Genomic DNA, 56327 nt, shown 5'->3' with positions numbered 1-56327 from the left:
CTACCCGGAGTCGGGTCGCAACGCGCACCTCGGCGAGGACTGGGCGTTGATGACCGAGCTGCACGAGAAGGTGCGCGTGCAGCACCTCGGCGGCCGGGGACACCTCTACCTGTACACCTACCACGGCCGGAACTGCTACCCCGTCGCGCACTACGCCAAGCTGCGCATCCGGTCGCGGCCCAACGCGGAGGTCGCGTCGCGGGAGTCCGACATCCGCGCGGTTATCGCCTACTACGCCGTCCCGTCCCCCGTGCTGGTGCACGGCAGCGACGGCCCGGTGTTCTCGATCTGAGCGGAGGAGGAGCCGATGCCGCCGACGGTGGTCGACCACGACGGCAGGCCCGACCTGTGGCACCGCATCCCGGCGCTGTTCGACGGGGTCTGGCCGGAGTACAACGTCCACGGTGAGGTGATGGCCGGGTACTGGGAGCGGCTGCACTTGGTCTTCGGCCGGTTCCAGCTCGCCCTCGTCGACCCGGACACCGACGACGTGTCGGCCACCGCGCGCGGCATCCCGCTGGTGTGGGACGGCACCGCGGCGGGCCTCGGCCCGGGGATCGACGCGGCGGTCCAGGCCGGTTTCGCCGCCCACGACGCCGGGGTCGCCACGAACGCCCTCTGCGCGCTCGGGATCGAGGTCGCGCCCCGCCACCGGGGGAAGGGCCTGTCGACGGTGGCGCTGCGGGCCCTGTGCAGCGCCGCGCGACGAGCCGGGCTCGCCCACGTGGTCGTCCCGCTCAGGCCGACCCTCAAGGAGCTCTACCCGCTCGTGCCGATCGAGCGCTACGCCTCGTGGACGGCCTCGGACGGCACGCCGTTCGACCCGTGGATCCGCACGCACGTCCGCTGCGGCGGCGTGCTGTCCGCGCCCGCGCCCCGCTCGTCGCTGATCACGGGCACGGTGGCCGAGTGGGAGGCCTGGACCGGGATCGCCTTCCCCGACAGCGGCGACTACGTGTTCCCCCACGGGCTCGCGCTGCTGCACGTCGACCGGCGGCAGGACCAGGGCGTCTACTGGGAGCCGAACGTCTGGGTCGTGCACGACGTGGCGGCCGGCCGATGAGCGCCGGGCCGCGCCTCGTCGCCGCACGCGGCCGGCCGCCGCGCGAGGTCGTGCTGACCGGATCGGTGATCACCCATCCCGCTCGCGGTGACGCGGCGGCGCGGGTCGCCGCCCAGGCCCCGCCGGGGTTGCTCACCGTCGTCACCGACCCGGACCCGACCGGCCCCCCGACGGCCCTGCGCACCACGCTCGCCGCGTGGGAGTCCGTCCCTGCCTCCTCGACGCACCACCTCGTCGTGCAGGACGACATGCTCCTGGCCGGAGGTGCGATCGAGCGGCTGGTGCACGCCATCGGCGTCGCGCCGGACGCCGCCCTGGCCCTGTACTCGATGTGGGACTCCCGCAACGGGGCCGCGGTGCGGCTGGGCGCGTTGACCGGGGCGGGGTGGGTGAGCGCGGTCAACGAGTACACCCCCACCGGGGCCCTCGTCCTGCCCCGAGCGGTGGCCGCGGGTTTCGCCGACGACCTGCGCCGGCGTCCCTCGACCTGGCCGGACGACATCCTGATGAGCAGGTACCTGCGCCGCGAGGGCGTGCGGTGCCTCATCGCCGTGCCGACCCTGGCGCAGCACGAGGACGTGCCGAGCATCGCGGGCAACGCGTTCCGCGGGCTCCGGCGCTCACCGTGCTACCTGCCCGTCGTCCGCCCCGGACCGCGGCGCGTCGACGTCGACGTGCCGGGCGCGGTGCCGTTCTTCAAGAACGGCGTCGCCCAGTGCGTCGTCCACACCGAGTCGGGTCGGTGGCTGCACCTGGAGACCGCGGACCACCTGGTCGGCCTCGGTGTCCCGGAACACCACCTGCGGCCGGCGGCGGACGTGGAACTGGACGACGTCGACCCCGCGGTGGTGCGCGGCACGTGGCTCACCGCGTTCGCGCTCGGGATGCTGACCGCCGGCAGGTGCGGTGACGCCGATCCGGACGTGGCGCGGGAGGCGTTGCGCACCATCGCCCCGGGAGGGACGAGCCAGGAGCCCGGTGGTGAGCTGTCCGTGGAGGCGTGCGACCGGTTGGCCGTGCTCGCGGAACTCGCCCTGCGCACCGGTCGCGAGACCGCGCCGCGTCCACGCCGGAGCTCCGGCGGGATCACCTTGGTGGCGTCCGGGGGTGCGTTGGCCGAGCACGTCGAGCGCACGCTGACCGACCTGGGGCACGTGGTGACCGCGGTGGGAGGGCGCGCTCCGCGTCGCGGCGACGTCGTGCTCGACCTGACGACCGACGGCTGCCCGCTGCTGCGGCACGGCTCACGCGCGCCACTGCGCATCGGCCCGGTCGACCTCTACGGTCCCGGCTGTGGACCGGACTCGACCGTCGGGGCGCTCGTGTGGGCGGCGCTGCGGTCCGAGCCGATCCGGATCGCCGCCGGCTCACCAGCCGTCGTGCGACCGCTGCACGTGCGGGAACTGGTCGAACAGGTGCACGCCATCGCGTGCGGGACCGCCGAGGGGTTCCCCGCGCCGCCCGGGTACCCGATCGAGGTGCTGGCCGGGATCGTCGCGCGGGCCGTTCGACCGGTGCCCGTCCACGACACCAGGACCACGCGTCCGCCCGCGTCCGTCGAACGGGACCCGGACGTGGGCCTCCGGTGGCGCCTGCACCACTTCGCGCAGTGGCTCGCCTACGAGTTCGACGGCGCCGAGCCGGTGACGATCACCCGCACGTCCGGGTGATCGTCGCGGTAGGCCTCGCGCAGCGCGCCCGCGAGGGACTCGGCGTCCCCGGTCGGGCACACCCCGACCAACGCGCCACCGCCACCCGCGCCGCTGACCTTCAGGGGCAGGCCGGTGGTCCGCCGGGCGGTGGCGCGCAGGCGTTCCAGCAGCGGGGTCGACATGCCCTGCACGTCCCGCATCGCGCGGTGGGCGGCGGTCATGGCCGTGCCCAACGCCGCCAGGTCACGTCCGCGGATCGCCTCCCACGCCAAGGCGGACGCCGCGTCCGCCCGGTGCGCGTACTCCGCGAGCGCGGGGTCGCCGGCGTGGTGCTGGGCCCGGACCGACCTGATGTGGTCGGGCGTCGACTTCGGCGTCCGCGAATCGACCACGACGACGGCCCACCGCGGCGGGAAGTCCGCGTGGTCGAGGACTTCGGGCAGCCCGGCGGCCCGGCCCGCGGACAGCGTCGCGCCGCCCAGGGCGATGGCCACCTGGTCCATGCCACCACCGTGGCAGAAGGCGAACTCGTACTCGTACGCCCACCGGACCAGGGTGCCGCGCGGGATCGACCGCGCCGAGGGCACGGCCGTGGCGAAGGCCTGGAACAGGGCGAGGATCAGCGCGCTGGACGAGGACAGGCCGCTGGCGGAAGGGGCCTCGCTCGACACGGCCACCGGCGGCGGCCGGCGCGGGAGCCCGCCGACGTGCCGACCGAGGAAGGACCAGACGCCGGTGGTCCACTCCTCCGGGGCCCGCCCGCCCGTCGACGCGGCCGGGTCCACCTCGACGGTGGTGCGCAGGTCGAGCGCGACGCACACGGACCGGCCACCCACCCAGTCGAGGTCCTCGCCGGACAGGCACGCGCGCACGGGGCACGACGCGGTGATCGTTCGCAGGTCTGCCACCCGGTTCTCCTCCTCCGTCGGGACGACCACCGCCCGGACCGCTACGGGCACCACACCCGCTGCTCCGCGCTGCCGACCAGCCTGCCGAGCCGCCACGCGAACCGGCACACCCAGCGCCCGCGCTCGGGCGAGGCGAGGGCCGGGGCGCGCCGGACGAGCCGGAACCAGTCCGCCAGCGCCCTGGCCGTCCCGCCCGCGCGCATCCCGTGCGCGCGGAAGTCCTTGAGCAGCTTCGCGTCGGCTCGCCCGTAGGCCACCTGCTGCCTGGCGAGCGACCACAGCCGGTCGCGCATCCGGTAGCGCATCACCGCGTCCGGCGCGAAGGCCACGGAGCAGCCCATCAGCTGGGCCCGCACGCTGAACTCCACGTCGTCCCCGCCGCCACCGGTGTAGCTCTCGTCGAACCCGCCCAAGGCCCGGAACACCTCGGTCCGCACACCCAGGTTCGCGCCCACCGCGTAGGGCAGGAAGCTCATGACGACCGGCAGCCGGTCGGTGGGGTGGGGCGAGCGGGACGTGCGGACGCGCTCGCTGTTCAGCGCGGTGGTGTCGAGGTACCCGCCGACCACGTCCGCCCTCGACGCGGCCCGCGCCAGGGCGGCGAGCCACCCGGTGGTCGCCGCGTCGTCCGCGTCGCAGTACGCCAGCAGCTCGCCGTGCGCCGCCCGAGCGCCCGCGTTGCGCGCGCCGTTGATCCCGGGCGGCTCGTGGCGCACCACCCGCAGGTCCGGCAGCCGGTGCGCCCACCGGGCCACGACGTCGGCCGTCCCGTCCGTGGACCCGTTGTCCACGACCACCACTTCCCACGGCCCCTCGTGGTCCTGTTCGGACAGGGCGGCCAGCTGGCCCGCCACGACGGCCGCCGCGTTGCGCGCGGGCACGATCACGCTGACGGGAGGTGCGAGAGCGGATCTCGACGCCATGGAGCACCACCGCTCTCGGAGAGTGGGTGGACCGGAATTGCCGACGGCACCGGAAAAGTACTGCGGCGCCGGTCGACGCGGCAAGGCGATGCCCCGGGAATGGCCCGGAAGTGCCCTCGAACGGGATCGACGGCCGCGACGGTAGGTAATCGCGGCCGAGCGGTGCACGGCACGTCACCGCGCGACCGACACGATGGTGGCTTTCTTTTACCTCCTGACGGGGAATTGAGCGGCGTCGATGGCAGAACCCATACTGGCACCACCACACGAGAGAAATGTCGCCCATTCCATTCCGGCGCGACCGCGGGACCCAGGTGGAGGGCGAGGAAATGACCGAGGTCGTGCAGCGGACGGCGGACTACGAGTTCGAGCTGCCGCCGGCGCTGGTCGCGCAGGAACCGCCCGAGGCCCGGGGCGGCGACCGCACCGACGCCCGCCTGGCCGTGCTGCACCGCGAAAGCGGGCAGGTGGAGCACCGCCACTTCTCGGACCTGGGCGAGTACCTGCGGGCCGGGGACGTCCTGGTGCTCAACAACGCGCGCGTGGTCCCGTCGTTGCTCGAAGGGGTCGACGCGGACGGCGAGCCGGTGGCGGTGAGCCTGCACTCCCCCGTCGAGGACGGCACGTGGCACTGCCTCGTCGCGCCCACCGCGGCGTGCGCGCCGGGAGCCGAGTTCCGCCTGGGCGGCGACGGCGACATCACGGTCCGGCTCCTGCACGAGGCCGACGCCGGCGTGTGGCGGGCGGCGGTCGACCCGCCCGACGCCGAGTCGTTGCAGCGGGCGGCCGAGATGATCTGCCCCGGCTACCTCGACCGCGCGCCGCTGGACCCGGAGCAGTACCAGACGGTCTACGCCTCCCGGCCCGGCGCGGTGCTGCTCCCCTCGGCGGGCCGCCACTTCACCGCGGACATGCTCGACGGCCTGCGCGCCGCCGGGGTGGCGGTGGCGGAGGTGACCCTCTACCTGGCGGCCCGGAGCCGGTACTTCGTGCGGATGATGGTGCGCCGCAAGGCGGTGCGCGACGGCCTGCCGGTGCGCGAGGACCTCGACGACCCGCCCACCGGGTTCGACCTGCCCCGGGCGGAGCGCTACGAGGTGTCGGTCGACACCGCCGACCTGGTCAACCGGTGCCGACGTGACGGCGGGCGGGTCGTCGTCTGCGGCACGTCGGCGATGCGCACCCTGGAGACGGTCGCCGACAGCCGGGGGCGGCTGTGGCCCCAGACCGGGTTCACCCAGCTCACGATCATGCCGGGGCACGTGTTCCGGGCCTGTGACGCGTTCATGACCAACCTGCACCGGCCGAGGAGCTCCGAACTGCTGCTCACCGCGGCGTTCGCCGGTCGGGAGACCCTGCTGACGGCCTACCGGGACGACATCATCGCCAACGGCTACCTGTTCCACGAGTTCGGCGACTCCATGCTGATCGTCTGACCGCCGAGGGGAACGCGACCGTGATCGTCGACGACGTCGCCCGCGATCGGACACCGGACGGCTGGCGGCTGTCGGCGGCGGTGGACTCGGCCCTGACGCCGGACGGCGAACGCCTGCACTTCACGGTGCACGGCGCCGAGCCGGAGTGGCTGCCGCCGGTGGGCGACGCCTTCCTCGCCGCGCTGATGATGCCCGCGATGGCGCTGAAGGAGGACGTGCGCGTCCACGCCCCGGTCTCACGCCGCCTGTTCCGGTCGGCGTCCACCATCACCGACATCTACACCGCGTGGTGGCCGCACCTGCACCCGGTCGACCTGCGTGCGCCCGTCGCCACGCATGGGGCCGGCGACGCGGTCGGGCTGTTCTTCACCGCCGGGGTGGACTCGTTCTACAGCCTGCTCAAGGACGTCGCCCGGTCCGCGGCACCGGACTGGGAGCCGGTGACCCACCTGCTGTTCGCCAACTTCGAGCGGAAGACGGGCGCCTGGCACGAACGCCTGCTGGCGAGGCTGCGGCACGTGGCGGCGCGCACGGGCAAGCAGCTGCTCGTGATCGACACCAACGTCCGGTCGCTGTGCGAGCCCACCGCGTTCTGGCCGGAGTACCACGGCGCGGCGCTGGCCTCGGTCGCGTTGAGCCTGCAGGGCCTGCTGGGACGCTGCCTGATCGCCTCCAGCGACCAGTACCGGCACCTGCCGCCCCTGGGCTCGCACCCCCTGCTGGACCACCTGTTCTCCACCGAGGGACTGGAGATCGTCCACGACGGCGCCGAGGCGACCCGCGCCGAGAAGGTCATCCGGTTGGCGGGCGAGGGCGACCTGGCCCTGGACAACCTCTGCGTCTGCTGGAAGAGCGAGCCCGGCCACAACTGCGGGCACTGCCAGAAGTGCGTGGGCACGATGGTCGCGCTCGAACTCGCGGGCGCGTCCGGGCGGTGCGCGACCCTGCCGACGGCGTTGGACCTGGAGCTGGTCGGCGCGGTGCCGATGCCCGACGAGCCCGGCCGCGTCACGATGCGCTCGCTGGTGCGGGACGCCGAGAACCGGGGACGGCAGGACATCGCCGACGCGCTGCGGGACGGGTTGCGTCGCGCGGGTGATCCCCCGCAGGTGGGCAGTTGACCGCGCAGACCGTCCGGCCGGTTCCCGAACGGCGTCGAGCGGAGCTGCGGAGCGAGATCACGCGGGTCCTCTCGACGCTGCTCGCGCCCGGCACGCGGTGCGCGCTGGTGGACTTCCCCTTGCACGCCAACGTCGGCGACAGCGCCATCTGGACGGGCGAGCGCACGCTGTTGCGCGAGCTGGGCGTGTCGGTGGCGTACACCTGCCACGAGCGGTCGTTCCGGCCGGAGGACCTGCTGACCGCCGTGCCCGAGGGCGTGATCCTGCTGCACGGCGGCGGCAACCTCGGCGACCTGTGGCCCGAGCGCCAGCGCTTCCGGGAGCACGTCGTCCGGTCCTTCCCCCGGCACCGGATCGTGCAACTGCCCCAGTCGATCTGCTTCCGCGACGACGGGAACCTCCGCCGGGCGCGGGAAGTCCTCGACGCCCACCCCGACCTCACCCTGCTGGTGCGCGACCGGCACAGCCTCCGGTCGGCCCGCACCCACTTCGCCGCGCCCAGCCTGCTGTGCCCCGACCCGGCCTTCGCGCTGGCCGCGCCCGCCACGACGGGCCACCGGGCGCACGACGTGGTGTGGCTGGCCCGGACCGATCACGAGGCCAGCGGACTCCCCTTGCCCGCGCCACGCGGCAGGGCGCTGCACACCGACTGGACGGACGACCTCGGCGCGGCCCCGGACTGGCGGCTGCGGCGGGAGGCCGCCGGACGACGACTGCGAGCCGCCGTGCACAGGCGTTTCCACCCGGGTGCGGCGGCGGCCGTGACCGCCGCCCACGACGAGCTCGCGGCGCTCCAGCTGGCCCGGGGGTTCGCCCTGCTGGCCGGCGGCGACGTCGTGATCACCGACCGCCTGCACGGGCACCTGCTGAGCCTGGTGCTCGACCGGCCCCACGTGCTGCTGGCCGATCGCCACGGCAAGCTGGAGAACAGCTGGCGCACCTGGACCAGCGGCTGGCCCGGCGTGCGCTGGGCCGGCAGCCCGGCCGAAGCCGTCGAGCAGGCACGCGCCCTCGCCCCGACCGACCGGGAACGACCTCCGTGATCCGGCCGGACGACCGGTCGCCATCCGGGCGCGCCGTGCCCGAGCCGCGCCGGGAATCCCACGCCCGCCGGAAATTCCCTGGTCGACCGCTGTCGCCAGGGTGATACTCGTCGACCATGACGAGCGACGACCTCGCCGGACGAGCACCGGTCAACCACGCGTTGCGGCGGGTCCTGGACCGGGTCGGCGGGCCGGAACTCGTGGACCTGCTGGCGGAGGAGCTCTCCGGCGCGGACCTGACCACGCTGCTGCTGGAGGTGTTCCGGCGGCGAGCGGACCGGCTCACGCCGGCCGAGGTGATGCGGCGGTACCGCGGCGATCGGTTCGTGGCGCCCGCGGCGACCGACTTCGCCGCGCTGCGCCGGGCCGAGGACGCCTTGCTGTCCGCGCTGCCCGACGACTTCGAGGTCCTGGTGCTCGCCCCCGTCGTGCCGCTGGCGGCGCACTCGGCGGTCGCGACCGTCGACCCGCGCAAGGTGATCGCCACCGTCCGGGGCAGCGAGGTCGCCGCCGACCCCACGAACGCGTTGGCGCTGGAGGCGTCCGCGCGCCGCTCCCGGGCGCTGGCCGCCGATCCCCGGTCGTCCGTGCCCGTCAGGCTGGCGGCCACCCAGCGGGTGACCCGCGCCCAGCACTTCGACGGACCCGGGATGCTGGCGCACTTCCAGCTCTTCGGCCTGGTGACCGCCGGCCGCGACACCGGCAACCACGCGTTCGAACACCGGCACCTGACCGAGCACCTGCGGTTCGCCGCCCGGGCGACGGCCGAGGCGGGCGGGCGGCACACCGAGATCCGGCTCACCCGCCTGGACGACGCGACCGGCCCGGTGGTCGACCGGGTGCGCGAGGACCTGGCCGACCTGCCGGGCGTCGACGTGCTCGACGATCCCGACCGGACGACCGGGCGCGGCTACTACACCGGCGTGTGCTTCAAGGTCGGCACGACCATCGCCGGCCGACGGCTGGAGGTCGCCGACGGGGGCTTCGTCGACTGGAGCCGACTCCTCACCGGCAACCGCAAGGAACGCCTGATCATCAGCGGGCTCGGTGTCGACCGACTCGCCGAAACCCGGGACCGGTAGCGCGACCTCCGTCAGCGGTGCGCGGTCCGACGTGCTCCGCCGCCACCCGGGCTCCGGCGGGTCGATCGCCTCACGGCCGCTGGTCGTCGACCCAGCCGCGCTCGACCGCCCACTCGCCCGTGAGGTCCTCGGCGGCGGGCAGCGTGAGGAGCGAGACGGCGGACAGGACGACGACGAACCCGGCCGAAACGGCCCACGCGCGAGGACGGGTTCCCGGCCGGCGGTCCTCCGCCCTCAACGCCCACGACGCCACGGCGAGCACCAGGAACATCAACGGCGGCGCCCACGACTCCGGGCCGTCGCCCAGTGCCAGGTGCGACACCACGCCGCCGCCCCACAGGAAGCAGACTCCGGCGTACGCCCATTCCTTGAGCAGCCGGAACCCGGGCGCCGCGATCGCCACCGCCGCACCGAACTGGCAGACGCCGAGGACCTGGGCGAAGTAGTCCGGGTACCCGAGGTGGGCCAACTGCGCGTCGATCCAGTCGATCGTCAGCAGGTTCCACGCCGACCCGGCGATCAGCTCGAAGACGATGACGAAGGTGGCGAGCCGGAAGGCGATGGGACGCAGCCGGTTCCGGCCGGTCGGTGCGGCGGCGGCGGCGGTGGTGGTCGCGTGCGGTCGGCTTTCGGTCATGTGGGTTCGCATCAGGGTTTCCTGTCGGTTCGGGTCGGCTGCCGCTACCGGCTGATCCGGCGGGGCACCGTCAGCGTGAGGAGCTTGTCGGGGTTGCGGACGACGTAGACGTTGGTGATCACCTCGTCGGTGATCTCGATCAGGAACACGCCCTCCAGCCGGTCGCCCCGGTGGACGACCAGCGCGGGCGCGTTGTTGCAGGTGGCCCTCTCGATCCGCAGGCCCGGTGTCGCCCGGCCCTTGTGGAAGAGGCTCACCAGGTGCGCCGCCACCGCCTCCGCGCCGACCACCGGCCGGCGTGCCGCGCGCGTCTTGCCGCCGCCGTCGGCGGTGAAGGTGGCGTCCTCCGCGAGCACGGCGAGCAGCCCGCGCACGTCACCCGTGCCGGCCGCGGCCATGAACTGCTCGGTGATCCGGGCGGTGGTCGCGGTGTCGGCGGGTTCGAAGCGCCTGCGCCGCGCCTGCACGTGCTTGCGGGCGCGGTGCGCCGCCTGGCGCACGGTCGCCACGGGCTTGCCCACCGCGGCGGCGATGTCGTTGTGGGAGAAGCCGAACACCTCGCGCAGCACGAACACCACGCGTTCGTCGGGCGCGAGGGTTTCGAGCACCACGAGCATCGCCATGGACACGGACTCGGCGAGCACGACGTCGGCCGACGCGTCGTGCTCGTCGAGCAGCACGGGCTCGGGCAGCCACGGGCCGACGTAGTCCTCACGCCGCCGTGCGCTCGCCCGCAACGCGTTGAGCGCCTGCCGGGTCACCAGCCGCGCCAGGTACGACTTGGTGTCCCGCACCGCCGCCAGGTCCACCTCGGCCCACCGCAGGTAGCTGTCCTGCAGCACGTCGTCGGACTCGGTCGCCGAGCCGAGCACCTCGTAGGCGATGGTGAACAGCAGTGGCCGCAACAGGGTGAACCGCTCGGCGTGCTCGTCGGTGGTCATGGCGACGTGACTCCCGCGTCGTTCGACGTGCTGTGCTCGGGCATGCCTCCCAAGACACCGCGGACCCGTCCGAACGTGACACCACGGGACGTGACGCGCCGCACATCCACCCGCACCACCGTTCTCGGGCGCGTCGAGCGTCGACGCCCATCGCGGAACAGCGCACGCGTCGACGGTGTGGAGCCGGGGCGGTGGGGTGATCGTGTCACAATCGACCGGTTTCCGGCGGGCGTGAGCAGGGGGTTTGGACGTGACGGACCGGGTGGGGATCGCGGAGGCCATCGACGGGTTGCGGGAGGAGCTGGGCCTGGCCCAGGACGCCGGAGCCGGCCACCAGTTCCGCTTCGAGGTGACCGAGGTCGAGGTCGAGCTCCTCGTCGAGGTGCGCAAGGAGGGCAAGGCCGGCGCGAAGGTGCAGTTCGGCGTGGTCTCGGCGAACGCGGAGGGCAAGGCGGCCAGCGCCCACACCCACCGGGTCAAGCTCCGGCTCACCGCCACCGACGCGGCCACCGGTCGCAACCTCGAGGTCTCCCGGGATGTCGAGCGTCCGTGGACTAGCTGATGGACCAGCGCAGGCTCGCCGACGTCCGCGCGGGGACGGAGGCGGCGGCACGCGGCGCCGGCTCGGGTTACCTGATCGGCAGGCGGCTGGTGCTGACCGCCGGGCACGTCGTCGGCACGCGTGACGGCGCCTGGCCGCGCGTCGTGGTCCGGCTCGGTCACCCGAACCGGGAACGACGGCGGCACGACGCCCGGCTGGTGTGGAGCCACCCCGCGCTGGACGTGGCGCTGCTGGAGCTGGACCCGCCGGCCGACGGGGAGCTCGGCGACGCCGTGCGGTGGGGCGTCGTCGACGGCATCGAGCAGGTCCGCTACTCGGGCATCGGGTTCCCCGGGTTCGCCGACTACGGCGAGGCGGGCGCCGGGGTCGAGCAGCTGGCCGGCGTGGTCAACCCGCTGTCGACGGGGCCGCACGGCGCCTACGTCCTCGACCAGGACGCGGCGCCGCAGCCCGGGCGGCGGGCCTGGGCCGGTGTGTCCGGCGCCGCCGTCTTCTGCGCCGGTCTGCTGGTGGGCGTGGTCGTGCTGGACGACGTCGACTTCGGCAACCGGCGGCTGCACGCGGCGCGCCTGGACACCGTGCTGCGCGATCCCGAATTCCGCCGCCTCGTCGAAGCCGACGGCGGCACGAACCCGGTCGCCGAGTCGGTCGCCGCGCCGCCACCGTCCACCGGTGGACGCCGCAACGCGCCGGCGGCGTTCCGGTACGAGCTGAGCGCGGCGATCGTCGAGTACACGTCCACCGTCGTGGGACGGGACGGCCAGGTGCGTCGGCTGATGGCGTTCAGCGGGGCGCGGGAAGGCGGTTACGCCCTCGTCGAAGCGCCGGCCGGGTTCGGCAAGACGACGCTGGTCGCGGATCTGTGGCGGCGGCACGCCGGCGACGCGTGGGACGGTCCGACGCCCGATCTGGTCGGGTTCTCGCTGCGCCGCGACCTCGGTGACCACACGCCGGCCGCGTTCGTCGCCGGGCTCACCGGTCAGCTGGCGGCGCTGCTGAACCGGTCGGACGACGGCGCGGGCGGGTTCGACGAGTTGTGGCGGGAGGCCGCGGCGAACGCCGGGCCGGGGCGGCCGCTGCTGCTCGTCGTCGACGGCCTGGACGAGGCCGCGCCGGACCGCCCGGGTGTCGCGGAGCTGCTGCCGGCGCACGTGCCCGACTTCACGCACGTGATCGTGACCTCCCGACCGAGTCCGCGGGCCCGTTCGCTGGTGCCGCCGCACCACCCGCTGCACCGCGCGCACCTCGTGGCGCTGCCACCGCTGTCGGTGGCCGAGATCGCCGAGCTGCTGCACGTCTTCGGCGCCGCCGAGCCCGCGTCGTCCGCGGCGGCCGTGCACGAGGTGACCAGGGGTGAACCGCTGCTGGCCAGGTTCACCGCCCAGGACGTGGCGCGGGACGGTGACGCGGCCCTGGCCGCCTACCGGCGCGAGCGGCCCGCGGACGTGGCCGGGTACTTCCGCTGGCAGCTCGACCTGCTGGAAGTCGACGCCGACGACGACACGACCTGGGAGGCGCTCGCCCTGCTGCTCGCGGCGGCCCGCGGCCTGACCGAGGTCGAGCTCGCCGAGGCCCTCGGCGTGCCCGCCCACCGGATCCGGCGGGCGCTCGCGCCGGTGCGCCGGTTCCTGATCGGTTCGCCGCGGCACGAGCTGATGCACGAGGAGTTCGCCGTGGTGCTGGCCACCCGGTTGACGGCGGCGCAGCGGCGGGCGGCCGACCGGCGCCTGCTCGACTGGTGCCGCGGGTACGCCGACGCGGGGTGGCCCGACGACACGCCCGACTACGCGCTGACCGCCGTCCTCGGCCACGTCGACCGGGCGAACGACTTCGAGCTGGCCGCGCGGCTGGTCGGCAGGCGGCGGCTGGAGCTGGTGGTGGCCAGGACGCTGTCACCGCGGGGCGTGCGGGCGGAGGTGGGCGCGGTCCTGGACATCCTGATGCGGAGGTCGCCGCCGGACGTCGTGGCCGAGATCCGCACCGCCCTGACCGCCGTGAACATCAAGGGCATCGCCGACGACGTCCCCGGATCGCTGCTGGCGGCCCTCGTCGCCGCGGGCGAGACGGCGAGGGCCGAGGCGCATGCCGCGTTGGCCGAACGGCCGATCGACCGTTGCCGGGCGTTCCAGTCGATCGCGGTCGCGCTGTGGCAGGCGGGCGAGCCCGAGCGGTGCCGCCAAGCGGTCGCCGCCGCGGTCGGCGCGGCACGTGCGTCGGGCGAGCAGCACCAGTCGTCGTGCCTGGAGGACTTGGCGCTGGCGCTGTTCACGGCGGGCGCGGTCGAGGACGGTTGCGAGGTGATCAGGGCCTGGGCGCGCGGACGGCCGGTCGCCCTGGCGTTCAAGCGGATCGCGCCCGCCCTGGTGCGCCACGGCGCCGCGCAGTTGGGCCTCACGATCGCGCGGGGCTTCGCCGACCGCGCGGACGTCGCGACGGCCCACGCGCTGCTGGCCCTGGCGCTGGCCGAGGCCGGGCGGGTCGACCAGGCGCTGGCGGTCGCCGACGGGATCGACGACGGGATCACCGGTTGGCGCGTCGACGGCCTGCCGCACTCCGTGGCGAGACTGGCGATCGTCGTCGCCGACCGGGGGCGGGTGGACGCCGCGCGCCGGCTCGTCGACAAGGCGGGCCTGCTGCTCGCCGGCCGTCGGCACCCGTCGGACGTGGACCGGGTCGGCGTCGCGGCCGCGCGGGTCCGGGTGGGCGAACCGGAGCACGGCGTGGGCGTCCTCGCCCGGCTCAGCCGGATCAGCGAGAGCGGCTGGCGCACCCGGGAGTGGCCGGAGATCACGTGGTGGTTCGACCTCGACTGGGACGAGTTCTCCGGGTGGGCCGTCGCGACGCCGCGACGTGATGCCGCCGTCGTCCTCGCCCACCAGGCGGTCCTCGCCGGGGTCGACGTGGCGCTGCTCGACCTGGCCGCGGCCGGCGAGTCGGCCGAGGTGGTCCGGGCCGCGGTCGCGATCGCGCACGTGCACGAGGGCGCGGTCGACCGGGCGCGGGACCTGCTCGCCGGCCTCACCTCCGACCAGGGGAAGGTCCAGGTGCTGCTGACGATCGCGAGCGCGCTGGCCGCGAGGTCCCCGGTGGACGCCCGAGAGGCCGCCCTCGCCGCGCTAGGCCGCTTAAGGGACGCGCGCGGCGACGTCGCGGTGATCCTGGCCAGGGCCGGCTTCGGGGCGGAGGCGGTCGAGGTCGCCGAGGGGATGCCGGCGCGCTCGATCGCGCGCGGTTCGACGTTCGCCCGTCTCGCGGACGTCCTCGGGCTGGTCGACGGCCCGCCGACCGCCGAGATGGCCGCGGACCTGCTCGACCGGCCGACGTTGGACTCCGACGTGGCCCTCGCGGCGGACGCCGACGAGGTGCTGGACGTGCTGCGCCGGCGCGTGGCGTCGTCGCCGTACCCGCTCGTCCGGCGCGCGATCGACGCGCGCGACGAGAACGGGCTGCGGCGGGTCCTGCCGGAGTTCGACAAGCTGCCGGGTCGCCGGGCCGCGGCGCTGGCCCACGTGGTGCGGGGCCAGTTGGCCGAGGGGCGCGCGGAACTCGCGCGCACGGCCGCGCTGCACTCCCTGTCCGTTCTGCCGGCGCAGGGCGTGGCGCGCGATCGCCGCGTCTTCTTCGACGCCGCCGTGCGCGCCCTGGCCAGGTCCGGGCGACTCGACGCCGCACTGGCCGTAGGCGAGCGGCTCGCCCACCCGGATGCCCGCGTCCCCGCCATCGTCGGGTTGCTCGAAGGCGGCGACGTGGACGCGGCGCTCGACCTGCTCGGCGAAGGTGCGGAAACCCTGGGCGAGCGGGTGGCCGACCTGCTCGCCTACGACGGTTCGACCGAACTGGCCGTGACCCTGCCGACCGCGCTGCGCCACCGCGCGGAGCGGAACGACCGCAGGGTCTCACCGGCTCTCGAAGCGCTCGTCGACGCCCCTGACGGCACGGACCCCCATGCGATCCCGGGGTACGAAGACCTTCGCCGGGGTGCGATGCTCGACGCGGTCGTCACGCGGCTGGCGCGTGCGGGCCGCTTCGAGACCGCGCTGGCCGTCATCCGCGATCCGCGGCCCTACCAGCCGCAGTACGGCGACATGGGTGACGGCGTGCCGAGCGACGAGACGCTGGCGATCGTGCTGACGACGCTGGCCACCCACGCGCACCGCGTGCCGGCCAGGAGGCAGTGGGCCCGGGAGCTCGCGGACACGGCGCACCGCACGGCGTCGGCGATCGGCGCACCGTCCACAACGGACCGACGCCTGACCGCGATCGGCCAGTCGGACGCCAACAAGGCCAGGGCGCTCGCCGCCGTCACCGCCTATCCGGGTCGGTCGGACGACGCGGCGCTCGCCGTGCTGCGCGAGGCGCTGCGCCTGTCCCTCGACTGGAACAGGTACGTGTTCTTCTCGGTGCTGACGGCGGCGATCCCGTTCCTCGAACGGCTCGGCGACGGTGTGCTCGAACGGACCGCGCACAGCGTGCTGGACGTCGACTCGTGGTGGACGGCCTGAGGGCGTGTTCGTCCTCGTGCGCTCCGCGCGGACTCGCGGTCAAGCGCTCGGGATCCGGCTCAAGGCGGTTTCCGCGAGCGTCTGCGCGGCCGCGCACGGGTCGGTGGTCGGGTCGGTGACGTGCAGCATCACCTTGAGCACCACTGTGTCGGTCGGGGCGTCCGGACGGCGGATCCCGACCTTGAGGGTGCAGGAGCCGTCTCCCACCAGCCTGCGGGTCGGGTAGCCGCCGACGAGGCCTTGCTCATCGCCGAGCCACACGCCCGACAAGGCGGAGGTGAGCACCAGCGTCTCGGTGGGGGTTCCGCGGTCGTCCACCGCGTCGCCGAGCTGCCACAGGCACAACGTGCCGGGCAGGGGCCTGCCGGTCTTCGCGGAGGGCGCGCCCGTGGCGGCCGTGACCTCCTGCGCGGTGAGCAACGCGCAGAGGTCGGCGTCCGCGGCGATCCGCTTCGGCCGGTCGGTGGCCAACTCGTCGGGGCGGACCGTCTCCGCCTGCTCGGTGACCGACACCCACGCGGGCCGGTCCGGGGAGGACGGCGGCGTGGCGGACGACCCGGGCGGTGGCGTCGTGCAGGCCGACACCCACAGCAGCGGCAGGAGGAGCAGGGCGGCCGACCGGCCGGCGGAGAGTGGCACGACGCGGAATCCTAAGCCTGCCGCCGAGTCGGGTGGCTCGACGGCTCGACGGCGTTCGACTCGACGGCGTACGGCGTGGCGCGGACCGTGTCGGCCCGGGTGAACCAGCTCTCGAAGAGGCGGCGGTAGTGGCCGGTGCGCGGCGACCTGTCGTCCGGGGACAGCCGGTCGTAGAACTCGAACGGGCGTATCCGGCCGGTGTCCGTCCATTGCAGGTAAGAGGCGTAGATGGTGCCGTCACCGAAGCGGAAGCCGTGGACGACCGGGACGCAGGCGTAGGTCTTCAGCTCCACGGTGATCCCCTGGCGGCGCAGGTCGTCGGCCTCCTGCTCGATGAACGAGCGGATCTTCGCCGTGCTGCGCCGTGCCTCCTCCGCCCACTCGTGGGGCAGTTCGCCGGAGCTTGCGACGAAGGCCGGGTCGAGGCACAGCAAGGTGATGTGCCAGCCGGTCGGGCGATCGGGCGAGGTCAGCCAGCCGGCGAGCGCCGGCCAGCTGGTGTTCAGCGTCAGGCCGAGCACGGCGAGTCGGCGGTCCCGTCGGCCGACGGTGTCGTCGCTCAACGCGGAGAGCACTCCGCTGATCGAGTGCGTGCCCGGGTCGTGCTCGGCACCCGTGATCCGGGTCCGCAGCGACCGGACTTCGCGGCCCAGCTGGTAGACGGCGATGGTGGTGATCTCCAGCATCACCCCGATCAGCGCGACGAGCCCCGGCAGTTCCAGCCGCCCGAGGTAGCGCTCCAGCACCATCCTGGTCGGCTCGATCGTGGCGAGGATCAGGTAGGTGCCGGCGAGCAGCGCCACCGTGGTCACGGTGATCTCCCAAAGCTGCCGGATCCTCGTCGACACCCGTGCCCGCTCGCGCCGCTTCCGGCTCACGAGGCACCCGCCCCGGACGGCCGCCGACGTAATCGACTTGCCCCATCAAGCTGGTTCACGTGCCCATCCTGCCGGGTCGCGTGGTGCCCCGCCACGTCCGGCACGCGGGTGCTGACGCCTGTCGGAGTGGCGGGCGACGTCCGGATCCCGGCACGCCACACCTGTGGGTGTCAACGCCACAATCCGGACGTGGATCGTCCGCAACCACCCTTAGCATGACCGGCATGGCCATCGCACGCTTCCCCAGCATCGTCATCGACTGCCCGGACCCCGGTGCGCTCGCGAGGTTCTACGGCGCGCTGCTGGACTGGAAGGTCGACGTCTCCCCCGACTGGGCCGAGGTCCGCGCGGAGCACGGTCAGTGCATCTGCTTCCAGCAGGTGGACGGGTACGCGCCCCCGGTGTGGCCGAGCCAGGAGTCGCCCCAGCAGATGCACCTCGACGTGACCGTCGACGACCTCGACACCGCCGAGGCGGCCGTCCTCGACCTCGGCGCGACCAAACACCCGCACCAGCCGGGCACGTCCTTCCGGGTCTTCCTCGACCCGGCGGGCCATCCGTTCTGCCTCTGCGTGAACTGACCCGGAGCCTCACCCGCACCTTCCGACCCGCGTGCAGCGCCGAAGGTCTGGCGGTTCACGCGGGCGGAGGCCGGGCGACGCGTCGGGCGATCTCGGCGTCGAGGGGGTTCATGGCGTCGGCGACCGGGGCGGACGGTGACCACCACAGGAAGTCGAGCACTTCGTCGTTGACCAGGAGGCGGGGCGCGGCGGTGAGGCGCAGCCGGTAGATGGCGAGGAGTTCACGGCGGTCCGGGGCGACGAGGGTGAACTCGGCCACCGCGACACCGTCCAGCGCCACCTCGCCGATGCCGGTCTCCTCGCGCAACTCCCGGACCGCTGTCTGGCGAGTCGTCTCGCCCGGCTCACGGCCGCCGCCCGGGAGCTCCCACGCCCGGCGCCAACTGTCGAACACCATGAGCACGGCGCCCGCGTGCTCGACCACCACCAGGGCGGCCGGGACGACGTCCCGATCACCCAGGCCCTCCAGTTCGCGTTCGGCGACGGTGCGGAACCCCACCAACGCGTTGCCCGCGCGGTCGCGGATCGGGAGCGGTCGCATGGCACACATCCAACCGCGCCGAGGACGCCAGGTGCGCCGAAGACCACCCGACCGCCACCGTCACGACACCGGCGGCGCCGACTTCCGGCTGAGGTGGTCTTGGAGACGTGCGTGCCGGAACTGGTACACGGGACCGGTCCGGCGGAGGAGACCCAGTCGGTGGGCGTCGTCCAGGAAATCCAGGAGTCGCAGCGGGAGTTGCCGTTGGGCGCGCAGTGCGAGCACCGCGGACACGTAGCGTCCGCCGGGTTGATGAGATCCGACGCCGAGTGCGATCGCGAGGGCGACGAGGAGACCGACCACGAGTCCGGTCGGCGATGCCCCGGTGCCGCTGAGCACGTCCTGGAGCCAGAACGCGAGGCCGATCACGGAACCGCCCACGATCGACTTGAGGCACACCAGCCGCAGGTCGCGGCGGAACGCGGTGACCGGAGTCGGTGGCCGGTCGTCCGGCTGCGGGGTCTCGGCCCACTCGACCAGCCCGACCGCGAGCCAGGTGGCGCCGCCGAACACCAGCGCGAACACCAGTCCGGAACGCAGCCCACCCGAGGTCTCGCCCGCCGCGCCGAGCACGCCGCCGAACACGAGCCCGGCCGAGGAACCGGGCACGAACCTGAGCACCAGGCCCACCTCGTGAGCCCTCGCACGAGCGATCGGGTTCGACCGCGCAGCCGGAGATCCGCGTACGCCGGCGTCTCCGGTGGGGTGAAACCGACGCCCCGCGCCACCAGCACGCCGACGACCACCACCGGGATTCCGCCCGCGACCAGGAACACCAGGCCCACCACGGGTTCACCGGCGAGGAGTCCCGCGTCGACGCCGGCGCCCAGCAGGCTGAACCCGAACACGAGCCCGGCCACGTGCCCGATCGTGAGCCCGCGGGCGAAGCCGACCACCACCCCGAACACGAGTCCGACCAGGGGGCCGAGGACAGCTCCGTTCACGGGCCCGACCAGAAGCCCTTCGCCGACCGCCACCGCGCACCCCAGCCCGACCCCGGCGACGAGCCCCGCCACGACCGCGGCCCGGCGCCGCGCCGCGTGGTGGAGCCGCCACCAGGCGAAGTCACGGCCGCCCATCGTGGTCAAGTGGTGGGCGAGGAACGTCAGCCACCTCGTCGCGTCGGCCGGATCCCAGGCCCGCCGGGGCCGGAACGGATGCTCACCGCCCCGCGGCGGGTTCGCGCTGACGAGCGCGGCCACCAGGTGGTCGAGCAGGTGCTCGACCACCGCGTCGGCGCTGCGGAACCGGCCGACCTCGCACAGCTCGGCCGGGTGCTCGCCGGTGTCGACGTAGACCTTGCGGAGCAACCACAGCGCCAGCGGGGTGGACAACGCCTCGGTGAGCGGGCCGCGCCGACCGTCGGTGAGGGTCGCCAGCAGACCGCGCCAGTCGCCCACCGCGCCCGGCGGGAGGCAAGCGGCGAGGTAGTCGGCGGCGTCGGCGGGTGTGAGCGGGTTCGGCTCGATGACCGCACCGCCGGTGAGCACGTCCCCGCCCGGCGCGGCGACGGCGGCCTCGTACTCCGCGGTGCGGCAGGTGAGCACGAGGGGGTCCGCGGCGACCTCGTTCAGGCGGAGCAGCACGGCGGGTCGGATGCCCTCGGGCAGTTCGTCCAGACCGTCCAGGACCGGCAGGACCCGCCGCCCGGTCACCAGCGAGCGGGCGGCGTCCGGGCCGAACGCGGTGGCGCGCGACGCCGGGTAGTCCTCGACCAACCGGCGGGTCAGCCACTCGTGGAGCGTCTCGGCGCCGGGATCCCACTCCGACAGGGGGACGAGCACGGGCACGGGTTCACCCGGCTCCGCGTGGTCGAGCAGTTCGCGGAGCAGCAACAAGGCCAGCGTCGTCTTGCCCGTGCCCGGCTCCCCGAGGATCACGAGCCGCCGTCGCTTTAGGCCCCGGAACCGCGCGGCGATGTCGCCGATGCGGTCGGTCCGGCCCGTGAACCGGCGCCGCCCGTGACCGAGCAGGCCGCGCCACCGGCTCTCCCGGGCGACGTGATCGGCGACGTCGAGCTCGGTGAACCGCCACCGCACCGCGAGCGGGCCGGGATCGTCGAGCCGGCGGACGTCGATCTCGGCACGCCACTGGCTCAGCACCTGGCTCGCGAGCAGGCGCTGGGCCGCGTCGGTCTGCTCGGCGGTCGAGGTCGTGAGCGTCACGAGCGGTGGGCGGCGCGCCCAGAGGACCAGCCCCAGCACGAGCGGGGTCAGCGCCGCGACCAGGCTCCCGACGCTGGCCGCCGACTGCAGCCCGTTCGGGGAGCCGAGGGCGAGGACGAGCGCGGTCACGACGGCCACCAGCGCGACCGACGCGATTCCCCACCGTCGCCAACCCGTCACACCACCTCTCTCGCCGACCGTCGCACCGCGTTACGTCGTGCGCACCTGCTACACCCGATCGAGTCACAGGCTGTCGGACTGGACCTGCTCGCCGAGTCCGGTCGCTCGCGGCCCACCCTCGTCGTGCAGCACGGAGACGTCGACGTGGATCCGGTTGCGTTGCGGACGCGTGGCGTCCATCCGCTGGAACCACGGGGACGCCCCCGGCGACGCGGATCGAGCAGGCCCTCGTCACCGACCTGCCCGTACCCGAGCACGGCCCGCCAGAACCGCATCACCTCCGCGGTGTAGGCGTGCGATCGCTCTGTACTCGTGGCGCGCGCGTCGTTTCGCGTGTCCTGCACCGGAGTGTCCGAAGTGGACGTTCGTGGAGCAGATCGCGGGAGTGACGCGTCGGCACGGTCGTTGGTCGGAGCGGCTGCGGCCGGTTCCGGAGAAGATCGGTGTGGCCCTGGCCAGGCGCGCGGGCGCCCGTCTGCGCGGCGTCATCGGTGTGCGCGCCAGTCGCAGCACATTGCCGCAGCTGGTCTGTGACCTGCCGGACCCGACGCCATCGGCCCCGGTCGCGGTCGGCATCGACGACCACGCGCTCAAACGGTGCGTGTCCGGCCACCGCGCCTGCATCCGCGCCGCGAAGGGGCGCCGAGGTCCTCCGCGCGGAAAATCGGGGGCGACGGGCGTGCGCGGCCGATACGATCCGGCCACCTCATGGAGTAGATCAGTGGCAGATCGCCCCGCTCGGGACGGGGAGGGCGCGGGTTCGATTCCCGCCTCCATGTCCACCGACCGCGGAGTCCACTGTGTCCGACCAGATCCGCACCGCTTCCTCCGGTTACGCGACCGGTCGGCTGGAGCGGGCGTTGGCCGCGGTGGCCTCCGCGGGTGCCGGGGCCGACGGTGAGCGCGCGCTGGGCAAGGTGCGGCGCTGGGAGGACGTCGTCAACGGGATGGCCGACGGCACGCTCGCGGTCGGCTCCCGCACCCCCGTCGCGAACACCCCGGCGTGGGTGACGCTCGAAGTCGCGGACGGCGGCTTCGCGACCGGCCGGTACCTGGCCGAGGTGCCGCTGTCCGAGGACGAGGCGGCCCGCGTCGCGTCCCTCCCGGACGACGTGCCCGGCCGGAACGCGCGGGAACGGCTCAACCTCTGGTACCTCGGCGACGCGGGCCAGGCCGAGCTGCTCGACGTGATCCGCCGTGGGCACTACCGGGTCGAGTTGCCGGAGGACGCGGCGCTGCCGGTCGTGGCCCTGCTGCTGGACACGGGCTTCCCGGAGCAGGCCCTGGACCTGATCGCCGACCTGCGCCCGCTGCTGCACCGGCTCCGGCTGACGCCGCGCTTCGAACCGGTCGCCCGGCCGTCGGGCTCCGCCGTCCGCCTCACGTCGGTGAAGGACGCCGCCGCGTCGCTGCGCGCCGTGCGGGTGCCGGCGCGGATCGCCGCGATGCGCGACACGCTGACCGTGTGGAATCCGCTGTACGACCGGCTGGTCGCGTTGTGGTGTCGCACGGTCGACGGCGAGCTGCCCCACCTGGACGCGAACGGGACCGTGCACGGCGGGTGGCCGTGTCGCACGTGGCCGGCCGAGTGGGCGGCGGCCAGGGCCGAGTGGCGCGCGGACTTCGCCGAGGCGTCCCGCACCCACGCGCTCTCGGGCCGGCAGGCCGACCCGAAGAGCAACTTCGCGCGACTGCGCCACGCCCTGGAGTCCTGTCCGGACGGCAGCGACGCGCTCACCGCGCGCGAGGTCGGCTGGATCCGCCGCGCCATCGCGAACACGGTCAGCCGCCGGGGCGCGCCGGAGTCCGACCGGCGGGACGCGTGGCGCACCGCCGGGGCGGCGGCCGTCGCGGCGCCGACCAGGGCCGCGCTCGCCGGTGTGCTCGCGAGCAGGCTGGACCGGTACCCGGCGGAAGGCGGCCTGCCGTCGCTCGACGTCGCGTCGGCCGCGGTGTCCGAAGCCGAGACGACCGCCGGGATCCCGTGCGGCACGACGGTGCCGGACCGCCTGGTGCACAAGGCGGCGCGAGCGCTCGAAGCGCCGGCCGACGAGCTGGTGCGCCTCGGCGTGATCACGTCGGGGGAGACGCTGGCGATCGTGCTGCCGCAGCTCACCTCGCGGCTGCTCGGCACGGCGATCGCCGACCCGGTCGTGGCGGGGCTGTACGAGCAGACCTACCCGGCGTTCCGGCGTCGCCGCGGCCTGCTGCTGCTCGACCTCGAGCACCAGGTGCGGTTCACCGAGCTGCCGTGGGTGCGGGCGCTGGAGCCGCACCGGTCGCCCCGACCGGACGGCGCGGCGGCCGCGTACCGCGCGCTGCGGCAGGTCACGATGCTGGCGCTGACCGCGTTCCCGCACGCCCTGCTGCCGAACCCGCTGGTGACCGAGCTCAGGGCGCTGGCGAAGCAGGCCTCGCTGGAGTTGCCGCTCGTCGAGGAGGTGGCCGCGGACATCTTCACCGGCAGGTTCACCACCAAGTGGCGTGACGCGGCGGTGGTGGCGAGCCGGCTGCTGGCCGGCACGCCCTACGCGAACTACTACGACCTGCCGGCGGACTGGCCCGAGGCGCCGCGCACCGTCCTGCGCTGGGGCAAGCGGACCGCGCCGGACTTCACCGCGCTGTGCCGGGATCGGGCGGGCACCTCCGGTGGCTCGGTCGCGGCGAACGGCATGCTGCTGGAGCAGAGCCAGATCCTGACCACGCACAACCTGGCCGTGCTGGTCGACGGCCTGGACCTGGCCGACGAGGTGCGCGAACACGCGCCGGAGCTGGTGTGGCGGGTGTTCGACCGGCTCGTCCGCCGGTTCGGCCGGCGGCCGGACCACCGGCACGCGGCGTTGATCCAGGTGAAGAACGCCGCGTACGCGTGGCGGCAGGCCCTGTTCCTGCTCGGCTTCTGCGAGCCGGCCGTGCGGCTCGCCCACGCGGAGAGGTTGGCGGGCGAGGTGCGCGGCACCGTGCTCCAGCCCGCGGCCGACGGTCTGCTGCACGTGCTCCACGGCGGTCGCTTCACGGCGGCCGGCACGGTGCGGAACGGCACCGGCCTGCGGTTCCTCGGCTGGACCGAGGGCAGGAACCCGTTCCTGGTCGACCCCGGCCGCCGCTGACCGGGGTCGCTCCCCCGCGCCGTGATCGCGTCGGCGACCGGCGCGGTGCGACAGCCGCTCAGATCAGGCCGAGGTCGCGGGCCCTCGCCCCGGCCTGGAAGCGGGAGTCCGCGCCCAGGACGGCCATCAGCTCCGCGACCCGACGCCGGTAGGTCCGCACGCCGAGGCCGAGCGTGCGGGCCGCCGTCTCGTCCTTGCAGCCCGACGCCAGCAGCTCCAGCACCCGCGGCGCGAGCGCGCGCAGCTCCGCGTGCTGGGCGTCGTACACCGCCAGGTCGGTCCCCGAGCGCCACGCGGCGTCGAACAGGGACGCCACGTTCTGCACCACCGCCGGCTCCGTCACGATGCCGTAGCCGCGGCGGCCGTCCACCACGTCACCCGCCAGGATCGCGAGCCGGCGGTCGATGATGATCGTCTCGTTGATGTCGTCCTGCGTGATCCGCACCTCCGCGCCCCGCGCCGCGGTGGCGCGGAGGTGCTGCGCCATCGACGGGTTCAGCAGCACCTCGGGCCGGTACAGCTTGCGCAGCCTCGGCATCGACGCCGGCCGTGCGTCACGGGGACGTGGCCGCGTCGCCGCCCACGTGTTCAGGTCCCGCGCGGCGCACGTGATCTCGGTCGCGGTCGCGAACAGGTGGGCCGTGCGGCTGAACAACTCCTCGTCGCCGTGGAGGACGGGCACGTGGTCGAGGCTCATGCCACCCAGTCTCCGCGCGGCGCAACCCCGTCGCCAATCCCGGCAAGAAGTTGCCATTCCCGGCGGGCCGCACCCGGAGGACCGAAGCTGGAGCCATGAGCACAACGATCGACGCGACCGCCGCCGGCACCTGGGATCTCGGCGACCGGACGGTCAACCGCCTCGGCTTCGGGGCCATGCGGCTGATGAGCGACGCCGACGGCGGCCCCAGCGACCGCGGCCGGGCCATCGAGGTCCTCCGGAAAGCCGTCGAGCTGGGTGTCAACCACATCGACACGGCCGCCTTCTACTTCTCCGCGCTGCGCTCCGCCAACGAGCTGATCAACACCGCCCTCGCGCCCTACCCGGACGACCTGGTCATCACCACCAAGGTCGGCCCCGGCCGCGACCCGGCCGGCGACTGGCTCCACGTGGACGACGAGAAGGGTCTGCGCGGCCAGGTCGAGGAGAACATCCGCCAGCTCGGCCTCGACCACCTCGACGTCGTCAACCTCCGCATCGGCCGGGGGCTCGAACGGGGCGAGGGCTCCATCGCGGACCGCTTCGGGGCGCTCGCCGAGCTGCGGCAGGAAGGTCTCGTCCGGCACCTCGGCATCTCGAACGTGGGCGTCGAGCACCTGCGGGAGGCCCTCGCGATCGCGCCGGTGGTGTGCGTCCAGAACCAGTACGGACTCGTCACGCGCCGCGAGGACGACGCGCTCGTCGAGCTGTGCGCGGAGCACGGCGTCGCGTTCGTGCCGTTCTTCGCCATCGGGGCCGCGATCCCCGGCTCGTCGCCGTTCGCGGCGGCCGACGAGACCGGCAAGGACGTGATCGCCGAGGTCGCGAGGGCGCACGACGCCACCCCCGCCCAGGTCCGCCTGGCCTGGACGCTCCACCAGGGGCCCAACGTCCTCGCCATCCCCGGCACCGGCAACCCGGCGCACCTCGCGGAGAACGTGGCCGCGGCCGGGTTGCGGCTGACCGAGGAGGACCTGGCCCGCCTGGACGCGATCGCGTGAACCCCGGCCGCCCCGGCGACGTCCTCAGCGACCGCGCAGGTGCAGGCGGATCGCGGAGATCAGGAAGAAGACGCCGCCCACGGCCGCGTAACCGGCGACGTTGGTGAGCGACGCGGCCGTTCCGGCGGCCTGCACGACGAACGTCGTGCCGGCGACCGCGGAGAGCCCACCGCTGAGGATCATCGGCCACTGGCCGCCGAGCCGGTAGCGCAGGACCGCGACGATCAGCTGCACGATGCCCGCCGCGATCGCCCAGGCGCCCCACACCCGCAGGACGCTCGGGATGCCGGAGGTGACGGCGACGGCCAAGCCGACGGCGGTGAGCAGGCTCAGCGCCATGTTGGCGTACAGCGGCACCCGAGGTCGCGCGGCTCCGGAGGAGCGGAGGTCGACCACGGCGGCGGCGACGTCGAACAGCGGGTAGATCACCAGCAGCGCGATGGCGAACGGGGTGAGCGTCGAGGCGGTGAGGGCGAGCAGGCCCGCCCAGACGATCGCGAAGCCGAATCGGACGAAGTACAGGGCGCGCAGCGCCTTGGCGCCGTCGACCTCGGCCACCGGGGTGCGGGCTTCGGTGGAGCTGGACATCGGATTCCCTCTTTCGACGGTCGAGACGGTGACGGCCCGAGGTAGATAGAACGATCGGTACACCTGAGAGCGTGCGGCACGCGCGCTCGACTGTCAAGACCGACCGTTCTATCTGCTAGCCTCGGGACCGGACCTCGAAGGGGGGAAACGGATGTCGGAAGCTCGGACGCGACTGCTCACCACGGCCAGCGCGCTGTTCTACGCCGAAGGGCTCCACTCGGTGGGCATCGATCGCATCATCGCCGCCGCGGGGGTCACGCGAGCCACCCTGTACCGGCACTTCCCGGGCAAGGACGACCTCGTCGTCGCCTACCTGACGCTGGCCGACGAGGCGATCCGCGCACGCATGGACGCCGCGCGGGCCCAGGACACTTCCCCCGACGACGTCGTCCGCACCGTCGCCCGGTCCATCGCCGAGGACATCCAGCGGCCCGACTTCCGGGGCTGCGCGTTCCTCAACGCCGCCGCCGAGTACCCCGACCCGGCCCACCCCGTCCACCAGGCGGTCCTCAGGCACCGGAAGTGGTTCCTGACCGCGGTCACCGAACTCCTGGCCGCCACCGGGAAACCCGACCCGGACGCCGCCGGCCGCCACTTCGCCATGCTGCGGGACGGCGCCATGGCCGCGGGCTGCCTGACCGACCCGAAACCGATCGGCGAGACGTTCCTCCTCGGGGTCGAGAGCCTCCTCGAACGCCGCGGCCGGTAACCGGACGGGCGTGCTCCGACCGGTTCACCGCCGGCGCCTGACGGCACGTCGGGATGCGTCTCAGCCCTGGTGGGAGACGTGCCGGTCGCCCCAGTGGCCGCTGAAGTCCACCGGCCTGCCGGCCATGTCCCACCGGAGGAGGTTGTCCTCGCCGGTGCTCAGCAGCAGCTCGTGGATGGCGCTCGTCATCGGCCCGGGGTGCTCCTCGTGCCACTGGTCGCGGTCGTGGTAGGCGACCCGCCACTCGTCCGGGTCCGCCGAGTCGGTGATCCACCAGAACGTTCCCCCGGCGCCGTCGATCCCCCACGGGTAGAGGCCACCGGGCGCCGGGAACAGCCGGTACGGGACGCCTCGCAGGTAGTCGAGGTCCTCGTCGCCGAAGATCTCCAGCAGCTCGTCGTTGTGCGCCTTGGCCCCTCCGCACTCCTCCGCGCTCTGACCGGGGTTGAAGAACTGGATGGCGCCGCGAAAACCACCGGAGGGGAACCGCGTGAGCAACTCCTTGTAGTCGCCGGGGAGCGGTGTTCCCAGCTCGCGTTCGACGGTGGCCCAGTCCAGCCCCGGCCGGAAACCACCGGCCCGCCACCCGACGAGCTCGCAGATCTCGTCGACGTACGATCGCTTCGGTGCGCCTGCCACGTGTTCCCCCAGTCGCCGCCCGGCCGAACCGAGCTCCGGCACGAGGTTACCGACGGGGGCGTCGCACCAGGCCGGTGCCCACGCCGCGATTCCCGGACCGACCCTGAGGAAAGCTCCGGCGCGGTGTCGCGGAAAAGGGAGGAGGGTGGAGGCATGAGCCACGTGCACGAGATCGCCGACATCCGGGTCGACCTGGCCCCCGGGCTGCCCGGCGAGGCCGCCGAGTACGCCCGCGCCAAGGTCTCCGCCATCGCCAAGTACTCCCCCGCCGACATCTCCTACGCCAAGGTGCGGCTGAGCACGGACGGGCCGCGCCTGCTGGTGGCGCACGCGTCGCTGGACGTCAACGGGACGCCGGTGAACGCCGCCGCGACCGCGGAGACCTACCAGGAGGCGGTGGACCTGCTGCACGACAAGTTGCAGCACCAGCTCCGCGACCTGGGTCGCTGACCCCGGTCGGAGACGCCGCGACGCGACGGTCAGGCCGTCGCGCCGCGGTGGCGCTGGTAGTGGCGGGCGGAACGAGCGCGGTTGCCGCAGCCCGCCGAGCACCACTCCCGGCGGGGGTGGTTCTTGAGGAAGTACAGGACGCAGCCGGGGCCGAGGCAGGCGCGCAGCTGGTGGCGCGTGTCCTGGCCGAAGAGCGCGATGGCGTCCTCGGCGATGGCGGAGACGGCGGCGGAAGCGGCCGGCCCGCCCGTGCGGGTGTGCCGTGACGGGGCCTCGCCGGGGGTCCAGGACAGCGCCGACCAGTGTGGCGTGTCGCCGGCGGCCCGGTTGAGCACGGTCACGGCCGCGTCCAGGCCGCGGAGGTCGGAGGCGGCGGCCGGGCGCGGGTCCCCGGTGGCCTCGGTCGCCAGCCGGCGCAGCGCGTCGCGCAGGCCGATCAGCCGGTGGCCGAGGCGGTCGAGGTCGGCCGCGGCGAGCGCGTCGAGGTCGCCGGGGGTCAGCAAGTCCGTCCTGGCGCAGACGGCGCGCAGCCAGGCCCTGGTGCCGCCGGAGTCGCGCAGCGCGTCGTGCACGCCGTCGCGGTCGGCCCAGACGGTGTTCATCAACTCCACCGGGAGCGGCTCGCCCAGCAGCGGCGCGTCGGTGTCCATGCGGTCGAGGCTACCCCACTTCTAACGGTTGCAGAGGTCTCTGTCCGTTGACACGGGCACCGGCGCATGCCATGGTCATTCTAACGGTTACTGGCACCTGCAAACGTCAGAACCGGTGATCGAAGGGGTGCTTCCCGCATGACCGATCCGACCCGTGCCGACACCGCGGGCTTCCACGAGGGCGAACTGGCCGTGCAGCGCCGCGCGGGCGTCTCCCTGGACGCCGCCCGGCTCGCGGGCATGGTGGCGCCCGCCGGGCTCGGCGACGGGGCGACGCGGTTCCTGGCGGACCGCACCTTCGCCGCGATCACCGCGCGCGACACCGAAGGCTCGCTGTGGCTCTCACCGCTGACCGGGCCGCCGGGCTTCCTCCACGTCGACACCCCGACCGCCCTCGCGGTGCGGACGTCGCCGGCCGAGGGCGACCCGCTCCGCGGCCTGCCGGCGGACCAGCCGGCCGGGCTGATCGTGGTCGAGTTCGCCACCCGCAGGCGGTTGCGCGTCAACGGCACGCTGTCCGACGCCGGGGACGACGGGCTGCGCGTCGACGTGGAGCAGGCGTACGGCAACTGCCCCCGGTACATCCAGGCCCGACGCCTCCACCGCACCGACGGCACGTCCCCGGGCGCGGCGCCGGTCCGCCGCGGCACGGACCTCGCGCCGGAGGACGTCGACCTGGTCCGCCGGTCCGACACCTTCCTGCTCGGCACCACCCACCCCACCCGCGGCAACGACGCCTCGCACCGCGGTGGGGCGCCCGGCTTCGTCCGCGTCGAGGACGGGGCGCTGTGGTGGCCGGACTACTCGGGCAACAACATGTTCAACACCCTCGGCAACCTGGCGTCCGACCCCGACGCCGCGCTGCTGTTCTGCGACTTCGCCACCGGCCGCACCCTGCACCTGTCCGGCCGGGCCGAGGTGGAGTGGACCCGCCCGGGCGTTCCCGGCGACGACGACCGCACCGGCCGCCGCGTCCACTTCACCCCGCGGCACGTGGTCGCCGGCCGACTGCTGGCGCTGCGGGCCGACTCCCCGGCCCCCGCCCCCGACAACCCGCCGCTCACCGCACCGTGGAGGACCGCCCAGCCATGACCGAAGCACGTCCGCCGTTCCCGCCGTTCGACGTCGACGCCGCCCTGGCCAAGGTCCAAGCCGCCGAGGACGCCTGGAACACCCGCGACCCGCACCGCGTCGCCCTCGCGTACACCGAGGACTCGGTGTGGCGCAACCGGGACGTCTTCGTCACCGGCCGCGCGGAGATCGTCGACTTCCTCACCGCCAAGTGGGCTCGCGAACTCGACTACGTCCTGCGCAAGAGCCTGTGGGGCTTCCGCGAGAACCGCATCGCCGTCCGCTTCCAGTACGAGTGGCACGACGCGGAGGGCCGGTGGTTCCGCTCCTACGGCAACGAGCTGTGGGAGTTCGCCGACAACGGCCTGATGCGCCGCCGCGAGGCGAGCATCAACGACCTGCGCATCGACGAGGCCGACCGCCGCTACTTCGGCCCGCGCCCGCAGGACGAGCGGGGCCCCGGCCACGACATCCCGCTCGCCTGACCCCCGGTCCGCACCCCGCGCGGGCCGGGCCGCTCCCGTCAGCGGGACGATGCGCCGACCCCGCTCCGTCCGCAGAGGACACGGTGGGCGGAGCGGAGTCGGGGCGAGGGATCAGATCACGCGTTCGTTCCCCCCGTCGACCGGCACCTGCGCGCCGGTGGTGTGGGCGAACGTGTCCGAGCACAGCTCCGCGATCACCCGGCCCACCGCCGCGCTGGTGATCTCGGCGCCGAGCAGGTTGCGCCGCTTGTAGGCCTCGACGCTCAGGCCGTAGTGCCCGGCGCGCCGGGCGAGCACGTCGGCGGTCCACAGACCGGTGTCGAAGACCGCGTCCGGGTGGACCGCGTTGACCCTGATGCCGTCGGCCGCCCACTCCAGCGCGGCGACCCTGGCCAGTTGGGTGACCGCCGCCTTCGAGGCCGAGTAGGCCGCCGCGCCCGGTCCGGGGGCGGGCACGTTCTTGGAGGCCACGACCACCACCCGCCCGCCGCGCGGCGCGAGCTTGAGCAGCGGGTGCGCTTGGGCGAACAGTGCGGCGATCGCGTCCACGTTGACCGACATCGTCCGCCGCCACGTGGTCGGGTCCAGCTCGGCGATCGGGGTGTCGCCCGGGAACACCCCGGCGGACGCGACCAGCACGTCGAGCCCGCCGAACCGCTCCACGCCCCGGTCGATCGCGGCCTCGACCGCCGCCGGGTCGGTGACGTCGACCTGGAGGCCGAGGTAGTCCGCGCGGCTCTCGGTCGGCGTGAGGTCGAGGCCGATCACGCTCGCGCCCTTGGCCCGCAACGCGTCCGCGCACGCCCGGCCGATGCCGGACGCCGCGCCGGTGACCAGCGCGACCTCGCCGGTGAACTCGGCCGGCGCGCCGGAGAGCCGCAGCTTGGCCTGCTCCAGCTCCCAGTACTCCATGTCGAACAGGTCGGCCGGCGGCAACGCCCGGTACCCGCCCAGCTCCTCCGCCCGCTCGATGACCTCGATCGTGTGGGCGTAGATGTCGCGGGCGATGTCGGCGTCCTTGGCCCGCCTGCCGACCGAGAGCAGGCCGAGCCCGGGGTCGAGCACGACGCGCGGCGCGGGGTCGAGCATGGTCAGGCCAGGGCCCGCGTGCTCGTCGAAGTACCGGCGGTAGTCGGCCGCGTAGCCGTCGACGTCGTCGCCGACCAGCGGGACGCGCTTGGTGCGGATCACGTGGTCGGGCGTCGCCGGGCCCCGCGTGGCCACGTCGGCGAGGTCCGGCCGGGTGACGAAGGCCATCGTGGCGTCGTCGGCGTGCCGGCTCACGATCACCGGCGCGCCGGCCACGTCCGAGATCCGCCGGCGGAGACCGGCGAGCCGGTGGCGGTCGACCGGGGGCGCGGGCACGGACCTCCGCGCGGGCCGGTGCCGGGACAGGAACGCCTCGGCGTCGCCGACCAGCTCGACGTGCCGGTCGTAGGCCTGCCTGGTGTCCTCCCCGAACGTGAACAGGCCGTGGTTGAGCAGCACCACGCCGATGGTGCGCTCACCGACGTGCCGGGGGAAGAGCTCCGCGCACGTGCGGGCGAGGGCGAACCCCGGCATCACGTACGGGATCACCACGACCCGGTCGCCGAAGACCTCCTCCACCAGCGGTTTGTCCAGGTTGGTCAACGTGATCACGGCGTCGGCGTGGCTGTGCAGCACGGCCGGGTGCGGCAGCACGGCGTGCAGCAGCGTCTCCACGCTCGGGTCGGGCGCGCTCGCGTCCAGCAACGCGCACCGCAGCTCGTTCATCATCGCGGAGTCCGGCAGGCTGGGCACGGTCAGCAGCTCGCGCAGGCGGTCCAGCCGCAGCGGCGCGAACCCGGCCCGCTCGATGGTCGCGAGGTCCCAGCCGCTCCCCTTGACGTGCAGCACGTCCACCGCACGGCCGGTGATGTCCACGGTGGACGTCTTGACCGAGGTGTTGCCGCCGCCGTGCAGCACGAGGTCCGGCTCGCGGCCGAGCAGCCGCGACCCGTACACGCAGGCGTCCAGCTCGTCGGAGTGCGTTTCCGTTTCAGCCCAGCGGTTTTCCACAGATCGTCCGTTCGTCGGTGACGATGGCCGTGACCAGGTCGGCCGGGGTGACGTCGAAGGCGAAGTTCAGCGCGGCGGTGGCGCGGTCCCCGACGACCTCCGCCGGGTCGCGCACCTCGATCTCCACGTGCGCGCCGTCGGGGGTGGCCAGGTCGATGGTCGACTCGGGCGCGGCGACGACGAACGGGATGCCCGCCCGCGCCGCGGCCAGCGCCAGCGGGTAGGTGCCGATCTTGTTGACCACGTCGCCGTTGGCCGCGATGCGGTCCGCGCCCACCACGACCGCGTCGGCCAGGCCCTTGGCGATCACGGTCGGTCCCGCCGAGTCGACCACGACGGTGTGCGCGACGCCCATCGCGGCGAGTTCCCACGCCGTCAACCGGCTGCCTTGGAGCAGCGGCCGCGTCTCGTCCACGTAGACGTGGCCCAGCGCGCCGTCCTCCTGCAACGCCCGCACCACGCCGAGGGCGGTGCCCCACTCGACGCAGGCCAGGGCGCCCGCGTTGCAGTGGGTCTGCACGTTGACCGGTCCGCCGAGCCGGTCGACCAGCCACCGCGCGCCGCGGAGCCCCAGCGCGCGGTTGCGGCGGACGTCGTCTTCGAGGACGTGGACGGCCTCGGCGACCACCGCGTCGAGGCCGTCGTCGAGCCGGGCCAGCACCCGGTCCACGCCCCAGGCGAGGTTCACCGCCGTCGGCCGGGCGGCCCGCAGCCGCGCCGCCTCCGCGCGCACGTCCCCGCCACCGCCGGCGGCCAGCGCCACCCCCAGCGCGCCGGCGACGCCCAGCGCGGGCGCACCCCGGATCGCCAGTCTCCTGATCGCGTCGACGAGCTGGTCCACCGTGTCGATCCGCAGCGTCGTCACGACGTCCGGCAACAGGGTCTGCTCGATCGCGATGATCCGGCCGTCCACCCAGTCGATCGTCCGCATGGCTGAAGTCTCCAGGTTGGGCGCCGGTCGGAAAAGGATGATCACTCCGTCGGCACAGCGGTGGCGCATCGCGGGTCACACGACCGCGACGATGGTGCCGACGCCCAGCGCGCACAACGCGGCGGAGCTCAGGCCCGCCATCGTGCGCGACACCCTGGGCCGGCGCAACCACAGGACCGCCCTGGCCGCGCCGACCGCCGGCGCCGCCAGCGCCACCACCGCGTCGATCAGGCCGAGCAGCATGATCGTGCCCACGTTGATGGCCTCGGCGGGCAGGAAATGCGGCACCACGGCCAGGAAGAACAAGCCGACCTTCGGGTTGAGCAGGCAGGAGAGCACACCCGACCGGAACGACGGCCCCCACCGCCACCGCACCGGGCCGCCATCGCCCGGGTCGGCCACCTGGTCGCGTTGCAGGAACCCCACCACCCCCAGGTACAGCAGGTACAGGCCGCCGACGACCTTCACCACCAGGAACGCGGTGGGCGAGGAGCCGAGCAGGTCCGCCAACCCCAGCGCCACGGCCGCCGCCCAGAACAGCGAGCCGATCCCCGACCCCGCGGACGCGGCCACGCCGAACCGCGCGCCGCCCAGGCCGTACCGCAGCACCAGGAAGGTGTCCGGTCCGGGGGTGATGGCCGGCAGCAGGCACAGGCCCGGTGAACCCGAGCACCGCCGCGGCGGTCACGCCTGCTCACCCGCCGATCGTGACGCCGAGACCCTTGCCGTGCTCGCGCACCTCGGCGCGGGCCGCGGCGAGGTCGTCGAGGGTCAGGTCGGGCATCACCGACTCGACGTAGTCGGCCATCGCCGCTTCGCGGTCGATCAGGTCGGTGTCGCGCCACCGCCGCGCGACCTCGTCGGGCAGGAGGTCGCGGCCTGCTGGCAGGAAGGGCTGGGCGAGCCGCCCGGCGAGGGCGGCTTCTTCGACGCGGGCGGCGGTTCGTACGACGTGATCCGGCTGCTGTCCCTGCTGCGCGCCAGGTTCGGGTACGCCGTGTCGTTCGGCGACTTCATGGTCGACCCGACCGTTGCCGGACTCGCCGCACGGTGCCGGCACGCACGTCAACCGGACCAGATCATCTGGACCTACCAACCACGTGCGGCGGCGACGCCACGCCTGCGGCTGGTCCTCTTCCCGCCGGTCGGTGGCGGGGTGTCCTGCTACTCCCCCGTGGTCCGCGACCTGCCGGTGGACGTCGAGGCGCACGTCGTCGGCTTCGACGGACCGCAACCGGACGACGCGCTGACGTTGCCCGACCTCGCCCGCCGCTGCGTGGAGCGGCTGCCCGCCGACGTCCGGTCCGGTGACGTGCCGCTCGTGCTGGGCGGCTGGTCGTTCGGCGGCGCGCTGGCGTTCGAGGTGGCACGTGTGTGCGGTGCGTCGGTGGCACGCGTGGTGGTGGTCGACACGCCGGTGTCGGCGGGCTCGCGCGGCGTCGACGAGCCGTCGCTCGCCGGGTTCGCCGCGGACGTCCGGGAGACCAGCGGGGTGAACTCGGCGACGCTGATCCAGGCCCTGTCCGCGTTGGAGGAGGTCTTCGACGTCGACCTCGACACCGAGCGGCTGTTCTCGGCGCGCGTGACCGTGACCCGCCTGGAGGCGGAGATCACGCGCGCCTTGGCGTCGCCGTGAACCGGCCGTCGTCAGGTCGTGTAGTCGGCGTTGATCCGGACGTAGCCCTCGGTGAGGTCGCAGCCGTAGACGGTGAACGCGCCGTCCGCGATACCCAGGTCGATGTTGATGACGACCTCGTCGGCGCCGAGGTACTTGGCCGCGCGCTCCAGCAGCGCGTCGCTCGGCTCCTCGGGGTGCATGGGCAGGTCGTCGAACAGGATGCGGACGTTCTCGGGGACGATGTCGGTCTCGTCCTCGAGCTTGCCGATCGCCATGGCGATGCGGCCCCAGTTCGGGTCGCAGCCGTGCACGGCGGTCTTGACCAGCGGGGAGTTGACGACGCTCTTGCCGACCAGCTTGGCCTGCGCGTCGTCGCGGGCGCCGGTGACGCGCACCTCGATCAGCTTGCTCGCGCCCTCGCCGTCGGAGGCGATCTCCCGCACGAGGTGCAGCGCGCAGTCGTAGAGGGCCTGCTCGAACTCGTTCCGGTCGACGGGGCCGGCCAGGCCGTTGGCGAAGATCGCCGCGGTGTCGCTGGTCGAGGTGTCGGTGTCGATGCTCAGCGCGTTGAACGTGCGGTCGACGACGCGGCGGAACGCGGCGTCCAGCTCGTCGCCGTCGACGTCGGCGTCGGTGAAGAAGAACGCCAGCATGGTGGCCATGTTCGGCTCGATCATGCCGACGCCCTTGGCGATGCCGACGAGCACGGCGTCGCCGACGCGGACGTGGCAGGACTTCGGGCGGGTGTCGGTGGTCATGATCGCCGTCGCGGCCCGCTCGTAGTCGGCTTCCGGGAACGGCCACGCGAGCGCGTCGAGGTTGGCCCGGATGCTCTCCATCGGGTACGGCCGGCCGATCACGCCGGTCGAGCCGATGACGACCTCTTCCGGCGCCACACCGGCGATCTCGGCCACGCGCCGGCGCACCTCGACGGCGTGCGCGACGCCCGCCCGCCCGGTGGCGACGTTGGCGTTGCGCGACAGCACCACCATGCCGCGGCAGTGACCCGTCGCCGCGGACTCGCGGCTCAGGACCACGCTGGGGCCGGCGAACCGCGACTTGGTGAACACCGCGGCCGACCGCGCCGGCACCTCCGAGACCACGGCGGCGAAGTCGTCGCCGACGTCCTTCAGCCCCATGTTCTTCGTGATCCCGCGAAAGCCCCGCGGCACCGCCGTCTCCGTCATGGACACCTCAGATCTGCTCGTGTGCGGCCACCCCGCCCAATGGATGGACATACCTTACACTGCATAGTCAACATGCGCTCTGGTGACAGAGCACCGAGACGGCCGACGCAGCGTTGCATAACTATCCATCGCGCGCACGTCCTTCGATCGGGTGAGCCAGCCGCGACTCCCATGATCCGGGAGGGTTTCCGGCCGCGCATTGCCCCCGCGACGGGCCCTGGGCGACCCTGGCGTCCGCGCGCGGACGTCGGGGGACGCGCGGCGGGGCACTGGGCGGCGTCGGCGCTTCGGCCTGCGCGACAAGGGGTTCACCGCGGATCGCGGCAGGTCCGCCGTCCGCGTCCCGGTGCTTTTCCAGGCGAGCCAACCCGGACGACCGCACGGCGCCGCGCCGGACGGCGAGTTGCCCGCGGAACCCGGGCAGCGGACCGTGATCCGCGTCGCCGAGGGCTCCGTGCCGGCGTCCACGTCGGTGTTCAACGAGGAGGCGGTCTACGCCCCGGAGGGCCCGGGCGGGTTCGCCTACTTCACCGACCTGCTGCTGGCCGCGCTCGTGCTGCCGGCGCTGGGCCTGGACGTCCGGACCTCGCCCGTGCCGGTGGGCGCGGACCCCGAGGCGACGCTGGTCCTCGGCGTGCGACGGCTGCGCCACTCCACGCGAGCGCCGGACGCTCGCCGCCTCCGGTTGGCGCCGCACCACCGAGCAGTCGGACGACCTGCTGGAGCGGTTCCGCGAACCGCACCGCGACGACCCGCTGACGGCGGGCAAGGCTCAACTGTCCGAATTGGACGGTGTGATCGGCGCGATCGCCGACGGGCAGCCGGGCGCGGGTTACGCGACGTTGCTGTCCGGTGGCATCGACTCGGGGACGGTGACCTACCCCGTCGACCACAAGTTCGGCGAGGGCCGGGCCGACCTGCTCAAGCTCAACGCGTCGCGGGACGAGGACAAGGTCGTGACCGGCCGCGGCCCGCTGCCGCTGCACACCGACGGGCTGCTGGTCGGCGAGCAGGTCGACCTGATCGTGTTGTTCGCCAAGGACTTCTCCGACCCAGGTGCCCGCCGACTGGTACGGCATCGCCACCACCCGCGACTACGGCCGGGTCCGGTCGCTGAACCTGGCGCTGCGGTTCGCGCCGGACGTGCCGCGCGGCTGGCTGGTGCGCCTGGCGGGCGTGGACGAGGCCGCGTCGGACAAGTTCTTCGAGGAGCTGTCGGACCACCTGCACTCCCCGCGCTACCTCTACCAGCACCGCTGGCAGCCGGGCGACCTGCTGGTGATCGACAACCAGCGCACCCTGCACGGGCGCACCGCGATCAGCTCGGACGGCGTCCGCCTCCTGTTCCGCGGCCAGGTGACCCTGCCGAACGCGTCCTGACCGGCCGTCGAGGAGATCCAGAAGCCGCCGCCCTCGGCCCGGCGGTCGGCGGCCGTTCACGCCCCGGCTTCACCGGTGAGCGGTCGTCGGTGAGCGGTCGTCGGTGAACGGTTGTCCGGCCACCGTCCGGGTGACGGCGCAGGATGCCGGGCGGCAGGCGGGTGGTGTCGCACCTTCGGGTGGACGGTCGGTTCCGCCGTTCCGCGACGCCGGCGCTTCGCGCGATGCTGGCTCCCGGGCCCGGGAGGTCGACCGACACCCCGGGCCGACGAGAGCCGCAGCCGAGGACAGGACGGGCAGTCGTGGCAGTGCCGTCGGGCGAACCGGTCCACACCGCGTCGGAGCACCGCCCGGTCAGCCGTCGCGCCGTCCTCGGCGGGTTGGGCGCGGCCGGGCTCACCGCCGGCCTGCCCGGCGCCGTCGCCCGCGCGGAGGTCCGCGGCGAGCCCGTGCCGCCGGACGCGCGCCGGACCCGGGCGTACCGGATCCGCGAGCAGGCGGCCGCGCGCCAACGTGCGTTGCCCGCCGCCCAGCACCACGACAATGGTGACGAAGCGGCCCACCCCGATCTGATCGGCAACTACGGCAAAGGGCTGCCCCACGACGAGCTGGGACGTGTGGACCCGGCCGCCTACGCGAGCCTGGTGCGCGCGGTCTCCGGCCACGAACCCGGCGACCTGGACGGGATCGTCGTGGACGGGCCGGTCGGGCTGACCAACCCGCACGCCGCGTTCACCTACGGCCTGGTCGGCGCCGACTCCCACCAGCTGACCGTGCCGCCGCCACCACCGTTCGCCGGGGCGACGACGGCCGCGGAGCTGGTCGAGCTGTACTGGCAGGCGCTGTGCCGCGACGTGCCGTTCACCGCCTACGGCACCGATCCGCTCATCGCCGCCGCCTGCCGCGATCTGTCCCGCCTCACCGGCTACGAGGGCCCGACCGACCACGGGCGCGTCACACCGGCGACCGTGTTCCGCGGCCCGATGCCCGGCGCCCTGAACGGGCCGTACGTCTCGCAGTTCCTCCTGCGCGACGTCCCCTTCGGCGCCGCGACGATCAGGCAGACCTACCGCGTGCCCGCGCCGCGCGACGACCACCTCACCGACTACGACGAGTGGCTGCGGAACATCCGGGGTCACCACCCGGCCCGCGAGAGCACCTACGACGGCACCGCCCGCTACCCGCGCAACGGCCGCGACCTCGCCGAGTACTCCCGCCTGAACTTCACCCAGCAGCCCTACCTGATGGCGAACCTCCTGCTGATCGACCAGGGCCCCGACGCCTGGGACCGCAACAACCCCTACCTGCGCGCCGAGACCCGCCCCGGCGTCACCTTCGACTGGTCCCACCCCCTCGACCTGGTCGCGCGCGTCGTGCAGGCCGCGCAGCTGGCCGCGTGGTTCCAGAAGTGGTGCGTGCACCGCAGGCTCCGGCCCGAGGAGTTCGCCGGCCACGCCCACAACCACGCCCTCGGCCGGATCGAGCACCCCCTGCACCCGCAGCTGCTCGACGCCGAGGCGCCGGACCGCGTCCGCGCCGAGCACGGCACCCTGCTGCTGCCCATGGCCTACCCGCGGGGATGTCCCACCCACCCCGCCTACACCGCCGCGCACGCCACCGTCGCGGGCGCCTGCGCGACCGTGCTCAAGGCGTTCTACGACGAGTCCTTCGTCCTGCGCGACCCGGTCGTGCCCAGCGCGGACGGCACGTCGCTGCGCCGCTACCGGGGGCCCGCGCTCACGGTCGGCGGAGAACTGGACAAACTCGCCTTCAACGCCGCCTACGGCCGCAACTTCGCCGGCGTGCACTGGCGCTCCGACACCACCGCCGGGCTGCTCCTGGGCGAGGCGGTCGCCGACCACGTGCTCACCGACCTGCGCCGCACCCTCACCGAGGAGTTCGACGGCTTCACCTACACCCGCTTCGACGGCACGACCGCGATCGTCTGAACGACGGGGTGAATCCTTTCTCGGTGTCGGGGTCTCTTATGGGCGATGGTTACGACAAGAGGGACACGTGCGGCGGGGGGTGGACGTGGTCGACCGCGGTTGGGCGAGCGAGCAGCTCATCGAGGCCGCGCAGGGCGGTGACCTGGAGTCGCTCGCCGCGGTGGTGCACGGCGCCCATCCGCACGTGCTGCGCTTCGCCGGGCACCTGTGCGCGTCGCCGCAGGACGCCGAGGACGCGGCGCAGGAGGCGTTGATCGTCCTCTACCGCAAGATCGGCTCCCTGCGGGCCACGGCGGCGCTCGCGTCCTGGATGTTCCGGGTCGTCCGGCACGAGTGCCTGCGCCGCGCCCGGCGGCTGTTCGACGGCTACGACGAGGCCGACGACGTCCCGGTGGCCTCCGCCGAGGACGAAGTGCTCAGGCGGCTGGAAGCCGAACGCGTGGCGGCGGCGATCCGGGCGTTGCCCGACGTCCAGCGCCGCGTGCTGGTCATGCGCGACGTGCTGGGCCGGCCGGGGCGGGAGGTCGCCGAGGCGCTCGGGCTGAGCACCCCGGCGATGAAGTCCCACCTGCACCGGGCCAGGACCGCGCTCCGGCTCGGCCTGGGTGGCGGGGCCGTCCCGCCCTCGTCCTCCGCCCGGATCTGACCTCCCCACCACCCCGCTCCGAAAAGGAACCCCACCGTGCTCGAAGCCGGATCACCCGCACCGCACCTGGCCCTGGAAGACACCGCGGGGCAGGCCGTCAGCCTGTCCGACTACCGGGGACGGCACGCGGTGCTGCTCTTCTTCGTGCGATCGACGTCGTGCCCGGTCTGCAACCTGCACGTCCGCGACCTCGTCGACCGCGCCGACGAGCTGGCCGCCGACGACGTCCGCGTCCTCATCGCGGTGCCGGAGGACCGCGAGGCGGCGGCCGCGTGGAAGGCGAAGCGCCGGATCCCGTTCCCCGTCCTCACCGGCCGCCGCGAGAGCCCGCACGAGGTCGTCGGCCTGGGCCGGAAGGTCTTCGGGTCGCTGCAGCAGTCCGGCAGCGTCCTCGTCGACCGCCAGGGCGTCGTCCGCCACGCCCACGGCGCCACGCTGCCCACGAACAGCTACGACAAGAAGGGGATCGCGGCGGCCGTCGCGTCGCTGCGCGCCCCGGCCTGAGCGGTCAGCTGCTCTCCAGGGCGGGGACCGGCTCCTCGACGCGGCCGGTCCCGCGCAGCGCGATCATGCCGACCACCGCGAACACCACGACGACCGACGCGCCGACGACGGCGACGGTGTGCAGCCCGGACGTGAAGGCGTCCCGCGCGGTGGCGAGCACGGCGTCGGCCGCCGGCTCGGGCAGGGCGCCCGCCGCCCGCAGCGCGCCGGCCATGCTGTCGGTCGCCAGGGCGGCGGCCTCGGCGGGCACCTGCTCGGGCACGGCGACCTGGTCGCGGTAGACGGCCGTGCCGACGCTGCCGAACACCGCGATCCCCATGGCGATGCCGAACTCGCCGCTGGTCTCCGACATCGCCGACGCGGCCCCGGCCTTCCGGGGTGGCACCGAGCCGACCACCATCTCGGTGCACAGCACGCCCTGCGGCCCCATCCCGAAGCTCGCGATCGACATGCCCGCCACCACGAACGCCACCCCGCCCGCGCCGGTGGCCTGCGTGAACAGCACGATCCCGCCCGCCGCGACCAGCATCCCGAAACCGAGCACGAACTCCGGCCGGAACCGCCGCGCCAGCCGCGGCGCGATCAGCGACCCGACCACCACCGCGCCCGCCTGCGGCACCAGCCAGAGCCCGGCCTGCACCGCGGTCAGCCCGGCGACCATCTGCAGGTACTGGCTGACCAGCAGGAAGACCCCGCCCATGGTGAGCGCGCCGACCAGCATGATGCTCACCGCCGCGGCGAACGCCCGCACCCGGAAGAGCCTCAGGTCCAGCACCGGGTCGGCCAGGCCGCGCTGCCGGCGGACGAACACCGCGCCGACCGCCACGCCGACGGCGAGCACGACCGCGTTGACCGGCGACACGCCGGCCTTGGCCGTCTCCTTGAGGGCGTAGACGACCGGCAGGATCGCGCCGAGCGACAGCACCACGCTCGGCAGGTCGAGCCGCCCGGCGGCGGTGTCGCGGTACTCCGGCAGCAGCTTCGGCGCGGCGGCCAGCAGCAGGACCATCACCGGCACGGCCATCAGGAACACCGAGCCCCACCAGAAGTGCTCCAGCAGCACGCCGCCGACGACCGGCCCGATCACCATGCCGCCCATGAAGCAGCTCATCCACACCGCGATCGCGGTGCCCCGCTGACCCGGGTCCTGGAACATGTTGCTGATCAGCGCCAACGTGGACGGCATCAGCGTCGCGCCGGCGATCCCGAGCACGGCCCGCGCGCCGATCAGCAGCTCCGGGCTGGTGGTGAACGCCGCCACGATCGAGGCCACGCCGAACGCGGCGCCGCCCGCCATCAGCAGCTTCCGCCGACCGATCCGGTCACCCAGGGTGCCCATCGTGACCAGGAAACCGGCGATCATGAAGCCGTAGACGTCGATGATCCACAGCAGCTGGGTGCTGCTCGGGCGCAGGTCGGCGGCCAGGTGCGGGACCGCCAGGTGCAGCACGCTCATGTCCACCGACAGCAGCAGCGTCGGCAGCGCCAGCACCGCCAGCCCCGACCACTCGCGTCGTCCTGCCCTCATCGTCGTCTCCCCGGCTGTCGATCGTGTCCTGTCACCCTTGAGTCGAACGGCGGCGGCCCGGATCGACATCGCGGCGGAAAGTCGTCGGAGAAAACTCCGCGGACCGGCGGCGGGCTCACCCCGCGAGGAAGCGCAGCAGTTCGTCGGTGACGAACCGCGGGTTCTCCTCGACCAGCCAGTGCCCGGCGTTCGGCACGTCGACCGCCCGCACGATGTCGGTCACGCGCGGGGCCACCGTGGCCCTGATCGCGTCGAGCTGCCCCTGAGCGGTCATGAGCAGGGTCGGCGCCCGCACCGGCGCGGCGGCCACCGCGTCGCGGACGTCCTGGTCGAGGGCGCGGTAGAGGTCGAAGCCACCGGAGAGGGCCTGCGGCCGGCTGTAGGTCCGCGCGTACTCGGCGACCTCGGCGTCGGTGAACGGCGACCGGTCCGACGTGCCGCCGAACGCCGTTCCGCCGAAGGCGACCTGGGGGTAGAACAGCGCCAGGTACTCGCGGACGTCGTCGCCGACCACGGCCTCGGGCACCCGCGGCTGGGCGTGCAGGGCGATGTGCCAGCTCAGCGAGCGGTACGCGGCCGCGTCGATCGCGGGGCCGGGCAGCGGCAGGTCGAGGTAGCCGAGCCGCGCGGTGTCGGCGGGGAACTGCGCGGCGTACTGGAACGCCACCGCCGCGCCGAGGTCGTGCCCGACGACGCTCGCGTCCCGCACCCCGAGCCGGTCGGCGACCAGGGCGTGCGCGTACCGCGCGAGGGTGGCCTTGTCGTAGCCGGTCGGTGCGCCGGTGCTGTCGCCGAGGCCGGGCAGGTCGATCGCGTAGACGGTGTGGTGCTCGGCGAGCGCGGGCATGATCGGCCACCAGCCGAACCAGGTCTGCGGCCAGCCGTGCAGCAGCACCACGGGCGTGCCGCGGCCGCCGGTCACGTAGTGCATCCGTACGCCGTCGACGTCGGCGAACTCGTGCCGGAAGGTGTCGGTGAACCGCGCGTCGGCGTGGGTGGCCCGCGCGTGCGCGGGAACCTCGGGGGCGGGCGGTGCGGAACAGGCGGTGGCGGCGGCGACCAGGAGGGCCAGCGCGACGGTCACCGGTTTGGGCAGGCGGCGGGATGGTCGTGGTGCGGGGTTCATGTGTTCCTGTCCTCGGACGATGGCGTTCACCGGCCCGGTCCCCCGCGCTGTCGCGGACGAGCGGCGCGTGATCGTGCCGGTGGTGCGGCCAGTGTCGTCAGCGAGATCCCGGACGGGCACGAAATCTTGCCGTTCCGGCAAGTCGGGGAGAAGGTTTTCCTTTGACAGTCCTGAGAGGGTGGATTTTCGTGGGACAACACGACAACGACGTGAATGCGATCCGCGATCTGGCCGGGCTGGCCACCCCGATGGCGCTGCGGGTCGCGGTGACCCTCGGGTTGCCGGACCGGTTGCTCGGCGACGGTTCCCCGGCCGGCGGACTCGCGGTCGAGCTCGACGTCGACCCGGTCGCCCTCGAACTCCTGCTCGCCCACCTCGCGACCCTCGGGGTGGTCGAACGCACCCCCACCGGCTACCGGACGACGGCGTACGGCGCGAACCTGCGCGCCGACGCCGGCAACGGCCTCGCCGACCTCCTGAACCTGGACAGCGCGGGAGGGCGGGCCGAACTGGCGTTCGTCGAGCTCGCGCACAGCGTCCGCACCGGCCGGGCGGCCTACCCGCGCCGGTACGGGCAGGACTTCTACCGCGACCTGGACGAGCACCCGCACCTGCGCGCGACGTTCGACCGCCAGATGACGCACCGGTTCCGCGCCCAGATCCCCCGCATCGTCGCCGGTGTCGACTGGTCCCGGTTCGCCACCGTGGTGGACGTCGGCGGCGGCGAGGGCGGCCTGCTCGCCGCGATCCTCCTCGCCCACGCCGGGATGCGCGGCCACCTGGTCGACCTCGCGCCGACCGCCGCGCGGGCCCGCCGCACGTTCGACGCCCACGGTCTCGACGCGCGGGCCGAGGTGACGGCCGGCAGCTTCTTCGACCCGCTCCCGGCAGGCGCGGACGCCTACGTGCTCTTCGACGTCCTGCACAACTGGGACGACGAGCACGCCGACCGGATCCTGGGCCGGTGCGTCGAGGCCGCCCGCCCCGGCGGACGCGTGCTGGTCGTCGAAGGGGTCGGCGGGCTGCGGGCGAGCAGCGCGAGCGACCTGGACATGCTGGTGATCTTCGGCGGGCGCGAGCGGCGGCTCGACGAGTTCCGCGCGCTCGGCTCGGCGCACGGCCTGGTCCTCGACACCGTGACCGACCTGACCGATCACCGGTGCCTGCTCGAATTCCGGCTCGAAGCCCCGTCAGTGTGAACTCACGCCGTGCTGTTAACAGTTCGTGATCGTCCCGGTACCGTCCGAACAGGGGGTGGGCGGCAAGGGGGCGACATGGGTGTTCCTCGGCGTGATCGATTCGGGCCACGGGTCGTGCACAACGGATTCGGCGGGCAGGCGGACACCGTCGTCCAAGCCGGTGTGATCAACGGCGACCTGATCACCCACCGGGCGCGGCCCGTCCTGGACGACGCCGCAGACCTCCTGGCGGCCGTGGTGCGCCGGCAGTGGGAAGCCGAAGCAGCGGTCCGCTCGCTGCGCCGACCGGAGCCGTTGCGCCTGCGCTGGGCGCCCACCCGCAGGCAGGTCGCCTACCCGGACGCGCCGGCGACCGCCGGCGGCGACCTGGACGACCTGGCCCGGCTGTTCACCGCGCTCCCCGACCGGCAGCTGGTGGTCCTCGGCGCGCCGGGCGCGGGCAAGTCCGCGACCACGCTGCTGCTCGCCCTGGACCTGCTCGAACGCCGCGCGCCCGGCGAGCCCGTGCCGGTGCTGCTGTCCCCCTCCTCGTGGAACCCGCACAACGAGCACCTCGAGGACTGGATCATCCGGCGGCTGGAGACCGACTACCCGGCGTTGCGCGACCGCGGCGCCTACGGGCGTCACGCGGCCCGCCGCCTGGTGGTCGAGCAGCGCCTGCTGCCCCTGCTCGACGGGCTGGACGAGCTGCCGCCGGACCTGCTCGCGCCGGCGCTGGAGGGCGTGCGCCACGCGTTCGGCCCCGGCCGGCCGCTGGTCCTGACCTGCCGCGGTGACGAGTACGAGGCCGCGGTGCGCACCGGCGGCGTGGGGCTGCCCGCCGCGACGGTGGTCGAGCTCGAACCGGTCGCCACCGACGACGCGATCGAGTTCCTCTCGGCCTCGTTGCCGCAGGTCGTCCGCCGCTGGACCCCGGTGCTCGACCACCTGCGCGCGAACCGGGACCCGGTGCTCGCGCGGTCGCTGTCCACGCCGTTGACGATCAACCTCGCGCGCGCCGTCTACGGCCGCCCCGACCGCGACCCCGCGGAACTGGTCGACCGGCGGCGGTTCGCCGACCACACCGCCCTGGAACGGCACCTGCTCGACTCGCTGGTGACCGCCCTCTACGGCGACCCGCCGACACCGCCGCCGAAGCTCGCGCCCCTGCCGTCGCCCACCGCGCACTACCCCGCCGACCGGGCACGCCGCTGGCTCGGCTTCCTGGCCCGCCACGCCGCCGCGAACGCGGCCGGCGACATCGCCTGGTGGCGCCTGCCCCGGCCGCGCCTCGTGCTGGCGGCCGTCGTCACCGGCGCGCTGTTCTGGGCGACGACCGGCGAGACCTCCCCCGTCGCGGTCGGCTTCGCGCTGGGCGTCTCGTTCACCTGGCTGATCGGCACGGTGCGGCGGCGGGCGCCGTGGCGTCACCTGCTCCTCGCACCCGTGGTGCTCGGCGCGGCGGTCTTCTTCATCAACTACAAGCACCCCAGCTCCCCCGGCACGACCGCGACGGCCGGGGTGGGGCTCGCGCTCCTGGTCGCCGTCGCCCTGTCGGTGGACCGCCCACCGCACCGGACGGGCCTGCGCCTGCACGGGCGTGGCAAGGCCGTCGCGTCCAGGATGGCGCTCGGCCTGGTGGTCACGACCGCCGCCATGCTCCCTGCGGCGGCCGTGTACGGGGTCCGCGACGTCCGCGACCTGTGGACGGGGCCCCTCGCGCTCGGCGTGATGACGGCCGTGGCCCTGGGCCTCGGCGCCTGGCTGACCGCCCCGCCGGACCGGTTCAGCGTGCCCCGACCGGGCAGGTCCCTGCGGGGTGACGTCGCGTCGACCGCCGTGTGGCTGCTCGCCTGGGCCGTGGCGTTCCAGCTGCCCCTGGTGTTCGCCGTCGTCGTGCTGGGCAAGTCCGTCGGCGCCCCGGTGGTCGCCGTGGCGTTGAGCTTCGGCCTCGGCACCGGCCTCGGCTGCGTGGTCAACAACGCCTCGGTGCTGTACGCGGCCTCGCTGGCCTGGTGGGCGTTGCGCGGGCGGTTGCCGTGGCGGTTGATGCGGTTCCTCGACGACGCGCACCGACGTGGCGTGCTGCGGCAGACCGGCGCCGTCTACCAGTTCCGGCACGCCCGCCTGCGGCACCACCTGGCCGCGTCCGGCTGAGGCCCGGTCAGTCCTCCTCGGCCTTCACCACCTTGCCGATCGCGGTGGCGGCCAGGGTGGTCGCGCCGGCCTTCACGTTCGCCCCTTCGGTCTGGTTGGAGTACGCGACGGAGTAGACGACGTTGCGGTAGCGGACGATGATCTCCGCCGACCACTTGACCTTCTCCTGGGCCACGAGCTCGGCCTCGTCGGCGCCTTCCACGTGCACCGCGACGCCGTTGCGGACCCGGTCCTCCATGTGCTCCTTCGCCTTGTCCACGCCGGACAGCTGGTGGTTGGCGTGGTAGACGTAGCTGGTCACGATCACGAAGGCGCCGCGGACGTTGTCCTTGGCGAGCCTGCCCTGGTTGTTCCAGCCGCACTGACCCTGGTCGTGCTCCGGCCCCGCGCCCGGGTTGACGCCGCCCGCGCTGTAGTCCATGCGGCCGGGGATGTGCGGGGCCACCTCCGCCTCGTCGAGCATCGCGCAGCCGATCGGGGCCTTCTCCAGGTCCTCGGACGTGTCCACGACCGGCTTCGCCTCGGTGTCGCCGTCGAGCCGGACGTACACGAAGTACCCGCCGACGCCCAGGCCCAGCACGAGGAGGATGACCAGCACCGCGATCAGCGGCCCCTTCCCGCCGCGCCGCGCCGGCGGTCCGCCCGGCATCCCCGGCCCGCCCGGTCCCCCCGGCCAACCAGGCATCCCCGGCCCGCCCGGTCCCCCCGGCATTCCCGGCCCGCCAGGCATCCCCGGCCCGCCCGGTCCCCCCGGCATTCCCGGCCCGCCAGGCATCCCCGGCCCGCCAGGTCCCCCGGGCCCCCACTGCCCGCCCGGCATCCCAGGTCCCCCCGGCATCCCCGGTCCCCACTGCGGCGGAGGCGGTCCGGGTTGCGGGAACTGCCCCTGCTGCGGCGCCTGCGGGTGGTGGCCGGCCGGAGGGAATTGCCGTGGCGCACCGGGGTTCGTCATCCGACCTCCCCGACCGAGGCCGTCGTGTATCCCATCTGCAATACCACCCGCGTTTTCCCGGCGAAATGTTCCCGGTAGCGCAGCGGCCCGACCGCGGACCGCGCCTACCCCACAGAAGGCGCGGTGCGCAGGCGAAGATCCGCCGGCGACCTCCGGGTCACGACCGTACGCGGGCGCCGGACCCCGCGGTGTCGGGTGAACGCCCTACAACGGGGTAACGGTTCGGTTGAGCTCCGCGAGCGTCACCAGCCCGTCGTCGAGCGCCCGGCTCACCAGTTCGCTCTTGGTGCGGGCCGCCCGCCCGACGTTCGCGTACTTCACCCGCACGCGCGCGATGTGCGTGTCGACCGTCTTCACGGTGATGTTGAGCTTGGCGGCGACGAGGTCCTTGGACGACGAGGTGAACCACGCCCGCAGCACCTCGACCTCGCGCGGTGACAGGCGTGGCCGGTCCGGGGCGTCGTCGGCGACGAGCGCGCCCGACAACGACGGCGCGGTGTACGGGAGGCCGTTCGCGGTGGCCCTGATCGCCGGGATCAGGTGGTCCAGCCCTTCCCGCTTGGTCAAGTACGCCAACGCGCCGAGGTCGACGCACTTGAGCGCAGTGGCGGTGTCCGCGTGCTGCGAGTAGACGACGACCCGGCGGCCGTTGTCCACCAGCCTGCGCAGCTCGGCGAAGTCCGGCCGGCCCGGCACCAGCTCCAGGTCGAAGATCACCACGTCGGCGTCGGCGCCCGGACCGGTCCACACCTCGGCGAGCCGGGTGCCCGCGTCGACCAGGCGGATCGGCGGGACGGCCTGCTCGCACCAGTACCGCACGCCCGCGGTGATGGCCGCGTGGTCGTCCACGATCACCGCCGTGATCACGCCGTCGGCTGCCACGTCGCCTCCACCCACACCGTCGCACCGTTGCCGAGCACCTCGACCCGCACGTCGGACGTCGCCGGGCTCGCCGGCGCGGCCTCGCCGCTGTCCGCGACCACGTTGACCGACACCAACCCCTGGTCGCCGACCACCGTGACGCGGGCCCACGAGCCGGCCGTGGCGAGCGCGGTGAGCGCGGCGTCGGTCAGGTCGCGCCGGACCGCGACGGGCGGTGTCGGCCAGTGGCCGCGCGCTTCCAGCTCCACCACGACGCCCTTGCGGTCGGCCACGTCCGCGCAGTGCCGCAGCTCGTGCAGCAACGGGTTCGTCACCACGTCCGACTCCGCGCCGAGCCGCCGCATCCGGGCGGCCTCGATCGCGCCGCGCCGCTGGACCGCGGGGTCCTCGGGGTCCAGCGAGCCGTCGGCGAGGCCCTCCAGCAGCGGGATCGCGCCGGCGGACAGCTCGGCGAACCGCTGCTGCCTGCGCCGGTGGGACTCCGCCGCGACGGCCTCCGCGGTGCGCACCCGTTCGACCTCGGCGGCGGCGGTCTCGGCGTCCGCGGCGATCCGGTGCAGCACGGCGGCCACCACCGCCAGGCACAGCGGGAAACCGATCACGGTGACCGAGCCCGTGGCGAGCCGCGCCAGGTCGCCCTTGTCCACGTCGGAGAACAGGAGCATGTTCGACAGGGCGATCACCTCGTGGGCCGCCAGGAACGCCACGACCGTCCGGAGCGGACGGTCCAGCAGCACGACCAGGCCGACCCAGTTGGCCGCGCCGAACGCCCAGTCGACGGCGCTCGCGGTGCGCTCCTCGGGCAGCGTCACGGCGGCCAGCGCGGACGCGGCCAGCACCACGGCGACGGCGAGCGGGCGCAGCCTGCCCCACGGCCGTCGCCGGGCGAGCAGCACCGCTTCGCCCGCGAGCACCGCGGCCAGTGCGGCGAACGCGGCCAGCTGCACGAGCGGCAGGTCGTGGGATTCCCAGCGGCGCAACAGATTCGCCAGGCCGAGCACGCCGACCACGACGGCGGTCACGAGCAGGGTCGCGACCCGCAAGCCGAACAGGAGCCGGGCCCGCGTGCGCCCGCCGACGGGGTCACTCACCACTATCACGCCACTCCAACCGGACGACGGTACCCGCGCCGACCGTGGACAGGACGGTGGCCGTGCCGCCGATGCGGTTCAGCCTGCCGTGCACGGACTCCCGCAGCCCGCGCCGGGTCACCGGGACCGCGTCGGGCGCGAAACCCCTTCCGCCGTCGGCGATGTCGAGGCGCAACCGCCGTCGGTCGCCGCCGAGCCGGATGGAGGCATGCGAGGTGCCCGAGTGCCGGCGGACGTTGTTGAGCGCCTCACGGGTCGCGTCGGCGAACACCGTCGCCACGTCGGCGGGCAGCGGCAGCCGGGCGGGCGCGTCGAAGTCGACGTCCAGGTGCACGGCCTCGACCTCGACGGCCAGCAACCGCACCAGGTCGGTGTGCCGGGAGGTGTCGGCGCGGCCGGAGCGCAGCCGGTCCAGGTCGCGGCGGGCCTGCGGCGCCAGCCAGGCGCTGTCCCGGCGCACCTGCCCGCTGCCGACCATCAGCAGCGTCGCGGCGGCGGTGTCGTGCAGCGCCGCCGCGAACTCCCGTTCTTCCGCCCGCACGGCCGCCGCCACCGACGAGTCGCGCCGCGCGCGGGCGGCGTCGGCGGCCACCCGGTCGGCTTGTTCGGCGGCGCGGCGGACCAGTTGCCACGCGGCCCGGGACAGCCCGGCCGCCACCAGCGTCCACACCTGCGAGATCAGCAGGTCGTTGTCCGCCGACCCGGCCGCGGTGACCGCGACCGCCAGCCCTCCGCCGGTCGCCAGCGCCGCGACGGCTCCCGCGCGCGGCGACGTGTGCCACTGGTAGGTCACGCAGGCGAACGCGACGAGGAGCCTGATCCACCCGACGTTGGTGCGCTCGACGGCGTCGGTCGCGAAGATGCTCAGGCACACGCCGAGCAGCACCACCACGTCCACCGCGACCGGCAGGCCACCGTCGGTCCTTTGTAGCCACCAGGCGTACCCGCAGGTCCACACCACGGCGACGCCTACGGCCGACGCGGTGGCCGGCAGGTGTTCCGGGGTCACCCGGAGCATCGCGATCGCGCCGATGGGCAGCACCGTCGCCAGCCGCACCACCGCCGCGTGCCGACGACCGAACCGGCGCAGCAGGAGTTCGGCCTGCCCTGCCATGCCCCGCACCTCGCCTCGCACTCGCCCCCGGTACTCGTGCCGGGGCGACGTTACCGGCACCCGGGTCCGAATCGGACACCCAGGTAAGGGCTTTCGGCCCGCTGAACGGCGACCGGGCGTCCCACTCCGGACCCCGTGCACCCCATGTGGCAGACGGCGGCCCGACCTTCCGCCACCCGGCCGCGTCGTCCGCCGCCGATCGGCGGCGTCCGCGTCGACCTACCGCTCCCCGGCCGTCACCGGGCCCGGTCGTCGGAAGTCGGCCAGTCGAGCAGCTTCGCGCCGAGCACCGCGACCTGGAGCGACAGCGCCTGGGTCGGGTCGTCCACGGTGTACCCGGTGAGCTCCGCGACGCGCTGGAGGCGGTACGTCACCGTGCGGACGCCGAGGTGCAGCTCGCGCGCGCAGGCAGCCGTCACCTGGCCGTTGGCGAAGTAGGACGACAGCGTGTCCAGCAGCGGCCCGGCCCCGCCCCGCGCGCCGCGCAGGGGTTGCAGGACGACCGACACGAGGTCGGCCAACGCGGCGCTGTCGCGCAGCAGCACCTGGTAGACCAGCAGGTCGGCGGCCTTGTGCACGTGTCCGGGCAGGTCCAGCCGTTCGGCGATGTCCAGGGCGTGGGTCGCCTGCTCGAACGAGCGGAGCACGCCGCCGGGACCGGAGTGGGCGCGGCCGAGGCCGACCCGCCAGGCGGCGTCCGGTCCCAGGACCTCGCCCACCTGGCGCACGAACTCGCCCGGCACGTCGGGCATCGTGCCGGGCGCGACGCAGACCAGCAGGCCCTCCTTGGTGGTGACCAGCACGCCGCGGGAATCCAGCCGCAGTCCGAGCGACGTCTCCACGGCGCGGGCCACCTCGCCGCCGTCGACCACCGGGCGCGCCGAGCGGACCGCCGCCACGACGTTGCTGCCGGCCAGCCGGAGCCCGAACCGCTCCGCCCGTTCCGCGAGCTGCCCGAGGTTGCGCCCGTCGAGCAGGTCGTCGACGAACTCCCGGCGGAACGACTCCTCCTGGCGCACCGACCAGCGCTGCGCTTCCTCGTAGCCCTCCGCGATCGCCGTGGCGGCCGCGTCGGCGGCCTTGAACACCGCCTCGCCCGCCGCGCGGACGGCGTCGGCGTCGGTCGCCCGCCGCACACCGGACAACGACCGCCACGCCAGCCAGGTGGCGCTCAGGTGCAGGTCGATCACCCCGTGCAGGGTGACGCCGCGCTCCGCCGCCCGGGCGCCGACGTCGCGGCGGACCTGGAGCTGGTCGGGCCGCAGCTGCCGCCTGGTCGCGCTGACCTCGTCCAGTTCCTCCAGGTACCCCTTGAGGAGGTCGGCGGGCACGCCGTGCGCGTCACGGCTGGCCCTCTCCGCCACCCCGGCCAACGGGTCGCCCCCGTGCTCGGGCGTGGGTGCCGCCCGCCTGGTTCGTGCCATGCGGAGGAGTCTGACAACCGCGGTCGACCTGGGGACGGCACGGGTGGACCTCGCGTTCGACTTGCGATCCGGCGCACGCGCCCACGACGTGCGGCAGGATCGTCACCAGCGAGCAGCTCCTGCACCGCGTCCGGGGCCACTACTACTTCGGCGACACCCGGCTGCTCGACGTCCACGTCCGCCGACCGCGCCGCAGGGTGGAGACCGACCCCGCCCTCGTCCTCACCGTCCGCGGCGCCGGCTACCGCCTCGGCCCCGACACCCGAGGTGACCATTCGTCAGCTACTCGTCAGGTCATCCACCAGCCGGTTCCCGCAGGATGGGCGACGAACCCCGAGACGGAACAGGAGCAGCCCGTGGTCGACGACCCCCACCAGCCGGACCAGCTCTGCCGCGTCACCACCGTCACGCTGGCCGCGCACTTCGGCGGCCGGGTGTCCCGCGAGGTCGTGGCCCGGACCGTCACCGACGCGCGGCTCGACCTGGAGGGCCGGATCCAGCCGGAGGCGCTCGCCGAGATGCTGCACCGCCTGGCCCAGTACCGGATCGACGCCATGATCTCGACCCGCACCTGACCCCGGCCGCGCGGTTCGAGCGATGACCTTCGCGTGCCGGGCGGTCCGCGTGACCTGGGCCTGCGCCGACCGCGGCGCACGTCGGCGCAGGTGAGCGGTTGTGGTTGTCCGGGTGGGGTCGTATCGTGGGTGGAGTCCAGCCGCCACCACGCGTAACGCGGAGCGACGATTCGGGTTGAGCAGAAGCTCGGTTGTTGGTTCTGGTACCAACCGAGGAGTGCCCCGTGACCGATACCCGCGCCGAGATCATCCCGGTGACGACCACCCGCAGAGCCGATCACGACGGCATCGCCGTGGTCGCGATCGTCGGTGAGATCGACATGGCCTGCGAACAGCCGGTTCGCGCGGCCATCACCGACGAGCTGAACAGCCGGCCCACCGGCCTCGTCCTCGACCTCGCCGAGGTCGACTTCTTCGGCTCCGCGGGCATCCAACTGGTCGTGGACGCGGTCGTGCGCGCCCAACGCCTGCGCGTGCCGCTCGTGCTGGCGACCGACCGGCGCACCGTACTGCGCCCGTTGGAGATCACCCTCGTGAGCCAGACGGTCGACATCCACCCCACCCTGGCCGACGCGCTCGCGGCGCTGCGGGCCGACGTGCCGACGGCGAGACCGGCGGCGCACCGGTAGTCCCCGTTCTGGCTGGTGCGGGCGCGGCCCGTGCCGGTCACCGGATCAGGTCACCGGCCGACACCCGACTGCCCACCGGCGCCCGGCCGGGAATCGCGACCACGTCCACCTGACGCCGGCCCACGGCCGACCACTGGGCAGCCCACAGCTCGACAGAGCAGGAGTTCACCCGATCGGTGCGCCGGCAGGCGCTACCGTCCGGATGACATGAACGCACCCACCGGCACCGCGCCCGGCAGACGACCCGGCGCGCTGATCCGCGCCGACCCGCTCCCGCGCCGGTTCCGCCCGGAGCACGCCGAGGCCGCGTACCGCGTGTTCTACCAAGGCGTCGGGCACGACGGCCGGGGCCGCCTCCTCACCGGGTCGGTGTTCGTCCCCGAGGGCGCGCCTCCCTCCGGCGGCTGGCCCGTGGTCAGCTACGCGCACGGCACCACCGGCCTGTCCGACCGCACCGCGCCGTCGCGCACCGGCCTGCTCCGGCTGGAACGCGCGCACATCGCCGCCTGGCTCGCGGCCGGCTACGCGGTCACCGCAACCGACTACGAAGGCCTCGCCACACCCGGCCCGCACCCGTACCTCAACGGCGAGGCGGTGGCCGACGACGTGATCGACATCGTCCGCGCCGCCCGGCGGCTCGACCACCCGCTCGCCCGCCGCTGGCTCGTCGCGGGCTTCTCGCAGGGCGGGCACGCCGCGCTGTTCACCGCCCTGGTCGCGACGCGGTACGCGCCGGAGCTGGACTTCCTCGGCACGGTCGCGCTCGCGCCACCCGTGCACCTGGTCCGCGTCATCGCCACCCGCACCAGCGACGCGGCCGGGCCCGTGTGCGCGTTCGTGCCGATCGTGCTGGCCGGCCTGCGCGCCCGCCACCCCGGCTTCGCCGACGACTTCCTCACCGACCGCGGCATCACGCTGGTCGACCTGGCCGAACGCGTGTCCCTGGTCGAGATGCTCCGCGCCACCAGGGCGATCACCAACCACGAGACCGGCATGACCGACCTGACCCGCCACGTCGACGTGGCCAGGGTGCTCGACGAGTGCCGCGTCCCGGTGACCCGGCTGGACCGCCCGGTCTTCCTCGCCGCGGCCGGGCTCGACGAGATCGTGCCGCCCGCCGTGGTCCACGACTTCGCCGAGGACATCACCACCGCCGGCAGCACTGTCCACCTGGCCACGTACGCGGAGGCCGACCACGGCGCGATCCTCACCGCCGCCCACCCCGACGCGACGGACTGGGCGGCCGCGGTCACCGGCCACAGCAGGGCCCCGGTCGCGCCGCCCGTCCGCTTCGACCTGCTGGACGCGACCGGCGACGGCTACCTGCGCCGCGATGACTACGAGGTCTTCGCGCTGCGCCTGGTCCAGTCGTTCGGCCACCCGCCCCGCTCGGCCGCCGCGATGGCCGTCCGGTTCGGCTACCGGGGCCTGTGGCGCGCGCTGGCCGCCGAGTCCGACACCGACGACGACGGCCGGGTGAGCAAGGCCGAGTTCCTCGCCTGGGCGGGCCGCGCCGCGCACACCGCGTTCGACCGGACCCTCCGCCCGCTCGCGGCGGCCGTGCTGGCGCTGGTCGACGCGAACGGCTCGGGCGTGGTGGAGCGCGACGAGTTCCTGACCCTGATGACCCGGTGCGGCCTGCCCGACCCCGCCGCCGGGTCCCTGTTCGACCGCCTCGACGCCGACCACCGCGGCACCGTCGAGACGGCCGAGATCATCCGCGCCACCCGGGAGTTCTGCCTGGACCCGGCGCCGGACAAGCCCGGTCAGTGGCTGTTCGGGCGGTTCTGAGGCCCCGGCGTCACGTCTGCGGCCACATCGAGTAGACGAGGTCGTCCTCGCCCGCGCACACGACCTGCGGCAGCGCAGGCTCCGGGACCTGGTTGCACGTCATCGAGCCGATCACCAGCGGCGCGAGTCCCGGCGTCGGGTCGCGGCGCTGGGCGTAGTAGTCGAACAGCACCGCGGCGGCCTGGTCGCACGTCAGCCGGCCCGACGGTGTCTCCACGACGACGGCCAGCATGGGCTTGCCCAGCGCGCCGGGGAACGGGTCGTCGCAGTACTGGGCGGGCGCGCCCTCGTCGATCGTCGGCAGCGACGCGGGACTGGGCTCGGCGGTCGGTTCGGCGGTCGGTTCGGCGGCCGGCTCCGGTGTCGACGCGGTGGTCGAGCCCGCCCCGACCGTCGTGGTCACCGCCCCGGCGCCGGCGCCGGTCACGCTGGTCGAGCACCCCGTGACCAGCGCGAGGAGCGCGACGAGGACCACCCCCGACCGCGTGGCCCGGTTCGCGCCCGGCACGTCGTGGGTTCTGGCGTTCGATCGGCCGGCAGGCGGCAGCGTTGTCACGGTCACTGGGACGTGCCGAGGAGGCCGGCGGTTGCGGTCGACCCGACGCGACCACGGTGCGTTTCGCGCAGTCCACCGGACGCTCGGGCCGGTTCCTGGTGTGATCCACCTCCACGTCACAGCGCGGTAACGGTTGGGTGGGGCGGACGCGGAGGTTTCGGTGCGCCGGGTTTGCTGTGCGCCATGAACACGAAGGTCGCGTCCCTGCTGCTGGCGCTGGGTTTGAGCGCCTCCCTGGTCGGCTGCTCCAGCAACGAGGACAAGTTCGTCGACGAGCTGAAGGCCGCCGGCTTCACCTCGGTCGGCGAGCCGCGCAGCGAGTCCGAGAAGAAGTCCAAGAAGATCGGCAAGCGGACGGTCAAGTCGTCGCAGAAGACCATCGAGGTCACGGTGCGCGTCAAGGGCTGCGACCTGGAGTTCGCGAAGGTGTCCGGGCAGTCCGGCTACTGGCTGGACGAGCTGCACGTCAACGGGCAGGAGCCGGACTGGCCCGGCTACCCCGAGAACCTCAAGCAGCAGGACGTCGTGACCGCGTTCGCGGGCAACCAGCCCAAGCCCGACGGCTTCGAGGACTGCTACCGCCCCGACCAGCCCTAGCCCGCAGCACGCCGGGTCGACGGCCCCGTCCTCTCCCGGGCGAATTCCAGGGGTGATCGCAACACCGCTGCTAGGTGGTGGTGGCGAGAAGGGTAGCGAAGCGCTCGGCTGGGGTGTCCCAGCCGAGCGTTTTGCGTGGGCGGCCGTTGAGCTCCGCCGCGACGGCGGTCAGGTGCTCGCGGTCGTGCGGTGAGAGTTCGGTCCCCTTGGGGAAGTAC

52 protein-coding genes, 1 tRNA gene and 2 pseudogenes (1 of these 55 running past the window's edge) are annotated in these 56327 nt (G+C 74.0%); 29 read left to right on the top strand and 26 right to left on the bottom strand.

Translation table 11 applies throughout. The features are described 5' to 3' along the window. The 3 genes in view from ABTZ99_RS18490 to ABTZ99_RS18480 are tightly spaced (at most 15 nt apart) and all read left to right on the top strand, a layout consistent with a single transcriptional unit that may run on beyond the window. On the top strand, positions 1 to 292 hold the 3' end of the coding sequence (locus ABTZ99_RS18490) for a glycosyltransferase family 2 protein (protein WP_499612501.1). Its footprint begins 485 nt before the window's first position; 292 of the gene's 777 nt are visible here — the last part of the coding sequence; the start codon falls outside the window, past its left edge; it ends in the stop codon at positions 290 to 292. Positions 293 to 307: 15 nt separating this feature from the next. After that, positions 308 to 1063, top strand: a complete 756-nt coding sequence (locus ABTZ99_RS18485) for a GNAT family N-acetyltransferase (protein WP_499612499.1) — start codon at positions 308 to 310, stop codon at positions 1061 to 1063. After that, entirely contained in the window at positions 1060 to 2733 is a 1674-nt protein-coding gene (locus tag ABTZ99_RS18480) for a hypothetical protein (protein WP_498775359.1), read from the top strand. The genes ABTZ99_RS18485 and ABTZ99_RS18480 overlap by 4 nt, the downstream gene beginning before the upstream one ends. Here ABTZ99_RS18480 and ABTZ99_RS18475 read toward each other — a convergent pair. Then, positions 2682 to 3623 (bottom strand): GHMP family kinase ATP-binding protein, encoded by a 942-nt coding sequence (locus ABTZ99_RS18475; RefSeq protein ID WP_499612497.1) that lies wholly within the window; start codon positions 3621 to 3623, stop codon positions 2682 to 2684. The genes ABTZ99_RS18480 and ABTZ99_RS18475 overlap by 52 nt on opposite strands. A gap of 41 nt (positions 3624 to 3664) precedes the next feature. Continuing rightward, positions 3665 to 4546 (bottom strand): glycosyltransferase family 2 protein, encoded by an 882-nt coding sequence (locus ABTZ99_RS18470; protein WP_499612495.1) that lies wholly within the window; start codon positions 4544 to 4546, stop codon positions 3665 to 3667. Positions 4547 to 4875: 329 nt separating this feature from the next. On the opposite strand from ABTZ99_RS18470, the gene ABTZ99_RS18465 reads away from it, so the two are divergent. The 4 genes from ABTZ99_RS18465 to ABTZ99_RS18450 all read left to right on the top strand — a co-directional run bounded on the left by ABTZ99_RS18465 (position 4876) and on the right by ABTZ99_RS18450 (position 9228). Next, positions 4876 to 5982, top strand: a complete 1107-nt coding sequence (locus ABTZ99_RS18465) for an S-adenosylmethionine:tRNA ribosyltransferase-isomerase (protein ID WP_498775365.1) — start codon at positions 4876 to 4878, stop codon at positions 5980 to 5982. 20 nt (positions 5983 to 6002) lie between these two features. Next, a complete protein-coding gene (locus ABTZ99_RS18460; protein WP_498775368.1) occupies positions 6003 to 7103 on the top strand; it encodes a hypothetical protein in 1101 nt (366 codons plus the stop codon). Then, positions 7100 to 8146: a polysaccharide pyruvyl transferase family protein gene (locus tag ABTZ99_RS18455; RefSeq protein WP_499612492.1), complete on the top strand. Its 1047-nt coding sequence runs from the start codon at positions 7100 to 7102 to the stop codon at positions 8144 to 8146. Before ABTZ99_RS18460 ends, ABTZ99_RS18455 begins: the two co-directional genes overlap by 4 nt. 116 nt (positions 8147 to 8262) lie before the next feature. Then, complete coding sequence (locus tag ABTZ99_RS18450; protein ID WP_499612490.1) at positions 8263 to 9228, top strand: hypothetical protein; 966 nt, start codon at positions 8263 to 8265, stop codon at positions 9226 to 9228. A gap of 70 nt (positions 9229 to 9298) precedes the next feature. Here ABTZ99_RS18450 and ABTZ99_RS18445 read toward each other — a convergent pair whose 3' ends face one another. Both ABTZ99_RS18445 and sigJ read right to left on the bottom strand, forming a co-directional pair. Next, positions 9299 to 9865 (bottom strand): DoxX family protein, encoded by a 567-nt coding sequence (locus ABTZ99_RS18445; RefSeq protein WP_499612488.1) that lies wholly within the window; start codon positions 9863 to 9865, stop codon positions 9299 to 9301. Positions 9866 to 9909: 44 nt separating this feature from the next. Further along, entirely contained in the window at positions 9910 to 10806 is an 897-nt protein-coding gene (gene sigJ, locus ABTZ99_RS18440; protein ID WP_499612486.1) for an RNA polymerase sigma factor SigJ, read from the bottom strand. 250 nt (positions 10807 to 11056) lie between these two features. On the opposite strand from sigJ, the gene ABTZ99_RS18435 reads away from it, so the two are divergent. Together ABTZ99_RS18435 and ABTZ99_RS18430 are read left to right on the top strand one after the other, a co-directional pair. Then, positions 11057 to 11368 carry a trypco2 family protein gene (locus ABTZ99_RS18435; RefSeq protein ID WP_498775378.1) on the top strand — a complete coding sequence of 104 codons (312 nt, stop codon included), beginning with the start codon at positions 11057 to 11059 and terminating at the stop codon, positions 11366 to 11368. Then, complete coding sequence (locus ABTZ99_RS18430) at positions 11368 to 15870, top strand: trypsin-like peptidase domain-containing protein (RefSeq protein WP_499612484.1); 4503 nt, start codon at positions 11368 to 11370, stop codon at positions 15868 to 15870. Before ABTZ99_RS18435 ends, ABTZ99_RS18430 begins: the two co-directional genes overlap by 1 nt. Positions 15871 to 15909: 39 nt before the next feature. On the opposite strand, the gene ABTZ99_RS18425 is transcribed toward ABTZ99_RS18430, so the two are convergent. Together ABTZ99_RS18425 and ABTZ99_RS18420 are read right to left on the bottom strand one after the other, a co-directional pair. After that, the gene (locus ABTZ99_RS18425) at positions 15910 to 16509 is read right to left on the bottom strand and encodes a DUF3558 family protein (RefSeq protein WP_499612482.1); all 600 of its coding nucleotides are present in this window, start codon (positions 16507 to 16509) and stop codon (positions 15910 to 15912) included. Positions 16510 to 16520: 11 nt separating this feature from the next. Then, entirely contained in the window at positions 16521 to 17387 is an 867-nt protein-coding gene (locus ABTZ99_RS18420) for a hypothetical protein (protein WP_498775384.1), read from the bottom strand. Positions 17388 to 17611: 224 nt separating this feature from the next. On the opposite strand from ABTZ99_RS18420, the gene ABTZ99_RS18415 reads away from it, so the two are divergent. Then, entirely contained in the window at positions 17612 to 17968 is a 357-nt protein-coding gene (locus ABTZ99_RS18415) for a VOC family protein (RefSeq protein ID WP_498775386.1), read from the top strand. Between the two features lie 55 nt (positions 17969 to 18023). Here the strand turns inward: ABTZ99_RS18415 and ABTZ99_RS18410 are convergent, their stop codons facing one another. From ABTZ99_RS18410 to ABTZ99_RS18400, 3 genes are read right to left on the bottom strand one after another with little or no spacing between them, the layout of a single operon-like run. Then, a complete protein-coding gene (locus tag ABTZ99_RS18410) occupies positions 18024 to 18509 on the bottom strand; it encodes an NUDIX hydrolase (protein ID WP_499612479.1) in 486 nt (161 codons plus the stop codon). Between the two features lie 60 nt (positions 18510 to 18569). Next, positions 18570 to 18890 carry a hypothetical protein gene (locus ABTZ99_RS18405; RefSeq protein WP_499612477.1) on the bottom strand — a complete coding sequence of 107 codons (321 nt, stop codon included), beginning with the start codon at positions 18888 to 18890 and terminating at the stop codon, positions 18570 to 18572. Continuing rightward, complete coding sequence (locus ABTZ99_RS18400; RefSeq protein WP_499612475.1) at positions 18875 to 20854, bottom strand: NACHT domain-containing protein; 1980 nt, start codon at positions 20852 to 20854, stop codon at positions 18875 to 18877. The genes ABTZ99_RS18405 and ABTZ99_RS18400 overlap by 16 nt, the downstream gene beginning before the upstream one ends. Positions 20855 to 21561: 707 nt before the next feature. On the opposite strand from ABTZ99_RS18400, the gene ABTZ99_RS18395 reads away from it, so the two are divergent. After that, positions 21562 to 21636 (top strand) — tRNA-Pro (locus ABTZ99_RS18395). Between the two features lie 18 nt (positions 21637 to 21654). After that, positions 21655 to 23964 (top strand): hypothetical protein, encoded by a 2310-nt coding sequence (locus tag ABTZ99_RS18390; RefSeq protein WP_499612473.1) that lies wholly within the window; start codon positions 21655 to 21657, stop codon positions 23962 to 23964. A 58-nt stretch (positions 23965 to 24022) separates the two neighbouring features. On the opposite strand, the gene ABTZ99_RS18385 is transcribed toward ABTZ99_RS18390, so the two are convergent. Then, positions 24023 to 24661 carry a DNA-binding response regulator gene (locus ABTZ99_RS18385; RefSeq protein ID WP_499612471.1) on the bottom strand — a complete coding sequence of 213 codons (639 nt, stop codon included), beginning with the start codon at positions 24659 to 24661 and terminating at the stop codon, positions 24023 to 24025. Between the two features lie 95 nt (positions 24662 to 24756). Between ABTZ99_RS18385 and ABTZ99_RS18380 the strand changes: the two genes are divergently transcribed. Further along, positions 24757 to 25662: an oxidoreductase gene (locus tag ABTZ99_RS18380; protein ID WP_499612469.1), complete on the top strand. Its 906-nt coding sequence runs from the start codon at positions 24757 to 24759 to the stop codon at positions 25660 to 25662. Between the two features lie 24 nt (positions 25663 to 25686). Here the strand turns inward: ABTZ99_RS18380 and ABTZ99_RS18375 are convergent, their stop codons facing one another. Beyond that, complete coding sequence (locus ABTZ99_RS18375) at positions 25687 to 26250, bottom strand: hypothetical protein (protein WP_498775398.1); 564 nt, start codon at positions 26248 to 26250, stop codon at positions 25687 to 25689. Between the two features lie 151 nt (positions 26251 to 26401). Between ABTZ99_RS18375 and ABTZ99_RS18370 the strand changes: the two genes are divergently transcribed. Next, a complete protein-coding gene (locus tag ABTZ99_RS18370; RefSeq protein ID WP_499612467.1) occupies positions 26402 to 26959 on the top strand; it encodes a TetR/AcrR family transcriptional regulator in 558 nt (185 codons plus the stop codon). 60 nt (positions 26960 to 27019) lie between these two features. Here ABTZ99_RS18370 and ABTZ99_RS18365 read toward each other — a convergent pair whose 3' ends face one another. Further along, a complete protein-coding gene (locus ABTZ99_RS18365; protein WP_499612465.1) occupies positions 27020 to 27598 on the bottom strand; it encodes an SMI1/KNR4 family protein in 579 nt (192 codons plus the stop codon). Between the two features lie 153 nt (positions 27599 to 27751). On the opposite strand from ABTZ99_RS18365, the gene ABTZ99_RS18360 reads away from it, so the two are divergent. Continuing rightward, positions 27752 to 28048, top strand: coding sequence for an HPF/RaiA family ribosome-associated protein (locus tag ABTZ99_RS18360; protein ID WP_498775404.1), 297 nt, complete (start codon positions 27752 to 27754; stop codon positions 28046 to 28048). Positions 28049 to 28077: 29 nt separating this feature from the next. On the opposite strand, the gene ABTZ99_RS18355 is transcribed toward ABTZ99_RS18360, so the two are convergent. Continuing rightward, positions 28078 to 28698 carry a CGNR zinc finger domain-containing protein gene (locus ABTZ99_RS18355; protein WP_499612463.1) on the bottom strand — a complete coding sequence of 207 codons (621 nt, stop codon included), beginning with the start codon at positions 28696 to 28698 and terminating at the stop codon, positions 28078 to 28080. Between the two features lie 138 nt (positions 28699 to 28836). Here ABTZ99_RS18355 and ABTZ99_RS18350 point away from each other — a divergent pair, with 138 nt between their 5' ends. Beyond that, the gene (locus ABTZ99_RS18350; RefSeq protein ID WP_499612461.1) at positions 28837 to 29790 is read left to right on the top strand and encodes a pyridoxamine 5'-phosphate oxidase family protein; all 954 of its coding nucleotides are present in this window, start codon (positions 28837 to 28839) and stop codon (positions 29788 to 29790) included. After that, a complete protein-coding gene (locus tag ABTZ99_RS18345) occupies positions 29787 to 30254 on the top strand; it encodes a nuclear transport factor 2 family protein (RefSeq protein WP_498775410.1) in 468 nt (155 codons plus the stop codon). The genes ABTZ99_RS18350 and ABTZ99_RS18345 overlap by 4 nt, the downstream gene beginning before the upstream one ends. 111 nt (positions 30255 to 30365) lie before the next feature. Here the strand turns inward: ABTZ99_RS18345 and ABTZ99_RS18340 are convergent, their stop codons facing one another. The 3 genes from ABTZ99_RS18340 to ABTZ99_RS18330 form a co-directional block, all read right to left on the bottom strand. Beyond that, a complete protein-coding gene (locus tag ABTZ99_RS18340) occupies positions 30366 to 32294 on the bottom strand; it encodes a bifunctional aldolase/short-chain dehydrogenase (RefSeq protein ID WP_499612458.1) in 1929 nt (642 codons plus the stop codon). Beyond that, on the bottom strand, positions 32275 to 33225 hold the full coding sequence (gene mtnA / locus ABTZ99_RS18335; RefSeq protein WP_499612456.1) for an S-methyl-5-thioribose-1-phosphate isomerase: 951 nt from the start codon (positions 33223 to 33225) through the stop codon (positions 32275 to 32277). Before mtnA ends, ABTZ99_RS18340 begins: the two co-directional genes overlap by 20 nt. Before the next feature lie 75 nt (positions 33226 to 33300). Further along, complete coding sequence (locus ABTZ99_RS18330) at positions 33301 to 33834, bottom strand: LysE family translocator (protein WP_499612454.1); 534 nt, start codon at positions 33832 to 33834, stop codon at positions 33301 to 33303. A gap of 7 nt (positions 33835 to 33841) precedes the next feature. On the opposite strand from ABTZ99_RS18330, the gene ABTZ99_RS18325 reads away from it, so the two are divergent. After that, the gene (locus ABTZ99_RS18325; RefSeq protein ID WP_499612452.1) at positions 33842 to 34861 is read left to right on the top strand and encodes a thioesterase domain-containing protein; all 1020 of its coding nucleotides are present in this window, start codon (positions 33842 to 33844) and stop codon (positions 34859 to 34861) included. Positions 34862 to 34872: 11 nt separating this feature from the next. Here the strand turns inward: ABTZ99_RS18325 and argJ are convergent, their stop codons facing one another. Then, entirely contained in the window at positions 34873 to 36030 is a 1158-nt protein-coding gene (argJ, locus tag ABTZ99_RS18320) for a bifunctional glutamate N-acetyltransferase/amino-acid acetyltransferase ArgJ (protein WP_498775418.1), read from the bottom strand. A 1056-nt stretch (positions 36031 to 37086) separates the two neighbouring features. On the opposite strand from argJ, the gene ABTZ99_RS18315 reads away from it, so the two are divergent. The 4 genes from ABTZ99_RS18315 to ABTZ99_RS18300 all read left to right on the top strand — a co-directional run bounded on the left by ABTZ99_RS18315 (position 37087) and on the right by ABTZ99_RS18300 (position 40509). Beyond that, a complete protein-coding gene (locus ABTZ99_RS18315; protein WP_499612450.1) occupies positions 37087 to 37410 on the top strand; it encodes a TauD/TfdA dioxygenase family protein in 324 nt (107 codons plus the stop codon). A 302-nt stretch (positions 37411 to 37712) separates the two neighbouring features. Next, complete coding sequence (locus ABTZ99_RS18310; protein ID WP_499612448.1) at positions 37713 to 39359, top strand: vanadium-dependent haloperoxidase; 1647 nt, start codon at positions 37713 to 37715, stop codon at positions 39357 to 39359. Positions 39360 to 39426: 67 nt separating this feature from the next. Then, positions 39427 to 40005 carry an RNA polymerase sigma factor gene (locus ABTZ99_RS18305; protein WP_499612446.1) on the top strand — a complete coding sequence of 193 codons (579 nt, stop codon included), beginning with the start codon at positions 39427 to 39429 and terminating at the stop codon, positions 40003 to 40005. Positions 40006 to 40041: 36 nt separating this feature from the next. Continuing rightward, entirely contained in the window at positions 40042 to 40509 is a 468-nt protein-coding gene (locus ABTZ99_RS18300; RefSeq protein ID WP_498775428.1) for a redoxin domain-containing protein, read from the top strand. Between the two features lie 4 nt (positions 40510 to 40513). Here ABTZ99_RS18300 and ABTZ99_RS18295 read toward each other — a convergent pair whose 3' ends face one another. Both ABTZ99_RS18295 and ABTZ99_RS18290 read right to left on the bottom strand, forming a co-directional pair. Continuing rightward, a complete protein-coding gene (locus ABTZ99_RS18295; RefSeq protein WP_498775430.1) occupies positions 40514 to 42037 on the bottom strand; it encodes an MFS transporter in 1524 nt (507 codons plus the stop codon). A gap of 115 nt (positions 42038 to 42152) precedes the next feature. Continuing rightward, the gene (locus ABTZ99_RS18290) at positions 42153 to 43163 is read right to left on the bottom strand and encodes an alpha/beta fold hydrolase (RefSeq protein ID WP_498775432.1); all 1011 of its coding nucleotides are present in this window, start codon (positions 43161 to 43163) and stop codon (positions 42153 to 42155) included. 188 nt (positions 43164 to 43351) lie between these two features. On the opposite strand from ABTZ99_RS18290, the gene ABTZ99_RS18285 reads away from it, so the two are divergent. Together ABTZ99_RS18285 and ABTZ99_RS18280 are read left to right on the top strand one after the other, a co-directional pair. Further along, positions 43352 to 44362, top strand: coding sequence for a methyltransferase (locus ABTZ99_RS18285; protein ID WP_499612443.1), 1011 nt, complete (start codon positions 43352 to 43354; stop codon positions 44360 to 44362). Between the two features lie 114 nt (positions 44363 to 44476). Continuing rightward, positions 44477 to 46498, top strand: coding sequence for an NACHT domain-containing protein (locus ABTZ99_RS18280; RefSeq protein ID WP_499612441.1), 2022 nt, complete (start codon positions 44477 to 44479; stop codon positions 46496 to 46498). A 7-nt stretch (positions 46499 to 46505) separates the two neighbouring features. Here ABTZ99_RS18280 and ABTZ99_RS18275 read toward each other — a convergent pair whose 3' ends face one another. The 5 genes from ABTZ99_RS18275 to ABTZ99_RS18255 form a co-directional block, all read right to left on the bottom strand. Continuing rightward, positions 46506 to 47147 carry a hypothetical protein gene (locus ABTZ99_RS18275; protein WP_499612439.1) on the bottom strand — a complete coding sequence of 214 codons (642 nt, stop codon included), beginning with the start codon at positions 47145 to 47147 and terminating at the stop codon, positions 46506 to 46508. A 507-nt stretch (positions 47148 to 47654) separates the two neighbouring features. Then, complete coding sequence (locus ABTZ99_RS18270) at positions 47655 to 48332, bottom strand: response regulator (protein ID WP_499612437.1); 678 nt, start codon at positions 48330 to 48332, stop codon at positions 47655 to 47657. Next, positions 48314 to 49423, bottom strand: a complete 1110-nt coding sequence (locus ABTZ99_RS18265; protein WP_499612435.1) for a hypothetical protein — start codon at positions 49421 to 49423, stop codon at positions 48314 to 48316. The genes ABTZ99_RS18270 and ABTZ99_RS18265 overlap by 19 nt, the downstream gene beginning before the upstream one ends. Beyond that, on the bottom strand, positions 49416 to 50537 hold the full coding sequence (locus ABTZ99_RS18260) for a sensor histidine kinase (RefSeq protein WP_499612433.1): 1122 nt from the start codon (positions 50535 to 50537) through the stop codon (positions 49416 to 49418). The genes ABTZ99_RS18265 and ABTZ99_RS18260 overlap by 8 nt, the downstream gene beginning before the upstream one ends. A 236-nt stretch (positions 50538 to 50773) precedes the next feature. Then, positions 50774 to 51961, bottom strand: coding sequence for a PucR family transcriptional regulator (locus ABTZ99_RS18255; protein WP_498775446.1), 1188 nt, complete (start codon positions 51959 to 51961; stop codon positions 50774 to 50776). Positions 51962 to 52053: 92 nt separating this feature from the next. On the opposite strand from ABTZ99_RS18255, the pseudogene ABTZ99_RS18250 reads away from it, so the two are divergent. The 4 genes and pseudogenes from ABTZ99_RS18250 to ABTZ99_RS18235 form a co-directional block, all read left to right on the top strand. After that, positions 52054 to 52221 (top strand): annotated as a pseudogene (locus ABTZ99_RS18250) (winged helix-turn-helix domain-containing protein); the annotation flags it as partial. 96 nt (positions 52222 to 52317) lie between these two features. Further along, a complete protein-coding gene (locus ABTZ99_RS18245; RefSeq protein WP_498775448.1) occupies positions 52318 to 52536 on the top strand; it encodes a hypothetical protein in 219 nt (72 codons plus the stop codon). A gap of 224 nt (positions 52537 to 52760) precedes the next feature. Next, positions 52761 to 53165, top strand: coding sequence for an STAS domain-containing protein (locus ABTZ99_RS18240; RefSeq protein ID WP_498775450.1), 405 nt, complete (start codon positions 52761 to 52763; stop codon positions 53163 to 53165). A 207-nt stretch (positions 53166 to 53372) separates the two neighbouring features. Beyond that, positions 53373 to 54956, top strand: a complete 1584-nt coding sequence (locus ABTZ99_RS18235) for a lipase family protein (protein ID WP_499612430.1) — start codon at positions 53373 to 53375, stop codon at positions 54954 to 54956. Positions 54957 to 54966: 10 nt separating this feature from the next. On the opposite strand, the gene ABTZ99_RS18230 is transcribed toward ABTZ99_RS18235, so the two are convergent. After that, on the bottom strand, positions 54967 to 55464 hold the full coding sequence (locus ABTZ99_RS18230) for a hypothetical protein (RefSeq protein WP_499612428.1): 498 nt from the start codon (positions 55462 to 55464) through the stop codon (positions 54967 to 54969). A gap of 231 nt (positions 55465 to 55695) precedes the next feature. Here ABTZ99_RS18230 and ABTZ99_RS18225 point away from each other — a divergent pair, with 231 nt between their 5' ends. Next, entirely contained in the window at positions 55696 to 56109 is a 414-nt protein-coding gene (locus ABTZ99_RS18225; protein ID WP_498775456.1) for a hypothetical protein, read from the top strand. 70 nt (positions 56110 to 56179) lie between these two features. Here ABTZ99_RS18225 and ABTZ99_RS18220 read toward each other — a convergent pair. Next, positions 56180 to 56327: pseudogene (locus tag ABTZ99_RS18220) on the bottom strand (IS30 family transposase); the annotation flags it as partial.

The sequence above is a fragment of the Actinosynnema sp. NPDC002837 genome (assembly GCF_040295345.1).
Classification (GTDB): Bacteria; Actinomycetota; Actinomycetes; order Mycobacteriales; family Pseudonocardiaceae; genus Actinosynnema.
This window is presented reverse-complemented; position numbering and strand designations above follow the sequence as displayed.

What these genes read in the sequence shown, in the direction of transcription:
- ABTZ99_RS18430 (WP_499612484.1), top strand. Translation starts at nt 11,368, where the DNA reads ATGGACCAGCGCAGGCTCGCCGACGTCCGCGCGGGGACGGAGGCGGCG.
- ABTZ99_RS18225 (WP_498775456.1), top strand. Translation starts at nt 55,696, where the DNA reads ATGAACACGAAGGTCGCGTCCCTGCTGCTGGCGCTGGGTTTGAGCGCC.
- ABTZ99_RS18295 (WP_498775430.1), bottom strand. Translation starts at nt 42,037, where the DNA reads ATGAGGGCAGGACGACGCGAGTGGTCGGGGCTGGCGGTGCTGGCGCTG.
- ABTZ99_RS18290 (WP_498775432.1), bottom strand. Translation starts at nt 43,163, where the DNA reads ATGAACCCCGCACCACGACCATCCCGCCGCCTGCCCAAACCGGTGACC.
- ABTZ99_RS18350 (WP_499612461.1), top strand. Translation starts at nt 28,837, where the DNA reads ATGACCGATCCGACCCGTGCCGACACCGCGGGCTTCCACGAGGGCGAA.
- ABTZ99_RS18380 (WP_499612469.1), top strand. Translation starts at nt 24,757, where the DNA reads ATGAGCACAACGATCGACGCGACCGCCGCCGGCACCTGGGATCTCGGC.
- ABTZ99_RS18255 (WP_498775446.1), bottom strand. Translation starts at nt 51,961, where the DNA reads ATGGCACGAACCAGGCGGGCGGCACCCACGCCCGAGCACGGGGGCGAC.
- argJ (WP_498775418.1), bottom strand. Translation starts at nt 36,030, where the DNA reads ATGACGGAGACGGCGGTGCCGCGGGGCTTTCGCGGGATCACGAAGAAC.
- ABTZ99_RS18360 (WP_498775404.1), top strand. Translation starts at nt 27,752, where the DNA reads ATGAGCCACGTGCACGAGATCGCCGACATCCGGGTCGACCTGGCCCCC.
- sigJ (WP_499612486.1), bottom strand. Translation starts at nt 10,806, where the DNA reads ATGACCACCGACGAGCACGCCGAGCGGTTCACCCTGTTGCGGCCACTG.
- mtnA (WP_499612456.1), bottom strand. Translation starts at nt 33,225, where the DNA reads ATGCGGACGATCGACTGGGTGGACGGCCGGATCATCGCGATCGAGCAG.
- ABTZ99_RS18260 (WP_499612433.1), bottom strand. Translation starts at nt 50,537, where the DNA reads ATGGCAGGGCAGGCCGAACTCCTGCTGCGCCGGTTCGGTCGTCGGCAC.
- ABTZ99_RS18385 (WP_499612471.1), bottom strand. Translation starts at nt 24,661, where the DNA reads ATGAGCCTCGACCACGTGCCCGTCCTCCACGGCGACGAGGAGTTGTTC.
- ABTZ99_RS18485 (WP_499612499.1), top strand. Translation starts at nt 308, where the DNA reads ATGCCGCCGACGGTGGTCGACCACGACGGCAGGCCCGACCTGTGGCAC.
- ABTZ99_RS18375 (WP_498775398.1), bottom strand. Translation starts at nt 26,250, where the DNA reads ATGTCCAGCTCCACCGAAGCCCGCACCCCGGTGGCCGAGGTCGACGGC.
- ABTZ99_RS18465 (WP_498775365.1), top strand. Translation starts at nt 4,876, where the DNA reads ATGACCGAGGTCGTGCAGCGGACGGCGGACTACGAGTTCGAGCTGCCG.
- ABTZ99_RS18355 (WP_499612463.1), bottom strand. Translation starts at nt 28,698, where the DNA reads ATGGACACCGACGCGCCGCTGCTGGGCGAGCCGCTCCCGGTGGAGTTG.
- ABTZ99_RS18445 (WP_499612488.1), bottom strand. Translation starts at nt 9,865, where the DNA reads ATGACCGAAAGCCGACCGCACGCGACCACCACCGCCGCCGCCGCCGCA.
- ABTZ99_RS18345 (WP_498775410.1), top strand. Translation starts at nt 29,787, where the DNA reads ATGACCGAAGCACGTCCGCCGTTCCCGCCGTTCGACGTCGACGCCGCC.
- ABTZ99_RS18480 (WP_498775359.1), top strand. Translation starts at nt 1,060, where the DNA reads ATGAGCGCCGGGCCGCGCCTCGTCGCCGCACGCGGCCGGCCGCCGCGC.
- ABTZ99_RS18470 (WP_499612495.1), bottom strand. Translation starts at nt 4,546, where the DNA reads ATGGCGTCGAGATCCGCTCTCGCACCTCCCGTCAGCGTGATCGTGCCC.
- ABTZ99_RS18450 (WP_499612490.1), top strand. Translation starts at nt 8,263, where the DNA reads ATGACGAGCGACGACCTCGCCGGACGAGCACCGGTCAACCACGCGTTG.
- ABTZ99_RS18275 (WP_499612439.1), bottom strand. Translation starts at nt 47,147, where the DNA reads ATGCCGGGCGGACCGCCGGCGCGGCGCGGCGGGAAGGGGCCGCTGATC.
- ABTZ99_RS18410 (WP_499612479.1), bottom strand. Translation starts at nt 18,509, where the DNA reads ATGCGACCGCTCCCGATCCGCGACCGCGCGGGCAACGCGTTGGTGGGG.
- ABTZ99_RS18235 (WP_499612430.1), top strand. Translation starts at nt 53,373, where the DNA reads ATGAACGCACCCACCGGCACCGCGCCCGGCAGACGACCCGGCGCGCTG.
- ABTZ99_RS18415 (WP_498775386.1), top strand. Translation starts at nt 17,612, where the DNA reads ATGGCCATCGCACGCTTCCCCAGCATCGTCATCGACTGCCCGGACCCC.
- ABTZ99_RS18370 (WP_499612467.1), top strand. Translation starts at nt 26,402, where the DNA reads ATGTCGGAAGCTCGGACGCGACTGCTCACCACGGCCAGCGCGCTGTTC.